This window comes from Aurantimicrobium minutum, from assembly GCF_029893825.1.
GTDB classification, from domain to species: Bacteria; Actinomycetota; Actinomycetes; order Actinomycetales; family Microbacteriaceae; genus Aurantimicrobium; species Aurantimicrobium minutum_C.
On the sequence record NZ_JARXXV010000001.1, the window covers coordinates 459,891 to 517,561 of the forward strand.

At 50.8% G+C, this 57,671-nt stretch carries 55 protein-coding genes and 2 tRNA genes (2 of these 57 cut by a window edge); 13 read left to right on the forward strand and 44 right to left on the reverse strand.

The annotated features are described in order from the left end of the window. A protein-coding gene (locus tag M2120_RS02160) for a zinc-binding dehydrogenase (protein WP_280797084.1) crosses the window boundary here: on the forward strand, nucleotides 1–759 show its 3' portion. 222 nt of this gene lie to the left of the window's left edge; the window shows 759 of its 981 coding nt (coding positions 223–981); the start codon falls outside the window, past its left edge; its stop codon occupies nucleotides 757–759. 3 nt (nucleotides 760–762) lie between these two features. Here the strand turns inward: M2120_RS02160 and M2120_RS02165 are convergent, their stop codons facing one another. Continuing rightward, a complete protein-coding gene (locus M2120_RS02165; protein WP_280797085.1) occupies nucleotides 763–1,113 on the reverse strand; it encodes a zinc ribbon domain-containing protein YjdM in 351 nt (116 codons plus the stop codon). 44 nt (nucleotides 1,114–1,157) lie between these two features. On the opposite strand from M2120_RS02165, the gene M2120_RS02170 reads away from it, so the two are divergent. Further along, nucleotides 1,158–1,619: an RpiB/LacA/LacB family sugar-phosphate isomerase gene (locus M2120_RS02170; protein WP_280797086.1), complete on the forward strand. Its 462-nt coding sequence runs from the start codon at nucleotides 1,158–1,160 to the stop codon at nucleotides 1,617–1,619. Nucleotides 1,620–1,652: 33 nt separating this feature from the next. Here the strand turns inward: M2120_RS02170 and M2120_RS02175 are convergent. The 11 genes from M2120_RS02175 to M2120_RS02225 form a co-directional block, all read right to left on the reverse strand. Beyond that, a tRNA-Ala gene (locus M2120_RS02175) sits at nucleotides 1,653–1,728 on the reverse strand. A 38-nt stretch (nucleotides 1,729–1,766) separates the two neighbouring features. After that, the gene (gene rsfS / locus M2120_RS02180; RefSeq protein ID WP_280797087.1) at nucleotides 1,767–2,141 is read right to left on the reverse strand and encodes a ribosome silencing factor; all 375 of its coding nucleotides are present in this window, start codon (nucleotides 2,139–2,141) and stop codon (nucleotides 1,767–1,769) included. Continuing rightward, nucleotides 2,142–3,614: a cell envelope integrity protein TolA gene (locus M2120_RS02185; protein WP_280797088.1), complete on the reverse strand. Its 1,473-nt coding sequence runs from the start codon at nucleotides 3,612–3,614 to the stop codon at nucleotides 2,142–2,144. After that, a complete protein-coding gene (gene nadD / locus M2120_RS02190) occupies nucleotides 3,611–4,210 on the reverse strand; it encodes a nicotinate-nucleotide adenylyltransferase (RefSeq protein WP_280797089.1) in 600 nt (199 codons plus the stop codon). Before nadD ends, M2120_RS02185 begins: the two co-directional genes overlap by 4 nt. Before the next feature lie 11 nt (nucleotides 4,211–4,221). Further along, complete coding sequence (locus M2120_RS02195; RefSeq protein ID WP_280797090.1) at nucleotides 4,222–4,413, reverse strand: hypothetical protein; 192 nt, start codon at nucleotides 4,411–4,413, stop codon at nucleotides 4,222–4,224. Nucleotides 4,414–4,446: 33 nt separating this feature from the next. Beyond that, nucleotides 4,447–5,712: a glutamate-5-semialdehyde dehydrogenase gene (locus M2120_RS02200; protein ID WP_280797091.1), complete on the reverse strand. Its 1,266-nt coding sequence runs from the start codon at nucleotides 5,710–5,712 to the stop codon at nucleotides 4,447–4,449. A 24-nt stretch (nucleotides 5,713–5,736) separates the two neighbouring features. Further along, the gene (gene proB / locus M2120_RS02205; protein ID WP_280797092.1) at nucleotides 5,737–6,519 is read right to left on the reverse strand and encodes a glutamate 5-kinase; all 783 of its coding nucleotides are present in this window, start codon (nucleotides 6,517–6,519) and stop codon (nucleotides 5,737–5,739) included. Next, nucleotides 6,509–8,029, reverse strand: a complete 1,521-nt coding sequence (gene obgE / locus M2120_RS02210) for a GTPase ObgE (protein ID WP_280797093.1) — start codon at nucleotides 8,027–8,029, stop codon at nucleotides 6,509–6,511. The genes proB and obgE overlap by 11 nt, the downstream gene beginning before the upstream one ends. 99 nt (nucleotides 8,030–8,128) lie before the next feature. Next, a complete protein-coding gene (rpmA, locus tag M2120_RS02215) occupies nucleotides 8,129–8,380 on the reverse strand; it encodes a 50S ribosomal protein L27 (RefSeq protein WP_280797094.1) in 252 nt (83 codons plus the stop codon). Nucleotides 8,381–8,398: 18 nt separating this feature from the next. Next, a complete protein-coding gene (rplU, locus tag M2120_RS02220) occupies nucleotides 8,399–8,707 on the reverse strand; it encodes a 50S ribosomal protein L21 (protein WP_280797095.1) in 309 nt (102 codons plus the stop codon). 189 nt (nucleotides 8,708–8,896) lie between these two features. Then, nucleotides 8,897–11,230: an Rne/Rng family ribonuclease gene (locus tag M2120_RS02225; RefSeq protein ID WP_280797096.1), complete on the reverse strand. Its 2,334-nt coding sequence runs from the start codon at nucleotides 11,228–11,230 to the stop codon at nucleotides 8,897–8,899. A 313-nt stretch (nucleotides 11,231–11,543) separates the two neighbouring features. Between M2120_RS02225 and M2120_RS02230 the strand changes: the two genes are divergently transcribed. Together M2120_RS02230 and M2120_RS02235 are read left to right on the forward strand one after the other, a co-directional pair. Further along, on the forward strand, nucleotides 11,544–12,134 hold the full coding sequence (locus M2120_RS02230) for a vitamin K epoxide reductase family protein (RefSeq protein ID WP_280797097.1): 591 nt from the start codon (nucleotides 11,544–11,546) through the stop codon (nucleotides 12,132–12,134). 2 nt (nucleotides 12,135–12,136) lie between these two features. After that, nucleotides 12,137–13,597, forward strand: coding sequence for a DHA2 family efflux MFS transporter permease subunit (locus M2120_RS02235; protein WP_280797098.1), 1,461 nt, complete (start codon nucleotides 12,137–12,139; stop codon nucleotides 13,595–13,597). 60 nt (nucleotides 13,598–13,657) lie between these two features. On the opposite strand, the gene ndk is transcribed toward M2120_RS02235, so the two are convergent. Genes ndk through ileS form a run of 4 tightly spaced genes read right to left on the reverse strand, consistent with a single transcriptional unit; the run spans nucleotide 13,658 to nucleotide 19,233 of the window. After that, nucleotides 13,658–14,077 (reverse strand): nucleoside-diphosphate kinase, encoded by a 420-nt coding sequence (ndk, locus tag M2120_RS02240; RefSeq protein WP_280797099.1) that lies wholly within the window; start codon nucleotides 14,075–14,077, stop codon nucleotides 13,658–13,660. Further along, nucleotides 14,077–14,445 carry a DUF4233 domain-containing protein gene (locus tag M2120_RS02245; protein WP_280797100.1) on the reverse strand — a complete coding sequence of 123 codons (369 nt, stop codon included), beginning with the start codon at nucleotides 14,443–14,445 and terminating at the stop codon, nucleotides 14,077–14,079. Before M2120_RS02245 ends, ndk begins: the two co-directional genes overlap by 1 nt. Next, a complete protein-coding gene (locus tag M2120_RS02250) occupies nucleotides 14,433–15,896 on the reverse strand; it encodes a bifunctional folylpolyglutamate synthase/dihydrofolate synthase (protein ID WP_280797101.1) in 1,464 nt (487 codons plus the stop codon). The genes M2120_RS02245 and M2120_RS02250 overlap by 13 nt, the downstream gene beginning before the upstream one ends. Continuing rightward, on the reverse strand, nucleotides 15,889–19,233 hold the full coding sequence (ileS, locus tag M2120_RS02255) for an isoleucine--tRNA ligase (protein WP_280797102.1): 3,345 nt from the start codon (nucleotides 19,231–19,233) through the stop codon (nucleotides 15,889–15,891). Before ileS ends, M2120_RS02250 begins: the two co-directional genes overlap by 8 nt. 300 nt (nucleotides 19,234–19,533) lie before the next feature. Between ileS and valS the strand changes: the two genes are divergently transcribed. The 3 genes from valS (at nucleotide 19,534) to M2120_RS02270 (ending at nucleotide 22,587) form a co-directional block, all read left to right on the forward strand. Further along, complete coding sequence (gene valS / locus M2120_RS02260; protein ID WP_280797103.1) at nucleotides 19,534–22,119, forward strand: valine--tRNA ligase; 2,586 nt, start codon at nucleotides 19,534–19,536, stop codon at nucleotides 22,117–22,119. A 62-nt stretch (nucleotides 22,120–22,181) separates the two neighbouring features. After that, nucleotides 22,182–22,355, forward strand: coding sequence for a hypothetical protein (locus tag M2120_RS02265; protein WP_280797104.1), 174 nt, complete (start codon nucleotides 22,182–22,184; stop codon nucleotides 22,353–22,355). 7 nt (nucleotides 22,356–22,362) lie between these two features. After that, on the forward strand, nucleotides 22,363–22,587 hold the full coding sequence (locus M2120_RS02270) for a TM2 domain-containing protein (protein WP_280797105.1): 225 nt from the start codon (nucleotides 22,363–22,365) through the stop codon (nucleotides 22,585–22,587). A 56-nt stretch (nucleotides 22,588–22,643) separates the two neighbouring features. Here the strand turns inward: M2120_RS02270 and trxA are convergent, their stop codons facing one another. Then, nucleotides 22,644–23,018 carry a thioredoxin gene (trxA, locus tag M2120_RS02275; protein WP_280797106.1) on the reverse strand — a complete coding sequence of 125 codons (375 nt, stop codon included), beginning with the start codon at nucleotides 23,016–23,018 and terminating at the stop codon, nucleotides 22,644–22,646. 277 nt (nucleotides 23,019–23,295) lie between these two features. Here trxA and M2120_RS02280 point away from each other — a divergent pair, with 277 nt between their 5' ends. After that, nucleotides 23,296–24,645 carry an APC family permease gene (locus tag M2120_RS02280; protein ID WP_280798146.1) on the forward strand — a complete coding sequence of 450 codons (1,350 nt, stop codon included), beginning with the start codon at nucleotides 23,296–23,298 and terminating at the stop codon, nucleotides 24,643–24,645. Between the two features lie 64 nt (nucleotides 24,646–24,709). Here the strand turns inward: M2120_RS02280 and M2120_RS02285 are convergent, their stop codons facing one another. The 3 genes from M2120_RS02285 to M2120_RS02295 all read right to left on the reverse strand — a co-directional run bounded on the left by M2120_RS02285 (nucleotide 24,710) and on the right by M2120_RS02295 (nucleotide 27,789). Next, complete coding sequence (locus M2120_RS02285; RefSeq protein WP_280797107.1) at nucleotides 24,710–26,080, reverse strand: class II 3-deoxy-7-phosphoheptulonate synthase; 1,371 nt, start codon at nucleotides 26,078–26,080, stop codon at nucleotides 24,710–24,712. Between the two features lie 98 nt (nucleotides 26,081–26,178). Beyond that, nucleotides 26,179–26,868 carry a lysophospholipid acyltransferase family protein gene (locus M2120_RS02290; protein ID WP_280797108.1) on the reverse strand — a complete coding sequence of 230 codons (690 nt, stop codon included), beginning with the start codon at nucleotides 26,866–26,868 and terminating at the stop codon, nucleotides 26,179–26,181. Between the two features lie 15 nt (nucleotides 26,869–26,883). Beyond that, complete coding sequence (locus tag M2120_RS02295) at nucleotides 26,884–27,789, reverse strand: ROK family glucokinase (RefSeq protein ID WP_280797109.1); 906 nt, start codon at nucleotides 27,787–27,789, stop codon at nucleotides 26,884–26,886. Between the two features lie 76 nt (nucleotides 27,790–27,865). Here M2120_RS02295 and M2120_RS02300 point away from each other — a divergent pair, with 76 nt between their 5' ends. Further along, entirely contained in the window at nucleotides 27,866–29,686 is a 1,821-nt protein-coding gene (locus tag M2120_RS02300) for an AMP-dependent synthetase/ligase (protein WP_280797111.1), read from the forward strand. Here M2120_RS02300 and def read toward each other — a convergent pair. The 4 genes from def to M2120_RS02320 all read right to left on the reverse strand — a co-directional run bounded on the left by def (nucleotide 29,683) and on the right by M2120_RS02320 (nucleotide 36,356). Continuing rightward, nucleotides 29,683–30,174: a peptide deformylase gene (gene def / locus M2120_RS02305; protein ID WP_280797112.1), complete on the reverse strand. Its 492-nt coding sequence runs from the start codon at nucleotides 30,172–30,174 to the stop codon at nucleotides 29,683–29,685. The genes M2120_RS02300 and def overlap by 4 nt on opposite strands. Before the next feature lie 14 nt (nucleotides 30,175–30,188). Continuing rightward, a complete protein-coding gene (locus tag M2120_RS02310) occupies nucleotides 30,189–31,481 on the reverse strand; it encodes a MinD/ParA family ATP-binding protein (protein WP_280797113.1) in 1,293 nt (430 codons plus the stop codon). A 92-nt stretch (nucleotides 31,482–31,573) separates the two neighbouring features. Beyond that, entirely contained in the window at nucleotides 31,574–32,827 is a 1,254-nt protein-coding gene (locus M2120_RS02315; RefSeq protein WP_280797114.1) for an SdrD B-like domain-containing protein, read from the reverse strand. A 112-nt stretch (nucleotides 32,828–32,939) separates the two neighbouring features. Then, nucleotides 32,940–36,356, reverse strand: a complete 3,417-nt coding sequence (locus M2120_RS02320; protein WP_280797115.1) for a pyruvate carboxylase — start codon at nucleotides 36,354–36,356, stop codon at nucleotides 32,940–32,942. A gap of 74 nt (nucleotides 36,357–36,430) precedes the next feature. Here M2120_RS02320 and M2120_RS02325 point away from each other — a divergent pair, with 74 nt between their 5' ends. Beyond that, nucleotides 36,431–37,237 carry a ParA family protein gene (locus tag M2120_RS02325; protein WP_280797116.1) on the forward strand — a complete coding sequence of 269 codons (807 nt, stop codon included), beginning with the start codon at nucleotides 36,431–36,433 and terminating at the stop codon, nucleotides 37,235–37,237. 65 nt (nucleotides 37,238–37,302) lie between these two features. Here the strand turns inward: M2120_RS02325 and M2120_RS02330 are convergent, their stop codons facing one another. The 3 genes from M2120_RS02330 to M2120_RS02340 all read right to left on the reverse strand — a co-directional run bounded on the left by M2120_RS02330 (nucleotide 37,303) and on the right by M2120_RS02340 (nucleotide 39,168). Further along, entirely contained in the window at nucleotides 37,303–37,848 is a 546-nt protein-coding gene (locus M2120_RS02330; protein ID WP_280797117.1) for a MerR family transcriptional regulator, read from the reverse strand. 139 nt (nucleotides 37,849–37,987) lie between these two features. After that, on the reverse strand, nucleotides 37,988–38,683 hold the full coding sequence (gene ftsR / locus M2120_RS02335; RefSeq protein ID WP_280797118.1) for a transcriptional regulator FtsR: 696 nt from the start codon (nucleotides 38,681–38,683) through the stop codon (nucleotides 37,988–37,990). Further along, nucleotides 38,683–39,168, reverse strand: coding sequence for an FHA domain-containing protein (locus tag M2120_RS02340; protein ID WP_280797119.1), 486 nt, complete (start codon nucleotides 39,166–39,168; stop codon nucleotides 38,683–38,685). Before M2120_RS02340 ends, ftsR begins: the two co-directional genes overlap by 1 nt. A 361-nt stretch (nucleotides 39,169–39,529) precedes the next feature. Here M2120_RS02340 and M2120_RS02345 point away from each other — a divergent pair, with 361 nt between their 5' ends. Further along, complete coding sequence (locus M2120_RS02345; RefSeq protein ID WP_280797120.1) at nucleotides 39,530–41,002, forward strand: DEAD/DEAH box helicase; 1,473 nt, start codon at nucleotides 39,530–39,532, stop codon at nucleotides 41,000–41,002. A gap of 39 nt (nucleotides 41,003–41,041) precedes the next feature. On the opposite strand, the gene M2120_RS02350 is transcribed toward M2120_RS02345, so the two are convergent. The 3 genes from M2120_RS02350 to M2120_RS02360 are packed head-to-tail and all read right to left on the reverse strand — an operon-like array spanning nucleotide 41,042 to nucleotide 44,896. Then, nucleotides 41,042–42,499, reverse strand: a complete 1,458-nt coding sequence (locus M2120_RS02350; protein WP_280797121.1) for a cryptochrome/photolyase family protein — start codon at nucleotides 42,497–42,499, stop codon at nucleotides 41,042–41,044. 8 nt (nucleotides 42,500–42,507) lie between these two features. After that, a complete protein-coding gene (locus M2120_RS02355) occupies nucleotides 42,508–43,452 on the reverse strand; it encodes a DMT family transporter (RefSeq protein ID WP_280797122.1) in 945 nt (314 codons plus the stop codon). Nucleotides 43,453–43,462: 10 nt separating this feature from the next. Next, entirely contained in the window at nucleotides 43,463–44,896 is a 1,434-nt protein-coding gene (locus tag M2120_RS02360; RefSeq protein ID WP_280797123.1) for a glyceraldehyde-3-phosphate dehydrogenase, read from the reverse strand. Between the two features lie 163 nt (nucleotides 44,897–45,059). Between M2120_RS02360 and M2120_RS02365 the strand changes: the two genes are divergently transcribed. Together M2120_RS02365 and M2120_RS02370 are read left to right on the forward strand one after the other, a co-directional pair. Continuing rightward, nucleotides 45,060–45,815: an SDR family NAD(P)-dependent oxidoreductase gene (locus M2120_RS02365; RefSeq protein WP_280797124.1), complete on the forward strand. Its 756-nt coding sequence runs from the start codon at nucleotides 45,060–45,062 to the stop codon at nucleotides 45,813–45,815. An 81-nt stretch (nucleotides 45,816–45,896) separates the two neighbouring features. Next, nucleotides 45,897–46,907: a LacI family DNA-binding transcriptional regulator gene (locus M2120_RS02370; protein WP_280797125.1), complete on the forward strand. Its 1,011-nt coding sequence runs from the start codon at nucleotides 45,897–45,899 to the stop codon at nucleotides 46,905–46,907. On the opposite strand, the gene M2120_RS02375 is transcribed toward M2120_RS02370, so the two are convergent. The 14 genes from M2120_RS02375 to der all read right to left on the reverse strand — a co-directional run. Next, on the reverse strand, nucleotides 46,904–47,815 hold the full coding sequence (locus M2120_RS02375; RefSeq protein ID WP_280797126.1) for a DMT family transporter: 912 nt from the start codon (nucleotides 47,813–47,815) through the stop codon (nucleotides 46,904–46,906). The two genes, M2120_RS02370 and M2120_RS02375, sit on opposite strands and share 4 nt — an antisense overlap. A gap of 25 nt (nucleotides 47,816–47,840) precedes the next feature. Beyond that, entirely contained in the window at nucleotides 47,841–48,503 is a 663-nt protein-coding gene (locus M2120_RS02380) for a LysE family translocator (protein ID WP_280797127.1), read from the reverse strand. Continuing rightward, nucleotides 48,503–48,982 (reverse strand): heme-degrading domain-containing protein, encoded by a 480-nt coding sequence (locus tag M2120_RS02385; protein WP_280797128.1) that lies wholly within the window; start codon nucleotides 48,980–48,982, stop codon nucleotides 48,503–48,505. The genes M2120_RS02380 and M2120_RS02385 overlap by 1 nt, the downstream gene beginning before the upstream one ends. 11 nt (nucleotides 48,983–48,993) lie before the next feature. Continuing rightward, nucleotides 48,994–49,395: a RidA family protein gene (locus M2120_RS02390; protein ID WP_280797129.1), complete on the reverse strand. Its 402-nt coding sequence runs from the start codon at nucleotides 49,393–49,395 to the stop codon at nucleotides 48,994–48,996. Between the two features lie 35 nt (nucleotides 49,396–49,430). Next, nucleotides 49,431–49,718 carry a hypothetical protein gene (locus M2120_RS02395; RefSeq protein ID WP_280797130.1) on the reverse strand — a complete coding sequence of 96 codons (288 nt, stop codon included), beginning with the start codon at nucleotides 49,716–49,718 and terminating at the stop codon, nucleotides 49,431–49,433. 131 nt (nucleotides 49,719–49,849) lie between these two features. Further along, nucleotides 49,850–50,425, reverse strand: coding sequence for a beta-class carbonic anhydrase (locus M2120_RS02400; RefSeq protein ID WP_280797131.1), 576 nt, complete (start codon nucleotides 50,423–50,425; stop codon nucleotides 49,850–49,852). A 226-nt stretch (nucleotides 50,426–50,651) separates the two neighbouring features. Further along, the gene (locus M2120_RS02405) at nucleotides 50,652–52,382 is read right to left on the reverse strand and encodes an amidohydrolase (protein ID WP_280797132.1); all 1,731 of its coding nucleotides are present in this window, start codon (nucleotides 52,380–52,382) and stop codon (nucleotides 50,652–50,654) included. A gap of 131 nt (nucleotides 52,383–52,513) precedes the next feature. After that, the gene (locus M2120_RS02410) at nucleotides 52,514–52,891 is read right to left on the reverse strand and encodes a DUF2200 family protein (protein ID WP_280797133.1); all 378 of its coding nucleotides are present in this window, start codon (nucleotides 52,889–52,891) and stop codon (nucleotides 52,514–52,516) included. Nucleotides 52,892–52,907: 16 nt separating this feature from the next. Continuing rightward, nucleotides 52,908–53,921 carry a linear amide C-N hydrolase gene (locus M2120_RS02415; protein ID WP_280797134.1) on the reverse strand — a complete coding sequence of 338 codons (1,014 nt, stop codon included), beginning with the start codon at nucleotides 53,919–53,921 and terminating at the stop codon, nucleotides 52,908–52,910. 39 nt (nucleotides 53,922–53,960) lie between these two features. Next, nucleotides 53,961–55,289, reverse strand: coding sequence for an MFS transporter (locus tag M2120_RS02420; protein WP_280797135.1), 1,329 nt, complete (start codon nucleotides 55,287–55,289; stop codon nucleotides 53,961–53,963). 83 nt (nucleotides 55,290–55,372) lie between these two features. Next, a tRNA-Pro gene (locus tag M2120_RS02425) sits at nucleotides 55,373–55,449 on the reverse strand. Nucleotides 55,450–55,506: 57 nt separating this feature from the next. Next, a complete protein-coding gene (locus M2120_RS02430) occupies nucleotides 55,507–56,124 on the reverse strand; it encodes a TMEM175 family protein (RefSeq protein WP_280797136.1) in 618 nt (205 codons plus the stop codon). A gap of 27 nt (nucleotides 56,125–56,151) precedes the next feature. Beyond that, nucleotides 56,152–56,649, reverse strand: coding sequence for an NUDIX domain-containing protein (locus M2120_RS02435; protein ID WP_280797137.1), 498 nt, complete (start codon nucleotides 56,647–56,649; stop codon nucleotides 56,152–56,154). Between the two features lie 9 nt (nucleotides 56,650–56,658). Then, nucleotides 56,659–57,671: the 3' portion of a ribosome biogenesis GTPase Der gene (gene der, locus M2120_RS02440; protein ID WP_432418527.1), read on the reverse strand. It continues 517 nt past the right edge of the window; only the last 1,013 of its 1,530 coding nucleotides appear in the window; the start codon falls outside the window, past its right edge; its stop codon occupies nucleotides 56,659–56,661.

Genomic DNA, 57,671 nt, shown 5'->3' on the forward strand with positions numbered 1-57,671 from the left:
GGTAACCCTGTCATCATTTATCCAGTCATAGCTGATGCTGCACGAGGCATGGGCGATATGACTATGGACCCACAACGTTCGATTATCAGCGAACTGTATAACGGTACATTTGCCGAGTACATTGTTGTTCCAGAAGCAAATCTTGTTCCTAAACCCGAATGGCTCAGTTTCGATGAAGCAGCTGCCATGGGTATCGCCTGGGGTACGGCATATCGAATGCTTTTCACTCGAGCAAACTTGAAAGCCGGTGATCGAGTACTTGTTCAAGGAGCTTCCGGTGGAGTAGCAAGCGCCGCCATCGCCCTAGCTAAAGCAGCTGGCGCCACGGTGTACGTCACTGCTCGGGATGAGAGAAAGAGGCAGTTTGCTCTCGATCTGGGTGCAGACGCAGCTTTTGAATCTGGAGCTCGACTACCTGAACGAGTAGACATTGTTGTCGAGACAATAGGTGAAGCAACATGGTCTCATTCACTCAAGGCTCTTCGTCCAGGCGGAACCGTGGTGATCTGTGGTGCTACGAGTGGACCCAATGCCAATGCAGACCTCAATAGAGTTTTCTACCAACAGCTCAGCATCATTGGATCTACTACGTGCACACTGGCTGAGTTTTATAGTTGCCTCCGTGTGATGGAGGAGTCAGGGGCCCGACCTGTTATTGATCACACTGTGGATTTAGACCAAATCACCAATGGTTTTGAATCATTAATTGATGGACAAAACCTCGGAAAGATTGTTGTTCACATCAGTGAGGAGAAGTAAGACTTAAAGAACTTTCTTCACAACTGATGACTTGAGTTGCATTTGGCCAAAACCATCAACTTTGCAGTCGATGTCATGCCCGTCAGAAGCGCCAGGTACCAAGCGAATGTTTCGAACTTTGGTCCCCACCTTGATGTCCTGAGGGAAGCCTTTCACTTTGAGCCCCTTGATCACAGTGACAGTGTCACCATCAGATAGAACGTTTCCGACCGAATCTTTAATGATTGAAGAATCGTTGGCTATGTCTTCTTCAGGATTCCATTCGTGTGCACATTCTGGACAGACCAGCAGGGCGCCCATCTCATAGGTATATTCACTTGAGCAGTGGGGGCAGGGAGGCAGAGTTTCTGACATATCAATCCTTTGAACCTCGAAAACATATCACGTAGCCTGTTGATATGAAGATAGCCCTCGCCAACGACCACGCAGGACTCGAACTCAAGAATGAAATATCTTCCTGGCTAATTGGCCAAGGTCATGAAGTTGTTGATTTCGGAACGACAAACACCGATGCCGCAGACCTGCCGGATTATGTCTATCCAGCAGCCCAAGCCGTTTCTCGCGGTGAGGTTGATCGCGGAATCTTTGTTGACGGTGTTGGCTACGGTTCAGCAATGATTGCCAACAAATTACACGGAGTTTTCGCTGCGGTCTGTCAGGACTCTTTCTGTGCAGAACTTGCCCGCAGTCACTCAGATACAAATGTTTTGTGCATCGGCGGCAAAATAATAGGTTCCGCTTTAGCAATGGACATTGTGCGCGTCTGGATGACAACCGATTGGCTCGGAAATTCTGAAGAAAAATACGCACGTAGAGTCGCGAAAGTCATTGCTATCGACGAAGAGAACCTCAGATCATAAAACAGAAAATCCCCGCCTAGGCGAGGATTTCGTTGGTGGATCTGAGGGGACTCGAACCCCTGACCCCCTGCATGCCATGCAGGTGCGCTACCAGCTGCGCCACAGACCCGTAATTTCGCACAAGTGCGAAACAACTTGTTTAGATTACTACACCTCAGAATGCTGAGCGAATTCGAGAGGAATTGCTGGGCAGTCTTTCCACAGTCTTTCCAACCCGTAATACATGCGCTCTTCCTCGTGGAAGACATGGACTACTAGGTCACCGAAATCAAGCAAGATCCAACGTCCTTCAGTACGACCCTCCCGGCGAATAGTTTTCACGCCGGCTTCGATCATCTTGTCTTCAATTTCGTTCGAAATTGCGATGACGTTGCGCTCGTTGCGTCCTGTGACGAGAAGAAAAATATCTACAAGCGGCAGTGGCTCAGAAATATCGAGAGCGACAAGATCAAATCCACCTTTTTCGTCAGCAGCCTGAGCGGCGATCTGGAGAAGACGTTGAGCATTTTCAGTAGCAGCCAATTAGAACAGTCCTAAGAAATAACCGGCAACGAATAGAGCAACTACACCCACAGCCAAACCGGCAGCTGTGATGGAGAGAATGAATGGGAGGCGTTCGTTCATGCCTCGAGGGGTCGTCACAACGTTGTTTGAGATGTTGTATGCGGAGACTGCTGTTGCGGCGCTAACAGGCGCCATGCCCTGTGTAGGTGCAACTTCTTCATCGTCCTTGATGACATCAATTTCGGATGTATCGAGATTTTCAAGTGTTGCACCAACTTGTGAAACAGCAGATGGAATCAGGATGGAACCAGTGATGACGATTTCGCCGGTGGGATTGATCGGCGCAATTGAACCGGTGGTTTCTGGAAGTGTCGGGAGAATAAGTGCATTACTGATGACAGAGATAGAGCCAGTAGTTGCAGGGGTTGAGTTGGCTAGGTTTCCATATTCAATCGAAACTTCACCAGCCTCTACTACTGCTTCTGCTGCAGCTACTGCTTCAGCAATAGCGATGGCTGCTGTGGCTTCAGAAATAGTCTGTGGCTCAAACTCTTCTTCGTCATATTCGTCATCATCGATGGTGTCGAGTTCTTCAACTTCTTGAGGCTGTTCATGAGAAGTTGATTCAACTTCCTGCGATTGTTCTTCAGCGGCAGCACGTTCTTCAGCTTCAAGGCGTGCCTTTTCTGCGGCTTGCTCTGCCTCAACGCGGGCGGCCTCTTCTTGTTCTTGTCGGATTCGAAGAGCCTCTACTTCAGCAACACTGCGAGCTTGTGCTTCACGTTCCTGTGCGGTTTTTTCTTCTTCACGAGCTGCACGTTGATCAGCTTTGCGGGAAAGGATTTCAGCTGCCTCTTGCTTAAGCTGAGCAGCCTCAGCTTTGGCCTGTTGTGTAGCAGCTTGCTTTTCGGCTTTAGCAGCAAGTGCTTGAGCTTTCTTTTCCTTGCGAGCCAAGCGACGGACTTCACCCTTGGAAGGGCCTGCAGGAATGTCAGAGGTCTCAACGGTTACCAAGGAATCAAACCCAGTCGTGAGTATTTCACCGGTTTGATCTGAAACTTGAGCCAAGGTTTCTTCTACTGCAGAAAGTGAAACAGAAGAAAGGATGGGTGACACAGTCAGGGGCTCAATTGGCCCGGTTTCAGCAGCGGTTACAGGCACTGAAACTGGTGGAACTGACGATGTGGGTGGAGCAATGACTGGTTCAACAGCAGGCAGGTCTATTGGCTCACTAACAACGACTGTTGATTCTTCGTGAAAGCGCTCTGGTTCTGGAGACTCGTCATAATGAGCTGCAGCAGCTTCTGCTTGCGCCTGGGCCTTGGCTGCAGCGGCAGCTTCTGGAGTAATGATGGGCATTTGTCCAGTTGCTGCAATGTATTCAACTACCGCAGTGTCTGGATCAATTCCTCGAGCCTCAAGCTCACGACGAGCCTTGCGTGAAAGGTCACCAAACTCGTTCAGCACGATGTCTGGGATATCACCACTCACGCATTTCTCCGATACAACTGATGTTTGGCAACATAATCTGCAACTTTGCCTGGAACGAGTCCCTCGAGAGTTTCACCGTTCGCAATCCGCTCACGACACTGCGTGGACGAAATTGGCAAAGAATCTATTTCTAGCAAGTTTACGCTGGGTGAAAGCTTTGCGGGAACTTCTGGCGCGATTCCCATTCGAGAAACCACCACAATTGTGGCTAACTCCCCTAACTTCTCGAAATCTTTCCAGGAAGTTATTCCAGCAAATGCATCATCCCCCACGATGAAAAAGAGCTCGGAATCCGGATATTGCAAAGAAATATCGCGCAAGGTATCGACTGTGTACGTAGGTCCTTCGCGATCAATATCAACGGTACTGACCGAAAAATGATCGTAACCTTCAATGGCTAAACGAACCATCTCTTGGCGCTGTGCCGCTGACGTTTGTTCGTTTTTCTGCCAAGGATTTCCTGCAGGTACGAACAACACATGGTCTAGAAGTAGGCGCTCGAGAACAGCTTTCGCAACAGCAATATGGCCATTTTGCGGGGGATCAAAGGTTCCACCAAAAACGCCAAGTTTGGGGTAGTGACCGTGAACGGCCATGATTGCGTTACTTAGTGGTGCGCAGCGTGGTCGTTTGCGTCAGACCACTTCTGACGGTGACGTGCGGCAACGTCCTTGTAGCTGTAGGTAACCAATCCGAGGAAGGTAAAAAATCCTGCGGCAATGATTCCAAATGCAATTGCAGGAATCACCAGAGGGTGAGTTGCTTCGGTTTCAGCTGCAAGAATCAGTGCATCCATCATTACTCCACGTGGGTCTTGGTTTACGTATTCATTCTAGTGGCGGATTTGGCCAGATCCTCGGACCAACCACTTAGTTGAGGTCAGTTCCGGAAGACCCATTGGCCCGCGAGCATGAAGCTTCTGAGTAGAAATACCTATTTCTGCACCAAAACCAAATTCTCCACCGTCTGTAAACCGAGTAGACGCGTTCACCATCACAACAGCCGCATCAACTTCTGCCAAGAATTTTTCTGCATGGCGAACGTTGTTTGTCAGAATCGCTTCGGTGTGCTTAGTCGAATACTTTCTGATGTGTTCAATAGCCGAATCTAGATCTGGAACAACTACAACACTCATTTCTAACGCCATGTGTTCGGTTGCGTAATCTTCTTCAGTGGCGACTCCTAGTGAGGGATGAATCTGCCTTGCACGAGCATCACCTTTGAGAGTAACTCCTGCATTTTCAAGACGTGCAAGTACTTGTGGAAGTGCTTGTTCAGCTACTGTTTCCAGAACGATGAGTGTCTCGAGAGCATTACACACACTGGGGCGTTGAACTTTTGAATTGTGAACAATCTCAACCGCATTGTCAATGTCCGCACTCTCATCAATAACGAGATGCACAACCCCAGCACCGGTCTCTATGACCGGAACCTTAGATTCCGCAACGACTGCGTTGATGAGATTTGCAGAACCGCGAGGAATAAGGACATCCACATACCCGCGTGCTGCCATCAACTGAGTGGCACCCTCACGACCAAGTTCATCAATACCTTGAATGGCAAGGGCAGGGAGTCCAGCATCGTTAAGTGCTCGCTGAATGAGCGAAATTGTCACAGCGTTTGTGTTTTCGGCAGCACTTCCGCCACGCAGTACCGCGGCATTTCCACTTTTGATGCACAGCGCAGCAATATCAACAGTGACGTTTGGGCGCGCTTCATAGATAGCACCCACAACCCCAAAAGGAACCCGTACCTGACTGAGGTGAATACCGTTAGGCATGTCATTGCCTCTGACAACAACACCTACTGGATCAGGAAGGGCAATGACATCTCGAACAGCATTGGCAAGGGCAGTAAGACGTTCAGGTGTGAAGCGCAAACGGTCCAACAGGCCCTCTGACATATCAGCAGCTAGGCCTGCCTCGATATCCTTACCATTTGCTTCAAGAATGATCTGATGATTTGCGTCAATCACATCAGCAATTGTAGAAAGAGCGACATTCTTCTGGGCTGTTGAAAGGTTAGCCAGGGAACGTGAAGCCTGCTGTGCAGACTCTAGTTTTTCTAGGAGTTCTGGTGAGAGCGAAGAAGTAGCCATTTATCAATGCTACCCAAGCAACACTTATGAAGCTGCGTCGAACCAAGTACCTACGTTGTCACCACGAAGTGCTGCTGAAACAAGTGCTGCATTGGTTATCAACACTGATGTGCCGGACTGTGCGGCGAACTGAGCTGCAGCCGCTTTTGTTCCTGCACCGCCACTACCAACACCAGCTACACCGATTGACCCGAACTCAACGTGGTCGAGCAGATGCCCAAAGGGAACCAATTCGATGCGTTCTGCTCCGGGCTCGGTGGGTGGTTTGGTGTAAATACCGTCCACGTCAGAAAGCAACACAAGTACATCTGCGTGAACTAATTGTGCGACGAGAGCTGCCAAGTGGTCGTTATCTCCGAAACGAATTTCTTGAGTACCAACGGTGTCGTTCTCATTGACAATAGGCAACACTCGTAACTCAAGGAGTTTTTCCATAGCAAGAACTGCATTTGAACGCGTTGATTCATTCTCGAAATCACCTGACGTCAGCAAAACTTGGCCCGCGACAATCGAATAGTTATCCAGAAGTTCTTGATAACGAACCATCAGACGGCTTTGACCTACTGCAGCAGCTGCCTGCAGCGTGGGGAGGTCTGTGGGGCGAGAGGTGAGGTTGATGTAGGGATACCCGGTTGCCATGGCACCGGAGGAAACGAGAACTACTTCGGTTCCCCGACCGTGTGCTTCAGCTAGTGCGTCAACAAGTGTCTTGATCTGGTGAGCGTTTTCACCACTGATCGATGAAGACCCGACCTTCACCACAATTCTTCGTGCCGAAGGAATTTCTTGGCGACTACTAACGCTCATCTGCGATCTCTTCATCTACTTGCCATAAACCAGCATCACGTTCACGCACGAGTTCATCACGGGCTTCTTGCTTGGCATCCATGCGGTCGTAATACATTTCACGACGTTCTTTGTTGGTACGACGAGAATTCTGATTCAAGCGTTCATCAGTTCCTCGAGGACCGGTCATCAATTCTGCAGCCGAAGTCATGGTTGGCTCCCAGTCAAAGACGAGGCCGTTGCCTTCACCAATAATGACTGTTGAACCTGCAACCGCGCCCTTCTTGAACAATTCGTCTTCAACGCCAGCCTTGGCGAGACGATCAGCAAGATAACCCACTGCTTCTTCATTGTTGAAGTCAGTTTGTTCCACCCAGCGTTCAGGCTTGGCGCCGATAACTCGATAAATATTTCCGCCAGAACCACCTTCAACACGAATGATGAATCCTTGGTCATCCACAGCACGTGGACGCAGCATAATCACAGGTACAACTTCGTTCGCAATAGCTTCTTGACGACCTATCTCAACCAGTTCTGCCAGTGCAAAGGAGAGTTGACGTAGTCCTTCATGAGATACGGCTGAAATCTCAAATACTCGATAGCCACGTTCTTCCAAGAATGGACGAACCATGTCAGCCAAATCCTTGGCGTCAGGAACATCTACCTTGTTGAGCGCAATGAGTTGTGGACGCTCTAACAGAGGAATTTGGTCCGAAGGAACAGGATAGGCAGCCAGCTCAGCAAGAATGACATCAAGATCGGACAGTGGATCACGACCAGGTTCAAGCGTCGCGCAATCAATAACATGAAGCAAAGCAGTGCAGCGCTCAACATGTCGAAGGAACTCAAGGCCAAGGCCTTTACCTTCCGAGGCTCCCTCAATCAACCCTGGGACGTCTGCGATGGTGTAACGAACGTCGCCTGCTTGAACAACACCGAGGTTGGGGTGAAGCGTGGTGAATGGATAGTCGGCAATTTTGGGACGTGCTGCAGACAGTGCAGCAACAAGGGATGACTTACCTGCTGAGGGATAACCCACCAAGGCAACGTCAGCTAAGGTCTTGAGCTCGAGAAGTACGTCACCTTCGAAACCTTGAGTTCCCAGCAATGCAAAGCCAGGTGCCTTACGTTTCGTTGACGCCAGAGCAGCATTACCTAAACCACCCTGACCGGCAGGGGCAACGACTACGCGCATTCCAGGAACATTCATGTCAGCAATGACAGTGCCATCTGGATCCTTGACGACGGTTCCAACAGGAACTGAAAGCACCAGCTCTTCACCTTTGAAACCCTGACGGAAATCACCCATACCAGGGCCACCGTGTTGAGATTTGATGTGAGGAGATCGGTGGAAGCTCAGCAGCGTGGTGACCTGTGGATCACTAAAGAGAACAATGTCTCCCCCATCTCCACCATTTCCACCATCAGGACCCGCCAGCGGCTTGAATTTTTCTCGCTTAACAGACACACAGCCGTTACCGCCGTGACCGGCCTTGAGGTGCAGTGTGACGTTATCAACAAACGTTGCCATGTCTGCTCCTGTTCTGCCGCTGAAGTGGCTATCACTAGATGTAAATAAGAAAAGGCGAGCTAAAAGCTCGCCCTTCCTCTAAAGCTGTAAGTTCTGTTGTTAGACAGTCACAATGTTGACGACCTTGCGGCCACCCTTGTTACCGAACTCAACAGCACCTGCTGCAAGGGCGAAGAGAGTGTCATCGCCACCACGTCCGACGTTGACGCCGGGGTGGAAGTGAGTACCACGCTGACGAACAAGAATCTCGCCTGCAAGAACCTTCTGACCGCCGAAACGCTTTACGCCGAGACGCTGTGCGTTGGAGTCACGACCGTTGCGAGTGGAGCTCGCACCCTTTTTATGTGCCATCTGAGTTTCTCCTAGGCCTTACTTGATGCCGGTGATCTGAACGCGAGTGAGCTCCTGACGGTGGCCCTGACGCTTCTTGTAACCGGTCTTGTTCTTGTACTTCTGGATGATGATTTTGGGGCCGCGAAGGTCGTTGAGAACCGTAGCGGTTACCTTGACCTTTGCCAGCGATGCCTGGTCAGCGGTGATCTTGTCACCGTCAACGAGGAGAACTGCAGGAAGCTCGATGGTTCCAGCCTTGTCAGCCTTTACACGGTCCATTGTGACAATGGTGCCGACCTCTACCTTTTCCTGGCGACCGCCGGAGCGCACTACTGCGTAAACCACTTTGCTACCTAATTTCTTCAAGCTAATGAATTATTTCTGCGTTGATTTCCTGGGCAAACCGGACTATCCGCAGAAGATTGGGTGAATCGTTCTTTATTGAACGTGCACCAAGGTTCAAGAATAGCCATTTCTCGCACTCCGGTCAAACCAACAAGGCCGGCGTGTGAGCGGGATTACTCCCCCGTCGCCCTAGGCATCACTTTCCTGATGACCTGTTTCGTCACCAGTTGAGATATTTGCTGTTGATACTCGACGTGAACGACCGCGTCCTTGCCCTGCAGCTTTAGGCTCAGGCAGGGCTTCAAGTACGTTTTCGAGAATTACTTCGGCATGTTCTACCGAAACTCTGTTCTTTCGTCCACGACCTGACGTGACCACAGGGATATCGAGAATTTCGACGACTTCATCACCATGTTCTTCGTGATCTTCTGCGGAGTGTCCCAGCGTGCTTGCTGCAATCTGGGCTAGTGCGTTCTTGGCGCCTTCTGGAATGGGGTGTGCTACTACCGCAGGCACTGCCTTATCGCCACGACCCTTGTTTCGACGGCGTGGTTCTGCAGCGTTTGACTCACCATTGTTGCCAGGACGGGTAACGGGTTCGTGATGAACGATTACACCACGACCAGCACACACCTGGCATGCCTCAGAGAACGTTTCAAGCAGGCCTAGACCCAGCTTCTTACGAGTCATCTGAACCAAACCTAAAGATGTAACTTCTGCAACCTGGTGCTTTGTTCTGTCGCGTGAGAGGCACTCGATCAAACGGCGGTGAACAAGATCACGGTTGGATTCAAGCACCATATCGATGAAGTCGACAACGATGATTCCACCGATATCGCGCAAACGAAGCTGGCGAACAATCTCTTCAGCAGCCTCAAGGTTGTTTTTCGTCACGGTTTCTTCGAGGTTTCCGCCTGAACCAACAAACTTGCCGGTGTTCACATCTACAACGGTCATCGCTTCCGTGCGGTCAATCACCAAGGAACCACCTGAGGGCAGCCAAACCTTGCGGTCTAGGGCTTTCTCGATTTGCTCAGTAATACGGAACTCATCGAAAGCATCTCGATCCCCTTCATAGGCCGAAACACGTTCGAGAAGTTCCGGCGCTACCTGGTTGAGATAGCTTTCGATGGTTCCCTTAGCAATATCGCCTTGGATGATCATGCGGTGGAAGTCTTCATTGAAGACATCACGCACGATCTTGATGAGCAAGTCTGATTCGCTGTGCAAGATTGCAGGTGCGTTATCTGTTTCTGCCTTGCGTGAAATTTCTTCCCATTGCTGGGTTAAACGTTGAACGTCAACAGTGAGCTGTTCTTCGGTTGCACCCTCGGCAGCGGTGCGGACGATAACACCGACATTTTCAGGAAGAACTTCCTTGAGAATCCGCTTGAGGCGAGTTCGTTCAGTGTCAGGCAGCTTACGACTAATGCCGTTCATTGAACCGTTAGGAACATAAACGAGGTAACGACCAGGCAGTGAGACTTGAGAAGTCAGTCGTGCACCCTTTTGTCCTACAGGATCTTTAGTTACTTGAACAAGTACCTTGTCGCCTGGTTTGAGCGCATTTTCAATCTTGCGAGGTTGGTTACCGGTCTCGACAGAATCCCAATCAACTTCGCCAGAATACAAAACTGCGTTACGACCACGACCAATGTCTACGAATGCGGCTTCCATCGAGGGAAGAACATTTTGAACCTTGCCGAGGTACACATTGCCAATCAGGCTTGCCTCAGATGCACGTGCCACGTAGTGTTCAACTAAGACGTTGTCTTCAAGAACACCGATTTGGACTCGATCTTCCTTCTCGCGCACAATCATGGCACGATCAACAGCCTCACGACGTGCAAGGAATTCGCTCTCAGTTACGACAGTGCGACGACGTCCAGCATCTCGACCATCACGGCGACGCTGCTTTTTCGCTTCGAGACGAGTTGAACCCTTGATGCGCTGAGGTTCAGTGATTTGCTCAGGAACCCGAGGAGTACGAATCCGAACAACAGTGTTTCCAGACTCATCCTGGATTTCACGGTTCTCGCCCTGACGCTGGCGGACACGACGACGAAGGTTCCCACCTTCGCTACCCTCTTCTTCAACCTGTCCAAATGCGCCGCGATCTTGGCGGTTATTACGGTTAGGTCGACGGTCTTCTAGACGTTCGCGACCATCACGAGTGGGAATTCGGTTCTCAGAACCTGGGAGATTTGGAGCGAAGAAGAACAGATCAGTAACTTCTTTGGCTTCCAAATTTGGATATTCGACAGCTGCAACTTCTGGAGTAGCTTCGATAGCTGCTTCCACAACTGCTTCTGCAAGAACTTCAGCCGCAACTTCGATAACGGCAGCTTCGGCTTCTGCTTCTTCAACAATGTCTGTAGCAAGGTGTTCTGCTTCCGCGACAATCGCTTCAGCAACAACTGTGGCTTCCGCAACGATCTCTTCAGCTACTTCTACAGATTCAGAAACAACCTCTGTAACAAACTCTTCAACGACGTTGTCATCGTTTTCAGTGTTATTCACCATCAGTGGTGTACTCCCCGTTACCCCCTGCGTCACCGCGTCACGGGGATGTAACTATTCTCGTATTCCACAATTTCGAAAAATTATGGTTATAAATCTTTTTCTGGCTTTCCACTTTTTCCGGCTTGTAGCTCTGGAGAAGTGGCGGGCGATCGCGGTGATCTCCCTTACGCATAACCGTTGTTATGCAAAGTCTTGTTTGTCACGTCGCGCGAGGCCTCTGCCTTCGCACTAATAACAGTATGTCAGGTTTCTGGTGCCTGTGTGGTTCCTGAGCGTAATACTTTTACTCTGCATCCATAATGAGAGAGTGAGCATGACTTCCTCTGAGACAAAACGCCCCACGGGCTTCTCAATTTTCTTAATTGTCGCTGGCTTTGTTGGCTTAACCGCCGCATTCGCTCTAACACTCGAAAAGATTCACAAGCTACTGCACCCCGAAGAAGCTGCCTCCTGCGATTACAGCGTCATTGTGCAGTGTGGAAAGAACTTAGCTTCCTGGCAGGGTTCACTGCTCGGCTTCCCTAACCCCATTATTGGCTTGATGGCCTGGTCCGTGGTGATCACTATTGGCGTAGGCCTACTCGCCGGAGCCCGCTATGCCAATTGGTTTTGGCGCGGCCTCAACTTCGGCGCTGCTGTTGCTCTCGCCTTTGTCATTTGGCTTTTTAGTCAGTCAGTTTTCGTTTTGGGAACCCTCTGCCCCTGGTGCATGGTGACTTGGTCAGCAACGATTCCCCTGTTCTGGGTCGTTACGTTCTGGTCTATGAAAAACGGTATCTGGGGCTCACGTGCCGTCAAACTTGGAACGACATTGTTGAGCTGGGTAGCCATCATCGTCTTGGTGAGCTACCTCGTTGAAGCAGTAATCGCACAATTCGTTCTCAATTGGGTCGGTACGCTGTAACAATGTCTGCTTCGGATACAACTCCTGTTTCCGACAAACTCAACCCGCAACACAAGGTCATCCTTGGTGTGTTGATGGTGTCGACGTTTGTCGTCTTTCTCAATGAAACGGCACTGGGTGTAGCGCTGCCACAAATCATGAAGCAGCTCAATATTCAACCAAGCACCGGCCAGTGGCTAAACACTGCCTACATGCTGACCATGGCTGTCATCATCCCCACTACGGGCTTCCTACTTCAGCGCTTCAGCACAAAGCCGATGTACATCGCTGCGATGACATTCTTCACGTCAGGTACTCTCGTTGCTGCACTGTCGCAAGATTTCTTCCTGCTGTTAATCGGACGCATTCTGCAAGCCAGTGGAACAGCAATCATGATGCCTCTACTGATGACTACTGTGATGGTTTTGGTTCCAGAACACATGCGTGGACGCATCAACGGAAACATTTCTTTAGTTCTCTCAGCCGCACCAGCACTCGGCCCAGCATTTTCTGGCCTCGTGTTGAGCGTTTTAGATTGGCGATGGCTGTTCTGGATCATGCTTCCTATCGGAATCACCACTCTGATTATTGGAACCATTCGGATTTCAAACAGCCAAGAACCTCGCAAAATCCCCATTGATGTTCTCTCGGTTATTCTCAGTGCGTTTGCTTTCTCTGGACTGATCTACGGACTGAGCTCTTTTGCTGACGCAGCCCGCGGTGTGGCCACACTTTCTCCCTGGATTCCACTGGGTATTGGTGTTGTGATCTTCGCGCTGTTCCTCAACCGTCAATCACGTTTACAAAAAACAAATTCAGCACTTCTTGATTTGCGCACCTTTCGTTCACGTTCTTTCACTGAAGCAATGGGCATCATGACGATTGGCATGCTGATTTTGTTTGGTGCTGGAATTTTGATTCCTATCTATATGCAAAATGTGTTGGGTGTTGCACCTCTGACTACAGGACTCATGATGCTGCCCGGTGGTCTAGCTATGGGACTTCTTGGACCCTTCGTTGGTCGCATGTATGACAGAGTGGGGCCACAGAAACTCCTCATTCCCGGAGCGATTGCCGTTTCTGCTTCCTTCTGGAGCATGACGACCTTCGGAACGACAACATCTATTTGGTTTGTCTTTGGAAGTTATTCGTTACTGAGCGTGGGATTGGCTTTCCTGTTCACTCCCCTATTTGCTCTCTCCCTGAGTTCTGTCCCTCCACAGCTCTACAGCTATGCAAGTGCGACCATTGGCACCCTGCAACAGCTCGCCGGCGCTGCAGGAACAGCTGTGTTTGTGACAGTAATGACCATCATTTCTGCAGGATTGCGTGATGGTGGTGATACAACTGTTGAGGCGTTAGCAGGAGGTATGCGTGCAGCATTCTTGATTGGTGCGATTGCCTCACTAGGACTCATCGCCATTGCAAGTATTCTCAAGCGACCTGCGAACACGGAAGAGATGGCGAAAGAACTCCAGCACTAGAACTGTTCATTAAGCAGATGAGCCCCCACGTATGTGAGGGCTCACCTGCTTTACGTGTTGTTAGTTAAACCAGAGCGCCAATTCACGAGCAGCAGATTCTGGAGAATCTGAACCATGAACAAGGTTTTGCTGAACAGCAAGACCCCAATCGCGTCCAAGGTCACCACGGATAGTTCCCGGAGCTGCAGTTGTGGGATCAGTCGTTCCGGCAAGGCAGCGGAAACCTTCGATGACACGGTTGCCAGCAAGTCGAATAGCCACAACAGGGCCTGATTCCATGAAACTTACCAGCGGTTCATAGAAGGGCTTGCCCACGTGTTCTTCGTAGTGCTTACCCAAGAGTTCACGATCTGCTTGTACGAGTCGAATATCGACCAGTGCATAACCTTTCGCCTCAATGCGGCGAAGAATTTCACCGGTTAATCCGCGTGCAACACCGTCTGGCTTGACGAGGACGAGAGTTTCTTCAATTGTTGTCATCAGTTTTCTTTCTTTTGTGAATCAAGTTTCGCTCCAGTTGTCATAGCGAAAGTCCAAATTGCAGCAAATATTGCTCCAATCAAAAACAGCATGGTGACGGCAAATCCTGCCAATACGATGACCAGCTGAACGGCCCAGCCGAGAATGAAAGCCCATTTGTATTTGGTCATGAGGCCGATAGCAGCAAGCATGAGTACACAGACTGCTGCTCCCCCACCTAAGGCCAGCGCTGGTGGCAGAGCTCCCAAACCAAATATGGTCAACGAGGCTAGCCCAACCACAATGAGTTCGAATCCGAGAACAACTTGTCCCAGTGATGCTTGGGCTGATCGACGCTGAGGCGTGAGGAGGGTGTTCACAGCGTCCACCCCTGTGACTCTTCCGCAAGACCCACAGTGAGTCCCACTAAGGTGATGGAACCGGTAACCACTACTGCTCCCTTGTCTGAATTCGCTGCATAACCGCGGGCCATCGCCAGTGCAACCACAGGATCGGGTTCAACCACAACCTTGTCATCGCCGACTTTATCTGCGACCAAGAATCCGAGGTCACGAGCAGAACGTGAACGTTCACTGGGAGCGCTGGTGACAATAAACCTCGTGGCGCACTGCGCCAGTGCATCAATGATTCCTTCAGCATCTTTGTCCTCAAAGATTGCCAGAACTATTGTCACATCATCAAAAGTGAAATAGGTGGAAAGAGCACGCGTAAGGGATTGAGCACCATGAGGATTGTGTGCCGCATCAACAAGGACAGTGGGTTCTGAAGCTACAAGTTGCAAACGACCAGGAGACGTTACAGTTGCACATGCTTCAGCAAGGACTTCTTGCTCTAATGCTTGTGATGCTCCGCCTAAGAATGCTTCAACAGCGGCTATGGCCAAAGCAGCGTTTTCAGCTTGGTGGTCGCCATAGAGCGCGAGAAAAATGTCTTCGTAACGCCCGGCTGCACCTTGAATGGTGACCATCTGTCCACCCACAGCAACCGCACGCGACACGACAGCAACAGGGTTGCCCACTTCTGGAATATCTGTTGTTGAAACGAAGGTGAGTGTTGACTCTGTGAGGTCGACTGCCTCTTCAAGCACTGCTCGAACAACAGGATTCTGAGCTGCTGAGACAACCATGGAAGACGGTTTGATGATGCCTGATTTGGTGCGTGCAATGGCATCTAAATCTTTACCAAGTCGATCTGTGTGATCGAGGGCAATAGGTGTGAATACTGCCACTGCTCCGTCTGCAACATTGGTGGAATCCCATTCCCCACCAAGTCCGGCTTCGACGATGGCAACATCAACTGGTGCGTCTGCGAATGTGCCATACGCCAAGATGGTCATCACTTCGAAGAAAGTGAGACGAGGTTCTCCCTTAGATTCCAACTCTGCATCGACGAGTTCAACATAGGGCTTCACATCAAGCCAGTTAGTAACCAAGACATCGTCCCGAACAGGAACTCCATTAAGGAGTATTCGTTCGTTGAATGACACAAGATGCGGCGAGGTAAACACACCAGTGGACAAACCATAGGCTCGAAGAATTGACTCGATGAGGCGAGCAGTGGTGGTTTTTCCGTTCGTTCCTGCAATGTGAATGATCGGATACGCACAGTGGACATCACCCAGGAGTTCAACCACTCGTCGAGTTGGTTCAAGCCGAGGTTGTGGATTGCCCTCCCCTAGTCGGACAGAAAGTTCTTGGAAAACTAACTGTGCTGCTCGGGAATATTCATCCATCTCCGCAGGATCAAGACCGTCATAGTCATCATCTGAAGAGAAGTCACCAGAGGCAAACCCTTCAGGTGTGAGGTCATCTCTAGACATTGACTACTCGATTCACGCGAGATACTGCTACAACAAAACTACCTTCGTTCGCATACTGACCGGCAGGTATGAGAGCAAAATGTTCTGGTGCAATCTTGAGGAACCCAGGAAGCCATTCGGCAGGTGAGACTTCTGCGAAACCTGTTAGTTCTTTATGGAATTCTGGATCGTGAACACCAAATTCCACTGCCAATGTGTCCGCAGCGATATCTGCATCTGTTTTCAGCTTGAGTGCATAAGCATCTGCCGGTGAGAAACAGAAAATGTTGAGATGAATTCGGTCTGTAACCTCAAAGCCAGCAGCCTTGCGTGTGTCTTGCACTGCGCGAATAACATCACGAGCTAAACCTTCTGCTTCAAGTTCTGCAGTGGTCTGAGTATCAAGTAGGACAAAACCACCGGCTGGAAGCAATGCCAGCGCTCGTGCTCCCTCAGATCCATCACCAGTTTCTAAGGTGAGTTCGTATTCCCCTTCAACTAGCTCAACACCGCCAGCAGTTACAACGCCGTCAACTTCAGACCAATCACCTGCCTTCGCAGCTTGAATGATGTGCTGCACTTGTTTGCCCAGTCGAGGACCAGCTGCACGAGCATTCACCGACAACTTTGATGTAATGCCATATTCAGCAGCGGATGAGTCGGTGAGTTCAACCAGTGAGACGTGCTTCACATTGAGCTCATCACGCAAGATGTCACTGAAGTTTTCGAGTGCGTCAGCATGTGCAGAAACAACGGTGAGGTCTGCCAGTGGCAAACGAACACGAAGGCCAACCTTCTTGCGAAGCGCAAGAGAAGCTGAGGTTATTTCTCTAACAGCATCCATAGTGTTGACAAGCTCGGAATCAGCTGGGAACGCGGTTGAATCTGGCCAATCTTCGAGATGAACTGAACGCCGGCCGGTGAGACCCTGCCAGATGTTTTCAGTTACCAACGGAAGCAGCGGTGCTGCCACACGACACAGTGTTTCCAGAACGGTATAAAGAGTGTCGAATGCCTCGTGAGCTTCAGCACCACCAGTCCAGAAACGATCACGTGATCGACGCACGTACCAATTGGTCAAAACATCTGCAAAGGCACGCAGTGACTCAGCTGCATTAGTTGAATCCAAAGCGTCGAGTTGGCCTTGTACTTCTTCAATGAGGTCACGAGTCTTAGCCAACAAATAACGATCGAGAACATTGGTGCTATCCGTGCGCCACTGTGCCTCGTAGTTATCTGCGTTGGCATATAGCGAGAAGAAGTAATAGCTATTCCACAGAGGCAACAAGAGTTGTCGAACACCCTCACGGATGCCTTCCTCGGTCACAATCAGGTTTCCACCACGTAACACTGGCGAGCTCATCAAGAACCACCGCATGGCATCTGAACCATCGCGGTCGAATACTTCTGAAACATCTGGGTAGTTACGCAGAGACTTTGACATCTTCTGACCGTCATTACCGAGAACGATTCCGTGAGAAACCACGTTCTTGAATGCTGGTCGATCAAAAAGTGCCGTTGCCAAAATGTGGAGGGTATAGAACCAACCACGTGTTTGACCGATGTATTCCACAATGAAATCTGCAGGGTTGTGGCTATCGAACCATTCTTGATTCTCGAATGGGTAGTGAACCTGCGCAAATGGCATTGAACCTGAATCGAACCACACATCCAGCACATCCTCAATGCGACGCATAGTGGACTGCCCAGTGGGGTCGTCAGGATTTGGTCGAGTTAATTCATCAATGAAGGGGCGGTGCAGATCTGTGGGGCGCACACCAAAGTCTGCTTCGAGTTCATCAAGTGAGCCATAGACGTCAATTCGTGGATATTCAGGGTTATCTGACTTCCACACCGGGATAGGTGAACCCCAGTAACGATTACGTGAAATTGACCAGTCGCGAGCGTTAGCAATCCACTTGCCGAATTGCCCATCCTTCACGTTTTCGGGAACCCAATTGATCTGCTGGTTGAGCTCTTCCATCCGGTCGCGGAAGGTTGTAACCGAGACAAACCATGATGAGACAGCGCGATAAATCAGTGGTTGACGACAGCGCCAGCAGTGAGGGTAGCTGTGCTCATAGGAAGCCACACGGATCAAACGACCTTGTTCTCGTAACAGGTTGGTCAGCGGCTTATTAGCCTCAAAGACTTGCATTCCCGCTACCTCTGTGAAGCGAGAAAGGAACTTGCCACCGTCATCAACAGAGACACGAACACCAATTCCAGCAGCTTCACACACTTTCTGGTCCTCTTCACCATAGGCAGGTGCTTGGTGAACAATTCCAGTACCGTCAGCGGTAGTGACATAGTCTGCGACGAGAATTTGCCAGGCGTTACTTTGGTATTCCTCGTCATCGGCGTAGTAGTCCCACAGTCGGTCATATGCCACACCCTCAAGGTCTTTACCTATAACCGTGGACTTCACAGCTTCTTTCGCTGAAGCTGCATCTTCATAACCTAAGTCTTTGGCGTAGTTCCCCAACAGATCCTGTGCGATGAGATAGTAAGCTGTTGCGCTGTTGGCACCATCTGAGGCACCGTTCGGACCGGCAGGGACTACGACATAGTGAATCTCTGGACCTACTGCTAACGCAGCATTGGTAGGCAAAGTCCACGGCGTAGTAGTCCATGCGAGGGCACGAACACCCGAAAGACCCAAGGACTGAGCCTTGTGGCCAGACAGCGGGAACGTGACTGTAACGGACTGATCCTGACGCATCTTGTACACGTCATCGTCCATACGAAGTTCGTGGTTAGACAGCGGGGTTTCATCGTTCCAGCAGTATGGAAGTACACGGAATCCTTCATATGCGAGGCCTTTTTCATAGAGACGCTTGAAAGCCCAGATCACGGATTCCATGAAAGAAATATCGAGGGTCTTGTAATCGTTTTCGAAGTCAACCCACCGAGCTTGACGAGTTACATACTGTTCCCATTCGCCGGTATAGCGAAGAACTGAAGAACGAGCTTCTGCGTTGAACGCAGCAATGCCCATCTCCTCGATTTCTTCCTTCTTGGTAATGCCCAATTGGCGCATTGTCTCAAGTTCTGCAGGAAGTCCGTGGGTGTCCCAACCAAAACGACGGTCAACCTTCTTTCCGCGCATGGTTTGGTAACGAGGGAAAAGATCTTTGGCATAACCGGTGAGAAGGTGCCCATAGTGTGGCAATCCGTTGGCAAAGGGTGGTCCGTCATAGAACACCCACTCATCTCCGTCAGCACGCTGATCAATAGAAGCTTGGAACGTATTGTCCTGCTCCCAGAACGCAAGAATCTGTTCCTCTATGGCAGGAAAAGAAGGAGAAGGTACGAGTTCGTTCTGTTGTCCAAATGCATTACGGCGGGGATACGTCACGTGAGGGCTCCAGTTGTGTGTAAAAAACTGTGCCAGGACGAAATTTCTTCCGCGGTACCACCTGAACTTGTGGGAAATCCCACCACTTGTTCATGAGCAATAACGGGCTCGTCCCGTTCGGTTCTACTGAGTCCGAAGACTGTTCTTCCGAAGACTCCCCGGTGATAGCCGGATCGTTGTCGTTACTCAACATTGTATCGGCTTTAGTACAGTAGAAACATCACCATTTGAGGCATCAAGCCAGATTCATGAAGTATCTGACATTGACACGATGCCGCCCATAGAGAGCGAGTTATACCTATGTCCATTACGCCCGCAAACGTTCCTGATAAGCCGGCACTGGAAGGTCTCGAATCTCTCTGGGACAAGACCTGGGAAGAGTCAGGTCTCTATCGCTTCCGCAGGGATGGGCAAACACGCAGCAGTGTCTTTTCAATTGACACTCCTCCCCCCACAGCGTCAGGTTCGCTCCACATTGGCCACGTATTCAGCTATACCCACACCGACGTCATTGCTCGTTTTCAGCGCATGCGTGGTAAAGAAGTCTTCTATCCTGCGGGCTGGGACGACAATGGCCTCCCCACAGAGCGACGTGTTCAGAACTACTACGGAGTTCGATGCGACCCAACTCTGCCCTATGTAGAAAACTTTGTTCCACCATTCGAAGGTGGAGACAACAAGAGCTCTAAGGCTGCGGACCAGCTGCCCATTAGCCGTAAAAACTTCATTGAACTGTGCGAAAAGCTCACCGTTGAAGATGAAAAGCAGTTCGAAGATGTCTGGCGTCAGCTCGGCCTCTCTGTTGACTGGACGCAGACCTATCGCACCATCTCTGACGAAACCATCACGACAAGCCAGCTTGCCTTCATCAACAACCATGCTCGTGGTGAGGCATACCAAGCGATGGCACCAACATTGTGGGATGTAACCTTCAGAACCGCTGTTGCACAAGCAGAACTAGAAGATAAGGAAATGCCTGGCGCCTACCACCGCCTGACTTTCCACAAGCCTGACGGCGGTCACATTGAGATCATGACTAGTCGTCCCGAACTTCTTCCTGCCTGTGTCGCTTTAGTGGCACACCCTGACGATGAGCGTTACAAGCCATATTTTGGCAAGACGGTAAAGACTCCCGTTTTTGGGGTCGAAGTCCCCGTACTTGCACACCACCTTGCACAGCCCGATAAGGGCACCGGCATCGCCATGATCTGCACCTTTGGTGACGTTACTGACGTGATTTGGTGGCGTGAATTGAACCTGATGACACGTGCCGTTATTGGTTTTGATGGTCGATTCGTTTCAGAAGCCCCTGAAGGACTTGACTCTCCCCAAGCTCAGGCAGCCTATGCAGAACTTGCAGGCAAGACTGCATTCAGCGCCAAAACCGCAATGGTTGAGATGCTCAAAGAATCAGGCGAAATGCTCGGCGAACCAGAGCCCATCATGCACCCCGTGAAGTTCTTCGAAAAGGGTGACAAGCCCCTCGAGATTGTTTCCACACGACAGTGGTACCTCGTCAATGGAGCGAAAGATGACCAGCTCAAGAAGAAACTCATTGATTTAGGTCAAGAAATGTCATGGCACCCCGACTTCATGCGTGTTCGCTATGAAAACTGGGTCAATGGACTCAATGGTGACTGGCTCATTTCACGCCAACGCTTCTTCGGTGTGCCCATTCCCGTCTGGTATCCACTAGATAAGGACGGTAACCCGGTATTTGATGAGCCCATCATCGCATCGCGTGATCTGCTTCCTGTGGACCCTTCTACAGATATCCCAGCAGGCTATGACGAGTCACAGCGTGGTATTCCAGGCGGATTCCAAGGCGAAGTGGACGTGATGGACACGTGGGCAACCTCAAGCCTCACCCCACAACTAGCCGGCGGCTGGGAGCGAGATGAAGAGCTGTGGAACCTAGTATTCCCCTTCGACCTTCGCCCACAAGGCCAAGACATCATCCGTACCTGGCTGTTCTCCACGATGCTTCGATCTGCCCTGCAAAATGGTGGCAAACCATGGACAAATGCTGCGATTTCAGGTTTCATTGTGGATCCAGATCGCAAGAAGATGTCAAAGTCAAAGGGCAATGTTGTTACTCCCGCCGACATGCTCGACCAACACGGTTCTGACGCTGTGCGATATTGGGCAGCAACTAGCCGTCTGGGAACTGATGCAGCATTCGATCCTCAGAACCCTACCCAGATAAAGATTGGTCGCCGTTTAGCAATCAAGCTCCTCAACGCGTCAAAGTTCATTCTGGGTTTCACTGCACCTGCAGATACCAAGATCACCAATCCGCTTGATTTGAGCATGCTCGAAACCCTTCATGAGGTTGTTCGAGAAGCGACCGTAGCACTTGAGAACTATGACCACGCGAAAGCGTTGGAAGTAACTGAGCACTTCTTCTGGACTTTCACCGATGATTACCTGGAACTAGTGAAGGAACGTGCATATAACGAAGCACATCCAGAGCAAGCATCTGCGGCAGCTGCTCTCAACAAAGCATTAACGGTTTTCTTGAGACTGCTTGCACCCGTTTTGCCTTTTGCTGCCGAGGAAGCATGGTCCTGGTTCCACGATGACAGCATCCACCGCTCATCATGGCCAGCTCCTGGTACGGATGTCATCGGAAACCCCGAGATTCTGAAGGCCGCTTCCGAAGCACTGATCGGTATTCGTCGCGCCAAGACAGATGCAAAAGCAAGTCAGAAAACAGAAGTGACAACCGCAACTATTGCTGCACCAGAAGCAACCATTTCACTTTTGGAAGCTGCTCAGGACGATCTCATGGCAACCGGACGTATTGCATCATTGAACTTTGTTGAAGCCGATGAACTCAGTGTCACAGACATTGAGCTAGCGCCTTCAACTGAAGCAAGTGAGTAACCATGCAACTGGGAACAAGATGGAGGGCACACTCCCCTGCGCCTAGTTCACTTTCACAGGATGTGGTTTCTCACATTCTTGAAGTTGAAAAAGATCTTCAAGGACTAACCCAAGACACCACTACCTGGTTTTGGACACTTACATATCTCGAAAACAGGCCCGTCGTTCAACTCGATGACGGCACCACAATTCGTGTTTCTCCAGACGGGGAAATCACGATTTCACAGGAAGGTTAACGCACCCATGGCAAACGAAACAGCAACAGCACCCCGCGACTGGACACTCACCTTGATTCTGTCCATCTTTGTGGGAACCCTCGGAATTGACCGCATGTTCATCGGCAAGTGGGGCACTGGAATCCTCAAGCTCATCACCGGTGGTGGACTGGGCGTGTGGTGGATTATCGACATCATCATCATTGCCACGGGCAACATGCGGGACAAGTGGGGCCGCGAGCTCGTCAAATAATTTCTCGAAAGTAAAAAAGTAATGCCCCTCGCCGAGGGGCATTACTTATTAGAAATCTATTCAGAAGCTTCAGTTTGCTGCTTCGCTATTTCAGCATGAACAGCTTCCATATCTAATGCTTTGACCTGTGAAATGAGATCATCCAGTGCAGCCGGAGGAAGTGCACCTGCTTGGGAAAAGAGCAGAACTCTTTCCCTAAACACCATGAGTGTCGGAATGGATTGAATCCCTGCAGCCGCAGCTAGAGACTGTTCTGATTCGGTATCCACCTTGCCGAAAACGATCTGAGGATCCTTCTCAGATGCTGCCTCAAATGTGGGTGCAAACATTTTGCAAGGGCCACACCAATCCGCCCAGAAATCAACAATGACAATGTCGTTATCAGTAATTGTTGAATCAAAATTATCTGCTGTGAGTTCTACGGAAGCCATCTTTCAAGCCTACGCTCTAGCGCCTCGGTGTATCTCAGCCAGCCACAAACTTTTCATGACTACGGATTTCGGATTTATATTGACCAAATTTCACTGATTCCGTTGAGGAAAACTCGGCAAACTCATCAAAAGATTCCGATTCGAGGACTAGAGTAAAAAGCAGTTACCGGAAAGTAATACGTAACTTCATGAACCTCAAAGAAGAGAGATATAGATGCCCGAGTCTTTTGTTCCCGGTGCTCCTGAGGGACGCGTCGCTCTAAAACGAAACCTAGGAATGTGGGCAATCGTTGCTCTTGGCCTGGGTTACATGACCCCCACGGTTGTTTTTGACACCTTTGGTATGGTCGCCGAAGGAACTAACAACGTTGTTCCACTGGCCTATCTAGTTGCTTTGATCGTGATGGTATTCACCGCGATTAGCTACGGCAAGATGACCTCACAGTTCCCCTCTGCTGGATCTGCTTATACCTACGCCAAAAACGCCATCCACCCCAACGTGGGCTTCATGGTGGGTTGGACGTCCATGCTGGACTACATGTTGCTACCACTGGTGAACATCATCATTGTCGCCAGCTACATGGAATCTTTCTTCCCCGACATTCCTGGCTGGGTATGGGTTGTTGCCTTCACGGTTCTTGCCACCGCAATCATCTACATCACCATGCGTGGTACGTCTAACACAAACACAATCCTGCTCATCATTGCTATCTTGGCAATGGCGTCCTTCGTGGTTGTTGTTATTGGTCAGCTTCTCGGTGGTGCCGGTGACGGTACTCTCGTCACCATTAACCCCTTCTATCACGAGGGTGTTGACTTCGGAGCAGTACTGCTTGGTGCAACAATCGTCTGCTTCAGCTTCATCGGCTTCGATGCAGTAACCATGTATGTCGAAGAGGCTCGCACCCCCAAGGTCGTACCTCGTGCGATCATGCTCACCGTGTTGATTGGTGGTGCGATCTTCATCGTGACCGCTTACTTCACTCAGGCACTCTTCCCCGACTGGAACATTTTCGCTCCTGGCGGTGACCGTCAATACATGGATGACTCTACACTCCCCATCATTGGTGAGCTCGTTGGTGGTCAGACCATGAAGATCATTCTGACTGCTGCAGGCTTTGCTGCAACGATTGCGTCACTGCTTGCCTCGCAAGCATCTGTTGCCCGCATGCTGCTGGTGATGGGACGTAACAACGTTCTCCCCCGCAAGTTATTCGGTTTCGTCAACCCCAAGACTCAGACCCCAACCTTCAACGTTATTCTTGCAGGTTTGGTTTGCTTGACTGGTGTTGTCTTGACTCTTGCGGACATCGTCCACTTCATTAACTTCGGTGCTCTCGTTGCATTTAGTTTCGTGAACATCTCAGTTATCGGATGGTTCGCAATCCGTCAGGGTCGCCGCCACACCGGTGGAGATATCTTCAAGTTCATCATCATGCCTTTGATTGGTCTTGCAATGACCATCATCCTGTGGGTCAACCTCTCCCCTGAGGCCCTCACTGGTGGTCTGATTTGGGCTGGTATCGGTCTGGTCTGGCTCGCAATCCTGACCAAGGGCTTCCGCACCCAGGTTGCTGGATTCGATGAGGCTCAGCCTGTAACCGGATTCAACAAGGTTGTGAAGTAACAGTCTCAACAAAGAATCCCCGCCACGAAAGTGGCGGGGATTCTTGTTTATCTAGTGAAACTATTTATGCCTTCTTAAGTTCTTCAGCTACCAAGAATGCGAGCTCCAACGACTGCATGTGGTTCAGTCGAGGATCGCAGAGAGACTCGTAGCGGCTCTCTAGGTCCTTCTCATCGATCTGCTCAGAACCACCGAGACATTCGGTGACATCATCACCAGTGAGCTCCACGTGGACTCCACCAGGGAAAGTACCAACCTGACGGTGAGCTTCGAAGAAGCCCCGTACTTCATCCATCACGTCATCGAAACGACGAGTCTTGTATCCGTTAGGCGTTGTGATGCCGTTTCCGTGCATGGGGTCAGTAATCCAAAGAGGATTTGCATCACTAGCTTTGACCGCTTCAAGAAGCGGTGGCAAAGCTTCGCGGATCTTTCCTGCACCCATACGAGTGATGAAGGTGAGGCGTCCTGGTTCACGGTTGGGGTCAAGCTTCTCAATGAGAGCCTTAACCGTGTCGATGTCAGTGGTGGGTCCCAGCTTGACACCAATGGGATTACGAACACGAGAGAGGAAATCAACGTGTGCTCCGTCAAGTTCACGCGTGCGCTCACCGATCCAAACAAAATGTGCACTCGTGTTGTAAGGGGTGCCCGTGCGCGAGTCAATACGCGTCATTGGACGTTCGTAGTCCATCAGGAGTGCTTCGTGAGATACGAAGAATTCGGTGGTCTTCAAAGCATCAAAATCCGCACCGCAAGCAGCCATGAACTTAATTGCGCGGTCAATCTCATTAGCCAATGCTTCATATTGAGCGTTTGCTGGATTCTTTGCAAAACCCTTGTTCCACGAGTGAACTTCACGCAGGTCTGCAAAACCACCGGTAGTGAAGGCACGAATAAGGTTCAGTGTCGAAACTGCAGTGTTGTATCCCTGCACAAGGCGCTCAGGGTTTGCTTCACGACTTTCAGGCGTGAAGTCATAGCCGTTGACGATATCTCCACGGTAAGCAGGAAGGGTGATATCGCCACGGGTCTCAGTGTCACTTGAACGTGGCTTGGCAAATTGACCTGCCATACGCCCCATCTTGATGACAGGCATCTCAGCAGCGTAGGTAAGAACGACAGCCATTTGAAGAACTGTCTTGATGCGGTTACGGATCTTGTCAGCAGTTGCACCTGCGAAGGTCTCTGCGCAGTCACCACCCTGGAGCAAGAATGCCTTACCTTGAGCAGCGAGGGCAAGACGATCACGAAGAGTGTCGACTTCACCTGCAAAGACAAGTGGAGGGTAGCTAGCGAGACGCTCTGAAGCATTCTGAACAGCCGCTGCATTAGGCCATTGAGGCTGCTGCTTGATGGGGAGCGTGCGCCAATAGTCCAGACCCTCGATGACAGACTTGTCAGCGATGATATTGGGCTCATTTTGGCTAGCCACGAAGGTACTCCCCTAGTAATGGGTGTGTGATGGTGTCATCACAACAACGAATATTTGTCTTGATGGCACTCAATTACTCACAATGCCAACAGTTAAGCCTATCTTGCGTTAGCGGGGCGCTTTTCACGCACAGATGAAGCGTAAACATCCTCATACTGCTGGCCTGAGAGGCCAGCAAGCTCATAGATAATCTCGTCGGTGACAGAGCGCAGGATGAAACGGTCACCCTCCATGCCTTGGAATCGTGAGAAATCTAGAGGCTTTCCAATAATGATGCCGGTACGACGAAGCTTGGGCCATTTAGCACCAATAGGCATGACCTTCTCCGTGTCGATCATTGCCACAGGAACAACAGGAACACCTGATTCCAGAACCATACGAGCGATACCAGTGCGTCCGCGGTAAAGCTTTCCATCGGGAGAGCGGGTTCCTTCGGGATAAATGCCAAGCACACGACCTTCGGCCAAAACACGAAGGCCCGTGTTCAGGCTCGCTTCTGAAGCCTTGCCTCCGGAGCGATCAATGGGCAGCATTCCTGTGCCCTTCATAAACCACTTGGTTGCCCAGCCCTTGAGGCCTTTCGTGGTGAAGTATTCGCTTTTGGCCAGAAATACCATGTCTCGGTCGATGCAAATGGGAAGGAATACAGAATCAACGAAGGAGAGGTGATTACTGGCGAGAATGACAGCACCATGCTGAGGGATATTGTCAGCACCGGTAATCCACGGACGGAAGATGCCTTTGAGCAACGGTCCGGCGATGACGTTCTTCATCAGCCAATAAAACATATGTGTAGCTTACCGTTAGAGCTTTTCTGCGTGCTTACGTGCAAGGTCTGCAGCTCCTACTACCCCTGCATCGTTGGCCAGCTGAGCAATACGGAATTCAGGTTCTGGATGGTAGCCCTGCGCAGAAAGATTAGTCAGAAATGACTCTCGAATGGGTTGGAGTAAATGCTCACCTGCAGCAGCAACACCACCACCAATGACATACACCTGAGGATCGAGTACTGCAGACAAACTCGCACAAGCAATACCTAACCAGCTACCCAGAGTTTCTAATGCTCTCCAGGCGGCAGGGTCCCCATCTTCCAGAAGCTTTTTGCCTTCGTTCGCATCAAGCGCTGGGTTGCCTGTTTCTTCGCGAAGGTAGCGAAGCAAAGCTCGACCTGAGCCGTAAGACTCAATGCATCCGCGCTGGCCACAGCCGCATTCCAGGCCATCAGGTTGCACGCGAAGATGACCAATTTCAGCACCCGCACCAAAGCCGCCAGTAAACAATTCACCATTAGCAATAATCGCCCCGCCTACGCCCGTGCCGATAGTCAGCATGGTCATGTGTGTGAATGATTTCCCTGCACCGAAGCGATATTCCGCCCACCCAGCAGCATTGGCATCATTTTCGATGACGATAGGGAGATTTATTCGTGCCTCAAGTTTGTCTTTGAGGGGCTCATTACGCCACGCAATATTGGGCGCGTAGTACACAGTTGATTGCGCAGCATCAATAAATCCTGCGGCTGCGACTCCAGCTGCCTTAACAGGATTGCCCTGGCTTAATTCCTGGATGAGCTCAACAATGGAATCTTCCATCTGTTGTGCACTGTGTGCTGGTGATGGAACTTGACGTTGTTCCAGTATTTCCCCCAGGTCATTGACCAGGGCTCCAGCAATTTTGGTTCCCCCAATATCGATGCCAATGGAATACACAGGAGACTCCTAGTTGAGAGCTAGACGGAGGGAAAGGTTGAACTACTAAAGTGTAGTTAAGACAAAGGAGTTTCCCATGGCACAGAGCGTCATTCAGTTTGATACCCCCGCCCTCGTCCCAGCAGATCCTCAAGCAAACACCACGCAAGTCTTGCTTGATCGAGTTCGAGAAACTCCTCACAATGCCCTCTTTTCCCTGCCTGTTGACGACGGCTGGAAAGACGTCACTTCCACTGAATTTCACAACCAAGTTGTTGCTTTAGCAAAAGGTTTTATTGCCAGTGGAATCAAACAAGGTGATCGTGTTGGTCTGATGTGTAAGACCCGCTACGAGTGGAGCCTGATTGACTTTGCTATGTGGTTCGCCGGCGCCGCTTTGGTACCCATTTATGAAACGAGCGCGCCTAGCCAAATCCAATGGATATTGGAAGATTCTGAAGCAGTTGCTCTCATCGTTGAGACCCCCGATCACCTCAAGAGATTTGAAGAAATCCGTTCTGACGCCCCCTTCGTTCACTCTGTATGGCAAATAGATGCTGGTGACCTCGAGGCACTCGTCATTGCAGGAACCGGCATTTCGGATGCTGAAGTAGAAGAACGTCGTTCATCACTTCACGGTAGTGACCTTGCAACCTTGATTTACACCTCGGGTTCGACCGGCAAGCCCAAGGGCTGCGTCCTCACACACTCCAACTTCTTGGAGTTAGCACGCAATGCCCGAGCTGCCGTCCCCGAGGTGGTCAACCCACAAGCCTCCACCCTGCTGTTCATCACCACAGCACACATTTTTGCTCGCTTTATTTCCATCCTCGCCATTGAGGGTGGCGTTAAAGTTGGCCACCAAGGTGACACTTCGCAGTTGCTGCCAGCTATGCAGTCTTTCAAACCAACCTTCCTGTTGGCTGTTCCCCGAGTTTTCGAGAAGGTCTATAACTCAGCAGAACAGAAAGCAGAAGCAGGCGGTAAGGGCAACATCTTCCGTGCTGCCGCGAAGACCGCCATCGAATATTCCAAAGCAGAGATGACCGGTCATATCCCCTTTGGACTCAAACTCAAGTTTGCTGTCCTAGACAAACTTGTTCTCTCCAAGCTCCGTGCAGCGCTGGGTGGTCGGTGCGAATACGCCATTAGTGGTTCTGCTCCACTAGGCGATCGTTTAGGACACTTCTTCCACGCACTCGGTTTAGTTGTTTTGGAAGGTTATGGCCTGACCGAGACAACAGCACCAATCTCTATCAACCTGCCATCCAAATTCGTCATTGGTACCGTCGGCCCCGCATTGCCCGGTTGTTCTGTTCGTCTGGGCGAAGATGGGGAAATCGAAGCTGCTGGCATCAACGTATTCAAGGAATACTGGAAAAACCCACAGGCAACTGCCGAATCATTCCATGATGGTTGGTTCAAAACTGGTGACATCGGTGAAATCGATAAGGACGGTTACATCACCATCACTGGTCGTAAAAAGGAAATCTTGGTCACCGCTGGTGGGAAGAATGTGGCTCCAGCCTTCCTCGAGGATCCAATTCGTGCAAACCCTGTCATCAGCCAAGTAGTGGCTGTGGGCGACGCAAAACCCTTCATTTCAGCTCTGATTACTCTTGATCCAGAAATGTTGCCTATGTGGCTGACAAACAACAAGCTAGATCCGTCGATGTCTCTTGCTGAAGCAGCTCAAAACCCTGTTGTTATTGCAGAAGTTCAAGCTGCTGTAGACCGCGCTAATGCTCGTGTTTCTCGAGCTGAATCGATTCGAAAGTTCACCATTTTGCCGATTCTGTTCACTGAAGAATCTGGTCACCTGACCCCGAAGATGAGCATCAAACGCAATGTCATTGTCAAGGACTTTGCTCAAGAAATTGAGGCAATGTATGCAGGCGCCTCAGGAGCAGTGGACTAAAACCAGTCACTCTCGCGCACTTGGCGCATAGCTTCTTTTCGAGTGGGCTGATCAAGACGATCGAGATAAACCATGCCGTCGAGGTGATCACACTCGTGCTGCAAGGCTTGGGCCATCAGCCCTTCCCCCTCGAGCACTAGGACGTTGCCGTCTAAATCAATTCCTTCGACCTTGGCATAGGGGAAACGCGGAGTCCTGAACCAGAGGTTGGGGATACTCAGGCATCCTTCTTCAACCAATTCAAGTTCGCCCTGAGTCTCAACTATTCGTGGGTTGAGTATGTAGCCAACGTCTCCATGGACGTTGTAACTGAATGCGCGAAGCCCTACGCCAATTTGTGTTGCGGCAACTCCAGCGCGTCCTGGAATCTTGACTGAGTCCAGTAAGTCTTCGACCAGAGCACGAATCTTCTCGTCAATGACGAGAATTTCCTCTGTAGGTGTCTTTAGAACTGGATCGCCAAAGATTCTGATGGGACGTTCAGTCATTGCAACAGCGTTGTTTAGAGTCCGTCAACAACCAAGGAAGCCAATTGACGTGCGGCTTCTTGTGTCTCTGGCTTAAGCTTCTTGAAATCGATGTAAGAACCTGCGGCGAGCATCGCGTCATATGGAACGCGAACTGTCTCACGAACGCGTGACTTGAAGTGATCTTCAATTTCACGAAGCTTGATCAAGTTAGTTCCTTGCGTTGCAGTGTTGATAGCCACGATGGTGTTCTTCACGAGATCGCCGTAACCGTTTGATTCAAGCCAAGTCAGTGTTTCAGACGCCAGGCGCGCTTCGTCAAAAGAACCGCCAGAAACGATGACGAGACCGTCAGCTCGCTGCAGGGTTGCACCCATCACAGAGTGAATAATTCCCGTTCCACAGTCTGTCAGCGCAACGGAGTAGTACCGGCTAGCTAGATCGGCAACGATGTTGTAGTCGTTCGCCCCGAAAGCCTCTGAAAGAAATGGGTCGGTGTCAGATGCGAGAACATCAAGACGAGTCTTGTCACGGTTGACGTACTCGGAGAAATCGTTGAAGGTAAGAATCTTCGCAGCTTCCGATACAAGGTCACGAACTGTCTTTTCCGTGGTCTTGTTGAAACGTTCTGCAAGAGTTCCACGGTCAGGGTTGGCGTCAATGGCAAGCACGCGGTCTTCACGTACCAAGGCCATTGCCATACCCAAGAGGGTGGTGGTTGTCGTCTTGCCCACGCCACCCTTACGAGTGAGCACAGGAACAAACTTGGTGCCACCAGTCAAGGGGCGACCGATACTTGCATCTAGAGCTTTACGGTGGCGGGTTACAGGTGAATCACCGAGATTAACGGCATGGAACGTAACGTCATAGACGAACTTGTTCCACCCCTCAGTGGGCTTGTCACGCTTCTTTTTTGCATCCAATACACGCTCAGGCGTGAGCATGGAAACAGGTTCTGGCTTGGTTGAGGGCTCACCCGAGAGACGATCACGGCGTGTAGGAAGTGAACCAGTGTTTACGTCCTCATACTCTTCCACAACGATCTCTTGAACTTCCGAGACGACATCGTCATATTCCGGAGAAGTCACAACGGGATTTTCACCACTGAGTACGGCGCGCAAAGATGCTTCCATATCTGAACTCACGCTGCTCGTGAGAGAAACAGGAACTGCGGGAAGAGAGATGGAGGAAACTTCTGGGGCTTGTTCCACAACACGCTCTGTGTTGGTGGACACTTCAGAGATGCGCTCAGGTGCGGACTTCTTTGCTGCAGCCTTCTTTTTTGAAGTTGGTTTGCTAGCTGAGTTCTTCGGTGTTTCCGTGCTCACGAATAAATCCTTTAGATTGGCAACCTTGACAGTCTACAGAAACAACTTAGGCCTCGAAATATTTCAAGGCCTAAGTTCTTGGGGTTACCAAATTAGCTTTTTTTACGACGCAACCAGAGCAACACAGCACCAAGGCCAACCATTTGAAGAGCAATAACGCCTGCAATCCAGCCGGTAGAACTTAGACCAGTATTTGCAAGACCAGATGAATTTGTAATTGAGTAAGCACTTCCCGCAGGAATCAAACCCGCCCAGGTAAATCCAGCTCCACCAGCTGGAACTATAGGTGAAGTTGAACCATCTGCAGAAAAATACGCGTCATAGGTAAAGGTGTAACCATCTGGCGCGATGAAAGTAACAGTCCAGATACCTTCAGGGACACTTGGAAAAACAAAAGTTCCTGAAGCATCAGTTGAAAGTGTTCCAGTATAGGCAGTCACAGGGCTTGCCCAAACGTTTGAGGCAAGCATAACTGTTCCACCCTTGAGCTTCTTAGAATTATTTCTCTTCAATACGGGAGTTGTGACATATGGATTTCCGTCAGGATCCTTGAGTTGAACAGTTACCCCTTCGGCGGGAAGTTCACCATTGTCCTGAAGTCCATTGTTGTTCAGGTCGTACCAAACAAGTCCAGCAATTGCCTGGGTAAGTCCATCAAAGTTCTGACGTGATCCGCCTGGGCTTGCTGGTGGCACTGTTACAGGAGGAACTGGCCCTTTAGGCACTGGGGGCAAATCTCTCATTGTGCTTGGTGAAGAAAGATTTTCAGCGGCATCTTCTTCGGCAGATTGTTCTGTCAAGTCTGCAAGTACATCAGAAGGATTGACTCCAGCAGCAACCTCAGAGTTGTAATACTCTTTTGCACTCATCTTCCGGCATAGACCGTAGCCGGAACCAGTTCCGAAGTAAATGGCCTTACCTGAAGTTGTCCAGTTAACGCCGTTATAGGTTTTTGCCGGAGGACCGTCAACAGTAAATGGAGGAATAATGTCTTGCCAAGTTTTGGCATTAGAAGCATAGTTGAAATTTGGGTCGAAAACGTTTGGGTTACCTGCATCAAGGTTATTGTGCTGTGTTCCAGCATGGTCACCTGGAGCATTTCCTGAACCATCAGGTTGATTTAAGGGACCATCTACAGATGCCTTAGCAACCGTAATCATTCTGTAAGGATTAGTAGTTGAGTGAGTTCGGTGACAAATAGTTACCTTTGCAGGCTTCACGCGAGGTGTTGCATTTGCAGCACCTGCCGGAGCCACTACAAGGAAGAGGCTCGCAATAACCGATGCCACAAGCACCATTGCTTTGGCACGACTCGAAAATACGGTGTTGATTGAGCGAATACTCACGAAACTTCCTTCAAACAGGGAAAAATCCATTAACCTACAGGGGTTATTCCCTACTCTAGACCGAAAGTCGACAAATGAGTAAACGTTAAATCAACTATTTTTCATAAAGTGATTAGTTCGCTGGAGTTATAGGAGTAATGACAACAATGAGGTCACCAGCTTCAACCTGCTGAGATCTACTAAATGAAACTCTCTCAACTCGTCCTGTAATTGTTGCGGTAATTGCGGCTTCCATCTTCATTGCTTCGATAGACGCAACAGGATCACCAGCTGCAACTGTTTGACCCGGCTCAACCTTGACAGTGACCACACCGGCAAATGGTGCAGCAACGTGTCCGGCCTCGGTGAGATCTGCCTTCTCTGCACTCTTGGTGCTGATTTCAACAGAGCGGTCTCTTACAAAGACAGGGCGTAACTGACCATTGAGGGTAGTCATCACCGTTCGCATACCCTTGGGGTCCACTCCACCAATGGCTTCGAGTCCAACATAGAGTCGAACACCACGACCGAGGTCAACTACGTGCTCACTGCCGGATTCCAGACCGTAGAGGTAGTCGACAGTGTCGAGGACGGAAACATCACCAAAGGTCTCACGAACTTGTTCAAATGCCTTTGTGGGCACAGGGAACAAGAGGCGGTTCAAAGTTGCACGGCGAGATGCAGAGTCACCAGAGAGTCCCGAGTGGTCAGCTTCAGACAAAGGAGCAATCTGAATATTGATTGTTTTGCCTTCGAGAACCTTCGAACGGAATGGTTCTGGCCAGCCGCCTGGGATATCTCCCAATTCTCCGGCCATAAATCCAATGACTGAATCGGGGATGTCGTACTTCTGAGGGTTCGCTTCGAAATCAGCTGGGTCTGCCTTGACGGCAGCCAAGTGCAGAGCAAGGTCGCCCACAACCTTCGATGATGGTGTCACCTTAGGAACGCGACCCAGAATTCGGTTCGCGGCTGCATACATGTCTTCGACCATTTCGAAGTCATCTGCCAGACCCAGTGCAATTGCTTGCTGGCGGAGGTTAGATAGCTGTCCACCAGGAATTTCGTGGTGATACACACGACCCGTGGGAGCAGGCAAGCCTGATTCGAATGGCTTGTAGATGTTACGAACAGCTTCCCAGTAGGGCTCGAGGTCGCAGACACTGTCCAAGTTCAAACCTGTGTCACGCTCAGTGTTTGCTAGAGCAGCAACCAGCGCGGAGGCGCTGGGCTGACTTGTCGTTCCAGACATGGGTGCTGATGCAACGTCAACAGCATCTGCACCGGCAGCAGCTGCGGCAAGCAGGGTTGCCAGCTGGCCACCAGCAGTGTCATGGGTGTGAACGTGGACGGGAAGGTCATAACGCTCACGGAATGCTGCTACTAACTTTGCCGCCGCTGCAGGGCGCAGCAGACCAGCCATGTCCTTGATGGCCAGGATGTGAGCACCAGCAGCCACAATCTCATCTGCAAGAGAGAGGTAGTAGTCGAGGGTGTATTTATCCTCGGCAGGATCCAGCAGGTTACCGGTGTAGCAGACAGCGACTTCAGCAACAGTTGTGCCTGTTTCGAGTACTGCCTCGATTGCAGGTCGCATTTGGTTGACATCATTGAGCGCATCAAAGATACGGAAGATATCAACCCCAGTTGCTGCAGCTTCTTGAATGAAAGCCTTCGTTACTTCTTCAGGGTATGGGGTGTAGCCCACAGTGTTGCGGCCACGAAGAAGCATCTGGATTGCCACGTTAGGCAATGCCTCGCGAAGTTTCGCGAGACGATCCCAAGGATCTTCTCCCAAGAATCGCAGAGCAACGTCATATGTAGCCCCGCCCCAGGCTTCAACTGAGAGTAGTTCTGGTGTCATTCGCGCCACATATGGTGCAACGTTGACTAAGTCCTTGGTGCGAACGCGAGTAGCCAGCAGAGACTGGTGTGCATCTCGGAAGGTTGTCTCGGTGACTGCCACAGCCTTTTGCTGTCGCAATGCTTCAGCAAATTTCTTAGGACCAAGTTCGAGAAGACGCTGACGGCTTCCTGCAGGAGCAGGAGTACTCAGGTCAATGCGAGGCAATTTTGCCTTGGGGTCTGCACCGGTCGGACGTGGCCCGTTGGGCTTGTTGACGGTGACATCAGTAACCCAGTTGAGAATTTTGGTGCCACGGTCCTTGGACTCACGTCCCGTGAGCAGGTGTGGTCGCTCATCGATGAAGCTCGTGGAGAGGTCTCCTGCTTTGAACTGTTCATCGTCGAGAACACCCTGAAGGAACGGAATGTTCGTGGAGACACCACGGATACGGAATTCAGCCAGTGCACGACGAGAACGATCGACGGCAGCTTCATACGTACGACCACGGCATGTGAGCTTGACCAGCATGGAATCGAAGTGTGGGCTGATCTGTGAACCAGGGCTGACCGTTCCACCATCGAGACGGATACCAGCACCACCGGGTGAGCGGTAGGTTGTGATCTTGCCAGTGTCTGGACGGAATCCCTGCGAAGGGTCTTCTGTCGTGATTCGGCACTGCAGGGCGAAACCACGGACGTGAACACTTTCTTGGTGAAGACCAAGATCCGCAAGACTCTCCCCTGCCGCGATACGCATCTGCGACTGAACCAGGTCCACATCAGTGACTTCTTCGGTAACGGTGTGTTCTACCTGAATACGGGGGTTCATTTCAATGAATACATGCTGACCGGCACGTTCACCTGCTGTATCAACCAAGAATTCGACAGTTCCAGCGTTCTGGTAACCGATAGAACGAGCAAATGCGACGGCGTCACGGTGGAGTGCTGCACGTAGTTCATCTGAAATGTTGGGTGCTGGCGCAATTTCGACAACTTTTTGGTGACGGCGTTGCACTGAGCAGTCACGCTCAAAGAGGTGAATGGTTTCACCTTGACCATCGGCAAGAATTTGAACCTCGATGTGACGAGGACGAAGCACAGCCTGCTCCAGGAACATTCGGCCATCTCCGAACGCACTTTCTGCTTCACGCATTGCTGCTTCGAGTGCTGGACGAAGTTCGTCCATGGTTTCCACACGACGCATGCCGCGTCCACCACCACCGGCGACAGCCTTGGCGAAGATGGGGAAACCAATTTCGGCAGCCTGCTCCAGCAGGTGTTCGATATCAGTGGTTGCTTGAGTGGACTTGAGTACTGGTACACCAGCTGCAATAGCGTGGTCTTTTGCCGTGACCTTATTTCCGGCCATTTCCAATACGCGGGCAGGTGGGCCGATAAAGGTGATGCCATTGTCCGCTGCAGCTTGTGCGAGCTCAGGGTTTTCTGAGAGGAAACCGTAGCCAGGGTAGATTGCGTCGGCGCCGGAGAGCTTGGCTACACGAATGATTTCATGCACATCGAGGTATGCACGTACTGGGTGACCTGGTTCACCAATCTGGTATGCCTCATCCGCCTTTTGGCGGTGAAGAGAACTGCGATCTTCCTCAGGAAATACCGCAACTGTCTTGGCTCCGAGCTCAACTGCCGCGCGAAAGGCGCGGATTGCGATTTCGCCTCGGTTTGCAACCAGAATTTTCTTGAACATGTGACCCCTTCGAATGCCGCCAGCATCGGTTCGTAGTTAGGTACTCCCAGCCTACAGAAGGTATCGTGGTCTCAATGCACGTCGTCAGTATTAGCTCCCTTAAGGGTGGCGTTGGAAAAACAACGGTCACCCTCGGTTTGGCATCTGCTGCTTTCGCCGCCAACTTGCGCACACTTGTGGTTGATTTCGACCCACAATCTGACGTATCAACTGGTCTTGGCGTTGACACACGTGATCACCTCAATGTTGCTGATGTTTTGGCTAACCCCAAGCTCAAAACGGTTCGCCAGGCTATTGCACCTGCCGGATGGTCAGCACCAGGACATGCCCCCATCGATGTCATGATTGGTAGCCCATCTGCGGTGAACTTTGACGGACCACACCCCACTGCCCGTGAAGTGTGGCGACTAGAAGAGGCTCTGGCGACTGTAGAGGACGAATACGACCTCGTACTCATCGACTGTGCTCCGAGCCTTAATGCACTCACTAGAACCGCGTGGGCGGCTTCTGACCGCGTTGTGGTGGTCACTGAACCCGGTTTGTTCTCAGTCGCAGCTGCAGACCGCGCTCTGCGCGCTATTGAAGAGGTTAGACGGGGTCTGAGCCCTCGACTACAACCCCTCGGTTTGATCATCAACCGTGTTCGCGCACAATCACTTGAACATCAGTTCCGTATTCAGGAATTACGCGACATGTTTGGTCCACTTGTACTTCAGCCACAGCTACCTGAACGCACCTCGCTTCAGCAGGCACAGGGTGCCGCTCGCCCCGTTCACGCATGGCCAGGTGAGGCAGCAGCTGATATGGCGAAGAACTTTGACCAACTCTTGAACCGCATATCTCGTGCGGGCAAGATCGGCGAGTACGCACCTCAAGCCTAGTTTTCACGCAAGAATGCCCCTGCAATCGCAGGGGCATTCTTCTTTTAAGACAATTATGTGAGGATCTAGCCGACCTTACGAGCTCGACGAGCAGCAAGTTCATCAGAGGCATCAGCAGTAACCGAAGTTATTTCGACCAGGCTGTTTTCTACCTCGCGAAGCACTTTGCCAATCGCAATGCCGAATACGCCCTGACCACGGCTGACCAGGTCAATAACCTCATCATTGGTGGTGCACAGATAAATGCTTGCACCATCGCTCATCAACGTGGTCTGAGCAAGATCGTAGATACCTGCTGAACGAAGCTGATCAACGGCTGCACGAATCTGCTGGAGCGAAATACCAGTGTCAAGCAAACGCTTGACCAGCTTGAGTACCAAGATGTCACGGAAACCATACAAACGCTGCGAGCCTGAACCTGAGGCATCACGAACTGTAGGGACTACCAATTCGGTACGTGCCCAGTAGTCGAGCTGGCGGTATGTGATGCCGGCAGCCTTAGCAGCCTCTGCACCTCGGTAGCCTGCGTTCTCGTCGCGTTCAGGCATGCCGTCGCTGAACAAGACATCTAGCTCGTAGCGAGATTCTTCGCTGCGGTTCAGTTCGTTCATTTCCGGCCCTTACTAGAAGCAACAACCTTAAAGTTCAAGTTGTTGTTGAAAGTTTGTATCCCCAAACTTACAGACAGTTTTTAATCGTGTCTGGGATTTAAAGCATCACACGGCCTTTCGGCGTGTCGCAATCTTGGATTTATCGAGACTGCTGAGTGATAACTTGACGCAGCATCTGAGATCGAACAACCTCGATGTGGCGTGAAATCTCATGTGCACGTTCGATAGAGCGCGCGTGGCTAGCGGCATCCTGACGGTGGCTTACTGGAACGAGCGCGCGCTCAATGAGCGAGTATTCACGTTCAGCAGCAGCACGCATGGTGCGCAGGTGACGAGGTTCAATACCTGAGCGCTGAAGTTCTACCAACGCAGTAAAGACCACAATGTGCTCTTCGCCATACGAATCAGCAGGCTCAAGCATTCCTGCCGAGACGGCATCCTGAAGCAGGTTCATACTGGCACCACATGCACGAACAAACTCTTCACGGGTGTAACGAGTGGGAGTTGCAAGTAGCGAGTCGGCAGAAAGACTCTGCGCGCTTGGAAGAGCTGGAGTGTTTCCTGCATCTATCTCATCGAGGTGAGTACGAATCACCTTCAAAGGAAGGTAGTGATCACGCTGCATAGTCAGAATGAGTCGAAGGCGATCGACGTGTTCCACAGAGAACTTGCGGTAACCAGAAGGAGTGCGCTCTGGTGTGATCAGACCTTGTTCTTCAAGAAAGCGAAGTTTTGAAGGTGTGAGATCAGGAAAATCTGGAGAAACTTTTGCCAGAACTTGACCGATGCTAAGCAGGCCACGAGTAATTGGTGCCTTACGAGCTGTTGTTGCCATTACGCAGATGCACCTCGAGCCAGATCTACACGCGAAGCAAAGAAGGTGAGGTGGAATTTGCCAACCTGGACTTCATCGCCATCTTTCAAAGCATGGCGTTCCACGCGTTCTCCTTCGTAATAGGTGCCGTTGAGCGATGCAAGATCGCGCACTTCGAATTCAGTTCCAGTACGACGGAACTCGGAGTGACGCCGTGAGACAGTCACATCATCCAAGAATATGTCTGAGTCGGGGTGGCGACCGCAGGTGGTTACGTCGACATCAAGAAGAAAGCGTGCTCCCTGGCTTGGTCCACGACGAACGATGAGCAGTGCATTGCCACTCGGCAACGAAGCAATAGCTTCCTGTTCTTCAGGAGTGACATCTACAGCTTCGAGTGCTTTAACCTGCTCCAGGAAAGACTGTGAGAAAGTCGCTGTTTGATCGGGACTTGGGGTCGATACGGGGACGTCTGAGGCATCATTGCCAGCGAGTGAATCGTTCACTTTTCCCCTTTCGTACTTCACCACATTAGTGGACTTTTTCCCAACGCAAAATACGAGACTTTTTAAGACCTCCCAGCGGAAATAGTTGCCTGAAAATTTGACAAGGGAGTAGTCCCTTAGCTTGAAAATCCGGGAAAACACGAACACAGGTAGACTAAAGACATCTTGTGAACGATTTGTTTCGCTCCCTGCGTCGATAGAACGCTTCCCTCACCGTAACCGGTTGACATTTTTCTTCGGCGAACGGATGCATCTACTGATGCCTTCGCCATACGTCCCGGTTCATAGAAGAGCTCTGAGTAGCGCATTGTGTTGCGCACTCATGATTCTTCTACCTGTGACTTCAACTAAAGGTAAACCGATGTCTGACAAGACTTTTGCATCATTGGGTGTTCCAACCCCCATCATTACGGCCTTGACCGCTTCCGGCATTGATACTCCCTTCCCCATACAAATCGACACATTGCCCGACACACTCTCCGGAAGAGACGTTCTGGGTCGCGGAAAAACTGGTTCAGGTAAGACCCTGGCATTTAGCATCCCCATGGTGGCTCGTCTTGGCGGTGCCCTTGCCGGTGGACGTCGTCGCCCCGGTCGTCCACTCGGCCTCGTGCTCGCCCCCACCCGTGAATTAGCAACCCAAATCACCAACACGATGTCCCCGCTGGCAGATGCCTACAATCTCCGCGTCACCACCATCTTCGGTGGCATCTCACAAGCACGACAGGTGGCAGCACTCAAATCAGGTGTTGACATCGTCGTAGCAACCCCTGGCCGTCTGGAAGATTTGATGAAGCAGGGTTTCCTTCACCTTGACGCGATCGAGATCACCGTTTTAGACGAGGCTGACCACATGGCTGACCTGGGTTTCCTTCCGATCGTGACCAAGATCTTGAAGGCTACCCCTGTTGGCGGACAACGACTTCTCTTCTCAGCAACGCTTGATAATGGTGTTGACAAACTGGTAAATCAGTTCCTCCACAACGAAGTACTGCACTCAGTTGATGAAGCCAACTCCCCCGTTGCAGCCATGACTCACCATGTCTTTGAGACCAGTGGCAACGATGCCAAAAAAGAAGTGGTCTACAAACTTGCCTCAGGAACAGGGCGACGCATCTTGTTTATGCGAACAAAGCACCACGCGAAGAAACTTGCAAAAGCACTCACCGATGCAGGCATACCCGCGGTTGATTTGCACGGAAACCTCTCCCAACCCCAACGCGACCGTAACCTGGCCGCATTTGGTGAAGGTGCTGTCAACGTCTTGGTAGCTACCGACGTCGCAGCACGAGGTGTTCACGTCGACAACGTAGAACTTGTTATCCATGTTGATCCCCCGATGGAACACAAGGCATATCTCCACCGTTCAGGACGCACGGCACGAGCAGGTGCTGAAGGTGACGTGGTCACTATCTGCCTCCCAACCCAGCAACAGGATGTTGCTTCTCTTCTCAAAAAAGCTGACATCCAGGTTGTCCCTCAGAAAGTCAATGCAAACTCACCAGAAGTTCTTGAACTTGTGGGCGAAATTGCTCCGTATGTGAAACCAGCACCTCGAGAAGCAAAACCTCAAGGTGGCGGCGGAAAGTCCATGGGCGCAAACGCTCAAAGAAAACGTGCACTTCGAGAATCCCAAGGTCAACGACCACAGAAACTTACTCGTGAAGGAAAGCCAGCGCGAGATCGTTCTGGTCGCCCGCCAGCAAATGAGAATGGTGCACGTCGCACTGGTGCTCACAAGTCCAGCTCACAGGGTGGAGCACGTTCTTCGCAGCCTCGTACTGCTGGAGCCAGCCAACGCCAAAGAAGCGCTCGTCCTCAACAAGGACGCTAACTCAATAGATCACTTCACAATCAAGATATGGCTTTGCATTCACCACTGGGTGCGAAGCCTTTCTTGTTGGACCACGGCATCTAGATCTGCAAGCTTGCGCATTCCCGCAAGAGGTTGAGCCATTCGGTGGTTATTCCTGATCTTGGGTTCAACTCGGTGAAGGAATGCCCAATAGCCCGCAGTGAAGGGGCAGGCGTTCTCCCCCAGTCGTATTTTGGGATTGAAAGGACAACTCCGACAGAAATCGGTCATGGAGTTGATATAGGCACCACCTGAGGAATACGGCTTGGTCGCCACTAGTCCGCCATCTGCGTGTTGGCTCATCCCTATAACATTTGCCGGCATAACCCACGGGGTCCCATCAACAAAGGCATCAATGAACCAGTCATTGAGTTGTTGTGGGTTGTATCCACGTTGCAACGACCAGTTACCCAAAATCATCAGACGCTGAATGTGGTGGGCATAGCCACTATCTCCTACAGAAGTAAGAACGTGTTTCATGCAGGCTGCGTCCACACCTTGCCCGTCGAGCTTCCAAAATTCTTCTGGAACATCCTCGTTTGCTTCCAGAAAATTGTTGGTCTGGGCATAGTCTTGGCCAAGGTGCCAATACAAATGCCAGACCCAGTCACGCCAACCAGCAATTTGGCGCACAATAGCTTCGACGCTCCCTAATGGGGCATCCCCGTTCTCATAAGCTGCAACACATGCATCAATGACTTCCTGCGGATGCAACAGGCCTAAATTCATGGGGACACTGAGCTGAGAATGCGCCATCACATCATCGCCTTGCAGGCTGGCATCTTCGAACGGACCAAAGTCCATCAACCGTGTTTCAACAAAATCTTCTAGCGCCGCTAGTGCTTCCAGACGGGTTGCGGCAAAGCGCCGAGGACCATCGCGGCCCAGAAGGGTTATCTCACCCGCCTCACTCCACGCGGTGAGATCAGCTCGAACTTGAGCATCTATCTCGTCTTCGTGTGGCGCCCACGGGACGGGAAGTCCAAGGTTGGTTGCCCCCTTGGGCGGTGGTTGCCTATTGTCATGGTCATAGTTGTAGTGACCACCAGCCGGCTGTAGGCCTTCCATCAGGATGCCGGTGGAATCTCTCCAATGCCGGTAGTAATTTTCCAATTTCAAAGTTCCTGGCTTTTTTCCCTGCACCCAGACCGAGAAGAATTCTTCGCTACTGACAAAGCCACGACTAGGAACAACTGAAATACCTAGTTCGGCAGCTAATGCTCTGCTTCCCCAACTTGTTGGATTGACCATGTCAATTTCTTGGCCTGCCGCAATTTTGGGAATCAATACATCCCGATAGTGCTCAGCAGTGACATAAGTCACACGTTCACCCAGCTCAGCTTGCCGATGACGGAGAGCACTGAGAATCAAATGAGCTTTAGCCCAGTGATAAGGACGCCTCGAGAGAACTGCTTTTGCTTCAATCAGGAGGATTTCTCCCCCATCGTCAAAGTGCGGACCAAGCTGATCCGCCATCAGCCATCTCATCGAGTGCGAACTTCAGTACTGAGAGTCACGAGTCCCCCAAGTACAACGACAAGCCCCAGCCAACCAATTGGTGCAATGACCTCACCCACAACTGCAACAGCCATCACCACCGCAACGACAGGCTCAAACAAGGTATAGACAGCAGCACGAGAGGCAGGCATAGTGCCCAACCCAACTGCCAAGAGGAGATGCCCAACTGCGGTTGGGAACAAGATCAAATACGCCATCACTGGAATAGAGAGTGGTTGATTCTGAAATTGAGCTGGGTTAGCGATTACTAATACAACAAGGACAAGTATCAGCGGAACTGCTGAAACCAACTGAAGCGTTGAAATAACTGGACGGTGACCAATTCCTTGCGGACGATCCGCAGAAGGTTTCATCAACTTGTTCGCCATGTAGGTGTAGAGGGCATATGCGAAGCCAGCAAGTAGCGCTAAGGCTATTCCTAAAGTCACCATGGCCTGACCGCGAACGATAGCCCCACCGTCTTCGCCAAAGTTTCTGCCAGAGACCAACATGACACCGCCAGTAACGGTGATGGCCGTCGCCACCAGCCAGCGCCCGCTTGGTCTTTGTTTATCGACGGTCCATTCAATCAACCCAGCAAATAATGGAGCAGAACCAAGCGCAATGACATTGCCCAGAGCAACACCTGCCCAGCTCATGCCGATGTAGAAAACAGTGCTGTAGACAGCAAGACCGAGAGCCCCTAAAAGAACCAAAGGGATCGCACCAATGTTCTTCCAGGTCAGCCAGACCCCTGGCAAGGATGTGAGCCCCAGAATCAATCCACCAATCCCCATGGTGCTGGCACCAATGACCACAGGGTTTATGCCAGGAATGAAACTTGCCGCCATACCTGTCGTACCCCAGAAAGTACACGCAAGCAGTAACGCAACAACGCCCCCGCCGTAGCTGGCTCGGGGCGTTGTCGTCATAGCTTCAAGACTAGCGAGATGGGAACTTCGGTGGGTGCAAACCTGCGAGTTCCTGAATCACGCGAACAACCTGGTGGCTGTAGCCATACTCGTTGTCATACCAGACATACAAAATGATGTTCTTACCGTTAGCAATCGTTGCCAAACCGTCGACAATACCTGCGCGATTGGAACCAACGAAGTCGGTAGAAACAACCTCAGGTGACTCGATGTAATCAATCTGGTTACGCAGATTGGACTTCAAGGATGCATCTCGCAACACCTGATTGACGGTCGCACGATCAACAGACTTATTCAGCGTCAGGTTCAAGATAGCCATAGAAACATCTGGGGTTGGAACGCGAATAGCATTACCGGAGAGTTTTCCTTCAAGCTCAGGAAGCGCCTTCGAAACAGCCTTAGCTGCACCGGTTTCCGTGATCACCATGTTCATCGCAGCCGAGCGACCACGGCGGTCACCCTTGTGGAAGTTGTCGATGAGGTTTTGGTCGTTGGTGTAGGAGTGAACTGTCTCTACGTGACCGTATTCAACTCCATACTCATCGTTGATGACTTTGAGCACAGGAGTAATTGCGTTCGTGGTGCACGAGGCAGCGGTAATGATTGTGTCTTCGGGAGTTATCGTGTCGTGATTGATTCCGTAGACAACGTTTTTCAATGGGCTCTTACCGGGTGCGGTCAGAACCACACGAGAAATACCCTGTGCTTGAAGGTGCTGAGCAAGTCCAGGTTCATCACGCCAACGACCGGTGTTATCAACCAAGATTGCATCTTTGATGCCGTAAGCGGTGTAATCCACGGTGGTGGGATCTGAGGAGTAAATCACCTGAATGGGCTTGCCGTTAGCAATGATGAGGTTCTTTTCTTCATCAATGGTGATGGTGCCGTTGAAGGGGCCGTGAACCGAGTCGCGGCGAAGCAAGCTGGCACGCTTGGTGAGGTCTTTATCATCACCCTTACGAACAACAATTGCCTTGAGAACAGGCCCACGGCCATTCTCAGCATTGCCGAGAAGAATGCGGGCAAGTAGACGGCCAATGCGACCGAAACCGTAGAGAACAACATCTTTGGCATCTTCGGGTGATGCCGGGTGGCCGTTGCCAGCAACCGGGGCAAGAACTTCTGCAGCGAAGTCAGCGATGCTCTTTCCCGATTGTGCTTGCTCAGCAAGAATGCCTGCAACATTGATCGATGCTTGACCAGGGTTCAACGCCACAATTGCGTGAACAAGCTCGAGGGTGCGATTGATGTCGAGTTCTTGACCATCAACATGGCGGGCATAGCGGTGTGCTTTAACAATTTGCAGTGGTGAAGAGTTGATGAGGCGTCGGCCGTGAATCGACGTGACTACGCCATTGTCGCGATAGAGCGCACCAATCAACGGAATGAGCTGTTCAGCTACTGCTTGACGGTCGGTCCAGGTGGCGTCATTGTGTGGTGCCATAACCAGAGGTTCTCCCTTGAAACTGTTGAAAGTGTCTCATGCTTATCTCGAGCATGGGACGGGTGTATTCAGTTTGTACCGGGGACATCTACGTCTTCCGGGGAGGGAGTGATTCAAGCCTAATTCAGAAAAGGTGGAATATGTGGGAGTTACATTTATGTCTATGGAAATGTTTCAAGCACACGGTCGAACCGTCCTTGTCATCGGTGGCCTTGGTGGTCTTGGTCGAGGAATTTGTACTGGGTTTATTTCTGCAGGAGCAGATGTCATTGCTTTAGATACAGATAGTGAAAAGGAAACCCTTTATCGAGTAGAACTCGATGCCATGGAGTCACAACTCAGTGTTATTTGCGCGGATGCCACAACTCCCGAGGCATATGAACTCTGTCTTGAACACGTCGCAAGTCGAGGCAGCTGGATCGACACCGTCGTGGTGTGCGCAACGCCCCCGCAGTTCACAAAAGCTATCGAGGATTACGACTGGGATTACCACCAGCAGATGACTGAGGTTTTTCTGAAAATTCCATACCTTGCAACAAGAGCTCTATTACCAGCGATGAAAGAGCACTCTTTTGGTCGCATTATCAACATCACTTCAGAAGTTTTTGAGATGAGTGAACCTCATTCTTCGGCCTATGTTGCAGGCAAAGGTGCCCAAATTGGGTGGACTAGATCAATGGCTAAAGAACTTGCCCCGTTTGGAATCACTGTCAATCACGTAGCCCCAGGGTTCATTCCCGTGGAACGCCATCAGGACCTCCCTCAAGAAGTCTTTGACGATTACCTCGCAACTGTTCCTGCAAATCGTTTTGGAACTCCTGCGGATATCGGAAGTGCTTGTGTTTATTTCGCCAGCGCTGAAGCAGGTTTTGTCACAGGACAAACATTGATTGTCAACGGCGGTCGATCACCACACTAAAGCCGGTAAAACACTCTTTCCTGCGATTATTTCCTGAAGCGCTGATAACCTTGCTTAACCGTTAAGCACACATAGGAAATCATGTCTCAGGGAAACAACACAACTACCCTTACTCTCAAAGAAATAGCCAAAATAGCGGGGGTGTCTACAGCCGCTGTCTCCAACGCCCTCAATGAGACTGGTCGGATGTCCAAAGAGACTCGATCTCGAATTAAAGAACTTGCTCACCGATTGAATTATCGGCCCAATCATCGAGCGGCATCATTACGCACAGGCTTAACAAAAAACATCGGATTTGTGATGACCCTAGAAGAGGACCCTGATTCACGAGCAAGGTGGTCAGCATATAGCAGTGAATTGCTATACACCCTAGTTATAGCTGCAGAGAAACGCGGTTACACCGTATCCATAATTTCTGCGAGTAATCCCGATCAACTTACCTTGACTCAAATAGATCTTCTGTATTACTTGGACCCCTTCACAGATAATTTGCTGGTTTCTCGTGCGACAGAATTGGGAATTCCAATCCTCATGAACGATGACCCAACTAACTCAAGTGTTGCAATTCATATCAATACGGGTTTTGGGGAAATGACGCGGTCAGCACTGGACGCTTTGGCCGAAGCAGGGGCAACAAAAGTGGGATTACTCACTGAAATTCCAGGAATACCTTCTGATGAAATAGCTGAAAAAGTTTATCTAGAGTGGTGTGTAGAAAAACAGGTAGCTCCCATCATTCAGCGAGGCAACTACGGCCGAACTGACATTGTTGAACGAATTAACGATTTATTGAATTCTGGATGCGACGGAATTTATTCTTTCTATGAGGAAACTCCATCAATACTTGAAATTGCTGAGCAACGCGGAATAAGAATTCCTGAAGATCTCCAATTGATTGCGGCAACTATCAACAAAGCAGAAAATGACGCTCTGGGAGTATGTTCGACGGTTTTTCATCCCGAGGCTATTGCTGAAAATTGTATGGATGTCATCGTAGACATCACAAAAAACATGCAGAAAGCTCCAGTAACTGTAGATATTCCTTGGGAGTTTTCTTGGAACAATTCTTGTGTACGTAACGTGAGAAACTAGCCAGGACCGTTGGGAAGTAGTGGAACAACCCGGTGCTTGAGCTCAATCCCCTGCGCCCGGTAACTTCCACCCACAATCAAAATTGCGCCCAGAATTCCTAGCCAACCCAACATTTCAGCGCCAAGGAATACACCGATTACTACTGCCCAGATTGGCTCTGTGCCTAGTAACAAACTCACGCGTGCTGCTGAAGTTTTTCGAACTGCCCACAGTTGAACCAGGAAGGCAAAGACGGTGCATGCGGCAGCAAGGTAGGAAAGGTCTAACCAGTCTGCTGGAGTGAAGGTTGAGTAGCTCTTGATAACACCAGGAACATCTGCGGCAGTGAAGACCACAGCACACACCACTGTCTGAACAAACGTGACGCTGACTGAGCTATAGCTGTAGCCGGTTGTGAGCTGCCCCAGTGCAGTGACGTGAATACTTCTGACAATTGCAGCACCGAGCATGAGGGCATCACCCCAATTGGGTGCGTGAAAACCATTGCCTGAGACAAGCAACAACACACCGATCACGGCAACTACAGCAGCAATGAAATAACTTCTCGGCAACCATCGTTTGAGCCACAGTGATTCCAGAATGGGCGTAAACACAATCGTCATACTGATGATGAGTCCAGCATTTGTCGCACTAGTGAGTTTGACGCCCCAGGTTTCCAAACTCAAGATGCCAGCTTGGGTCAGGCCAAAAATGACACCAATCAAGAAACCCCGTCGATCAAGACTTTTGTTCTTGGTGAATAGCCACACCAGCAACATCATCAACGAGGCAAGGAGGAACCTGGCAGAAAGTATGGCAAAAACACTGCCATGTTCAGTAAGAACCTTGGTTGCGAGGTAACTGCTCCCCCAGACAACGGCAACTCCCAACAGGAGAATATCCGCTTGGTTTTTCTTCAGAAAATGCATCAGATCACACTGTTGACGTGCAAGGTCAGTGAATGCTCAGACCAGAAACTAACAATGTCACGGCGAGCACAGCAAATACGCCAGCAACAACAAATTCCATAGCGATTGTAAATCCGGGGGTGGTCATCACCTTGCGCATTGCAGAAGCACCAAAAACGAGTGCTGTTAACCACACCGCTGAGACTAGAACAAAGATGAGACACAGGAAGGAGAGCTGCAGTGCCGCGCTGTCAGATTTGCCCAGGAACTGAGGGAAGAAAGCAAGAAAGAAAATAAGAACTTTAGGGTTAGTCACATTGGTGAGATAACCCATGAGAAATGGCCCCGCTTTTCGCTTGGAACCTGCAGAGTCGATATCGACTGACTGAATTGTTCCCTCACGGTTCTGCCCAACCAGCTTGATACCCGCACGCAAAGACTGAATCGCCAGGAATAACAGGTATAGCGCACCGAGAATTTTCAGCCAGAAAAGGGCTCCCGGTGCCTTGGCGATGACCAGACCAACACCAGAGATGAGTAACAATGACAAAGTCAGGATGCCGGTATAGATTCCAAACATTGTGAGGAATCCATCCTTCTTTCCTCCCCGCAATGTCGATCGAAGCATCAAGAACGTATCTGCACCAGGAGAAAGAATGATTACCAGTGCAGAAATGATGAAGGCCGGTAGGACCGCGTAATCAAGCATTACTGTTCACTCTCTATTGCAGCGATAAGCGCCTCGACCACAATCGCATGGTCATCTTGCTGGGGAACACCACTAGCTACAACCGCACCTACGAAAGTATCCCCAACAAAGAGTGGGAATCCCCCACCATGGGCAGCATATTCTTCAGACAACCCCGTCTCGTGAAAGAAATCTTTACCCTGCGAAAGAAAGCGTTGACCTACCAAGAAAGACGGTTCACGGAAGTGGTAGACAGTCTTACGCTTGCGCTCAATCCAGTCATCATTTTCAGAACTCGTGCCAGGGCAGGCATAACGAAACACATGCTGATCCCCTAGGAACACAGAAACAGCTAAAGGCCAATTCCGTTCTTCTGCACGTGCTGCCAGATCCATTCCCAACGCCAACGCGTCTTCGTGTCTCAGTGACGTAAATCTCAGCAGTGCTAGCTGCGATTCGAGTTCAGCTACATCAGCAAGTAGCTCTGGGGTCTCTGACATAAAAAGGGGCTCTACTGTGAAGAAGAACCGATAATGGCGTCTACGTCGATCTCTACCAGCATGTCTGGAGCAGCAAGCGCTGAGACTTCGACAGCTGTTGCTGCAGGTCGAATCTCCCCAAAGAATTCACCGTGGACTTTGCCCACAGCATCGAAGTCCGCGATGTTGGTGAGGTAAATGCGGGTGCGAACCACATCACCAAAAGTCGCTCCAGCCTGTTCTAGCGCTACTGCAAGTCGTTTGAAGATTTCTCGAGTTTGAGCTGCTGGATCAGAACCACCAATTGCACCTTCAGGTGCTCCAGCGGTTGTTCCCGCAATAAAGACAAAATCTCCCGCACGTACAGCACGGGAGTAGCCCACAACAGGCTCATAGACGGATCCAGAAGAAATCAGAGTGCGCTCATAGGTCATAACACCAGCCTAGGCGCACACTGGTCTACTCCGGGTTACTTCTTGGTGCGTCCCCATTCATCTAGAGGGAGTTGGTCCTCAAGATGCACAATCTCATCACGTGGGCAAAACAACACAACATCCCGTGTGCTTCGATCGAAGAAGTGATCTGACATGGGTTCATTACACAGCGGACATAGCGCTTGCGTGGTTTGTTCCAATGCAGGTTGGTATGGTCCTAAATCTGCTGGACCAAGGAAGGGATATAGCTTTTCATTCATCCAGTCGTAGAAGCGCATGAATGCGCCGTCAGCACGTCCATTTTCATCTCGATGTGTATTCATGCCACCGAGAGTACGCCTATTGTCTGCGCTCAAGAGCACATCACAGCAAAGTCACAGCATGTGGGGATTTAACGACAAGACCGCCCCTCACCGACAAGGGGCGGTCTGTGTTGTGTTTCGAAGAGAGCTACTTATGCCTTACCTGCAGCAGTAGCCGAAGGGACCTCAATGAGGCGACCAGTAACAACGTCATAGATGTAGCCATAGACAGGAATACCTGCAGGAACGAGCGGGTGTGCCTTGATCCTTGCAACGTCCTCGGTCACGGACTGTGCTTGGTCCGAAATGGTGAGCCAGTCAATGTACTTTGCCTCAGCAGAACCTGGACCTGTTCCGACGTCATAGAAGCCTTCAGAGCCTAATGCAGCAGTCTCGAGGCTGTTGGCCAATAGGCCACGAATGACCTCGTCAGTGAAGAATTCCATACCGCAGTTGGAGTGGTGAATGACAAACCATTCCTTGGTTCCCAACAGCTTGTATGAAATAACAAGTGAACGGATAGCGTCATCAGATGCGCGGCCACCAGCGTTACGGATGACGTGAGCATCACCCTCGCTCAGACCTGCATACTTAGCTGGATCCAGTCGAGCATCCATGCAAGTCAAAATGGCAAAACCTCGAGCTGGGGGAAGATCTAGCTCACCCTTTGCCCCAAAATCAGCTGCGTACGCCTCGTTCGCTGCAAGAACTTCTTTGAGTACAGACATTTTCGATACCTCGTGAGTTGTGAAGAATTTCGGAAGTTTTCTTCCGATTTCTGCAACGGTATTGAAATCTGAATTGTTACGTCGCTTTATGAACTTTTTTGAACAATTAAGACAGCTAAATCGGCAATTATTACGACGTGGAGTTCACAAAAAACGTGCCAGGTGCGAACACGGGGCACGTTTTATTGAGCAGTCATATGAAACCGCTTAGGTGAGGAATTCCTCGTTAGCAGCACTTCTTTGTTGCGTGAACGTGGTGAGAAAGTTCCTTATGTTCGCTGGGATCCATTACTTCTACCTGTTCCATAAAGGCATCGAGATCAATCTTCTTACCGCCAACCCAGGTTCCCTTGACTTTAACTTGCTCGGTGAGCTTGTGCAGGTCGGCTAGATATGGATCAAAAGAAAGCTCGACGAAGTCAGCAAGCTTGCCCACTTCAATGGAACCGATTTCGTGATCACGACCGAGCATGTGTGCAGCGTTAACGGTGTGAGCCTTGATTGCGTCATCCAAGCTGATTGCTTGGTTGGCGCCATGAACTTTTCCTGAAGCGGTCTGGCGGGTAGTCATTGCCTGCCAGTTCAGCAGAGGAATGGGTGGACTCACAGCACCGTCGTTGTGGAACGAGACCACTGCACCGGAACGGAAGGCGTCACCAACAGATTGCCACTGCGAACCTAGCTCGGAAGGGAACATTTCGCCGTCGAGCTTGTCACCCCAGTAAATGAACTGGAAGGGACTCATAGAAAGTCCAACGCCCAATCGTGCTGCACGCTCAAACTGATCACCACGACATGCACCCAAGTGCTCGATACGCCAGCGGTGATCAGTGCCCAGAAGGTTGTGCTTGCTCAGTGCATGCTCATATGCGTCAAGAACAATATCCATGCCCACATCGCCGTTGCAGTGGAAGGCCATCTGATAACCGCTGGGGACGAGCTTGTCCAAAATCTGGTCAAGCTGCGCACGGGTGTAGTTCATTTCACCCTCACCACCGGGACCAATCTTGATTGCAGCGTTGCGAGTGGTGTCATTGTCGAGGTAGGGGAAGGAGGCGGCAATAGTGCCCACCCAGGGAGAGCCATCAGCCCAGAGCTTGATGCCTTGCTTCCTGAGCTTGTTCTCGGGGACCGGAGTCTGTACTGGCTGATCGCAATCAGGCTCAAAACTCATGTGGTACAGCGAAATGCGCAGAGGACTGTCAGGTGCCATCGCCATAGCAACGTAAGCCTTGAGTTGGTTGCCTTGGTATGTGTGTTCTGAACTTGAGGTGATTCCATTAGATGCCATGAGCTTGTACCACTCTGCAACAGGCTTGAGAGGGTGCTGCGCTAATGCGGCAAGGACATGAGATCCAGCGATCAGTAATGCTCCTACTTCGTAGGCACGACCATTAGAAGTTCCATCCTCATTACGACCGAAGCTCGCGCCCACTGGGTCAGCTGGAGGCTTGCCATCAACCCACCCGAGAGCCTTGATGTTTGCTGTGTTGAAGTAGGCTTCGTGACCCGAGTTATCCATGACCACGACAGGGCGGTCCGGGAAGAACACATCAAGGTCGGTGTTTGTGAGCTCAGGAGCACCGTGAAGAATTCGGTCCAAGCCGTTGAACATCAGTGGAACACCTGCTGGGGTTTCCTTTTCCATTTTCTGAAAGTAAGCAGTGACATCGGCATAAGTTGGAAAACCAACATATGGTGCAATCCAGTGGGCTGGTTCCTGGGTCGAAAGACCGCTGAGTGCTGGGTGGTTGTGAGGATCAATCAGGCCAGGCATCAAGACGGTGTCACCAAGATCCCTCACAGCAACACCAGAATTCGCCGCCTGAATATCGGCAAACGCTCCCACTGCGGCAATCGTGCCAGCAGCACTGTCAACAGCGACAGCTTCAGCTCGAGGATTGTGGGGGTCCATCGTGATAATGGAAGACGCTTTGATGATCAGGTCAACAGCCATGAAAAATACTCCTAAATTTACGAAACACCATAAGGATGGACTATCTGTCTAATTCCGTGACTTCAGACTATGCCGTTTGTCGCGAAAACCCCAGAGGCGCAACAGTGACAAGCCTGTAGGTCGTGAGTGAGTTACCGCAGAATTCTTTCTATGGCTTTTCCGTGTGCCAATTCATCAACCAATTTGTCCATGTAACGAATGTTGCGCATCAGCGGATCTTCCACTTCCTGAACTTTCACACCACAGACAGTTCCTGTAATAAGAACAACATTGGGATGGACGTGAACGTGTTCAAAGAACTCTTGAAGGCTCTCACCTGAAGAAATAGCGGCATCGAGCTGTGTGCCGGTGAGATTAGTCTGCCATGACAGCACGGTTCGAAGTTCTGTTTCGGACCGACCTTTGTTCTGAACCTTCGTAACGTAGAGCGGATAGAGCTCTGAAAAGGGCATCGCGAACAAGCGCTGCATATTTGCAAGCTGACGCGGTGTCATCTGATCTGTTTTCATGAGCGTCCACTCGAGACTAAACAGTCAACGTGACAAATGATCCTGCAGGAACAGGAATCTGCCTGGGTGCTCCCGAAGTGAAATCAGTGGAAGTGAGGTCCACAACATAGGGGGTTGGGTTTGATTCCACTCGGATGATGTATCGACCGGCACTCAATGAAGAAATAGAAGACCATGTCGTGCGGTCATTTTGAGGCAAACCTGTAGAGCCAGTACCTGCCATCACGCCATCAGGGATATCGAAGTTGTTGAGTGCATGGAATGCGGCAATTTCTTGGCTCGCTGCATCCTTCTGAGGAAGCATCGTCCACACATAACCTGTTGCACGAAGATACCTAGAAGGTGAGCTTCCATCTCCGGGTATTCCCATGAATCCTTGCCCCTGAGAGACAGGAGCAAAGTCAACACCATTGATCTTTACGGGTGCAGGATTCAGTGCCTGCAACGAAGGAAGGTGAACTCGCACGTTGTTGTAGTGCCAATCAAGGTGTGGCGCGTTAGTCGCGACACCAATGGGGTTGTCCACGTGAAGCTGTTTGCCATCCTTAAACTCAACAACCCCTGACGCGCCGGTTTTGTCATGCAACACCAAGTGAATAGGTGGCACTCCCCCAATGGCAGGCTGGGGCTGTGCCCAAATGGTTAACTTGCCCAATGCTTCGAAGGCTTCCGCAACCGTTGCACACATTGTGAGTACGTAGTTACAGATATCCATATTGGAGATCACCTGTGCAGCATCAACCCCAGTTGGATCTTCATAATCGGCAAAACCTGGCATGTACAGAACACCCGCGTAAAGACCAGCTTCATTCATGCCGTCGGTGAGATATTGGGTATCCCCAATGACATCCATGCCCACAACTCCATGAACGGACGTCCACGTTGCCCCCGCACCTGAGGGTGAGGCAGAGGCGTAGGTCACACCTCGAGGAATAGCCGTAACCATTGCCCCCAACATGTCGGGGAATTCCATGGACCTTGCAACGACGACGCTGTTATCTTGAGCAGTGAGCTTGAAGTTTGTGCACATATCGCAAGTCTACGAATACTTATGAAATACACACAGAACCTATAGTTCAGGTGTTCTGTTGTCGTAGTTCCTGAAACGGACATTGGTCCTCAGCAACACTGTGATGACAACAATGATTCCGAGTCCGCCCAGTAGTGCTGGCGCCCATAAACCTATGGCTACTGCCATCAAACCCGTGAAGAGATCACCAAGACGAGGCCCGCCAGCAACTACCGAATAGAACACGCCCTGAAGACGTCCGCGCATTTCATCAGGAGCAGCAGTCATCAAAATAGTTGAACGGAAAATAGCAGAAACTTCATCAGAAGCACCCATGCCCACAAAACACAGTGCGGCAATACTGAGCCCCACCCAGCTCACTTCAGACCAAGTATTTCCCACACTCCCATAGGCACCCAGAACACCGGCAAGCACAACCACACCGAAGAGCAAGATGAAAGCACCATAGACAGTAATGGCGCGGCCGATAGCCAAACCGAAATGGTTAATGCGCGCCACGGGACCGCTGAGCAAGCTCGTGGAAAATGTTCCCACTGCAGCGGCAGCAGTCAAAATACCTACCGTTGTGGGCCCACCACCAATGACAGTGGCAGCAACAGCGGGAAGAACGGCATACGGACGGCCCAAGCTCATTGCAATGATGTCGAAGAGGAAGCTCGTTCGAATATTGGGGGCAGTTCGTAAAAACGCTAAGCCCTGCTTGATACCGTCCCAACCCTTGGCAACTGCATCATGTAATGGTGGGATTTTTGGCAGCGTGAATACGCCAAAGAATCCTGCACACATCAACGCCATGTCCACGACGAACGTAACCGTGAAGCCAGAGGTTGCGACCAACACACCAGCCAGTGCAGGCCCCACGGTGTATTGAATTCCCATCGATATTCCACTGAGCGCATTGGCTTTAGGCACGTCCTCAAGTTTGAGGATGCGCGGATAGACCGCCATACGCGCAGCACCCGAAATGATGTATGCCATCGCACTAATGGTGGTGAAGACATAGAAAGGCCAGACCGCCACGCTTGATCCTTGAGCTTCAAGCCCTGCATCAGTGACCGAAAGAGCAACCAATCCCAGTGTCGAAATAAAGGAGATCGTGATGGCACCGAGAATGACAGTTCGGCGGTCTTGACTATCTGCAAGCATTCCACCCCAGGGACCAGCAAACAGCATAGGAACTAACGCAATTCCACCAACTAGTCCCACCATGAATGTGTTGTGGGTGATGTCAAAGATCTGCAGACCGACGGCCATGACGGTCATCTGAGCACCAACACCGGATAGACCAGCACCAATCCACAGACGAGCAAATGCGGGTGAAACCTTCAACGGCGTCAGATCTACGAAGCGGCGCTTAGTTTCAGTCACTGGTTGATTCTAATGCTGTGTGGAGCAGTGAAAGGGAGGCCATAAACAGTAAAGCGACGGTCATAAGACCGCCGCTTTCCAAATGGTCGGGCTGACAGGATTTGAACCTGCGACCCCTTGACCCCCAGTCAAGTGCGCTACCAAGCTGCGCCACAGCCCGTAGTCTCTGCGATTTCTCACGAAGACAACTAGACAATCTTACCGGTTTTCCTAGTGGCTATTGAACCAGCAAAGAACTTCCCTGAAGCTTCTTAACGGGCTTCACAAACAGTGGCGTTGTCCATAACAACATCAATGCCCACAGTCCAATGTTGGGAAACACTGTGGCAATCACTATTGCAATGACCAATAAAACCACGATGACTTGGGAACCGATGTATCCGTGAATGTAGACAGTATCTGGGATCAGTAGATCTTTATGCTTGAGCACATAAACCTTCATTAACAGCTGAATAATCGCCAAATACAACATGGTGCCTATATAGATGGTTGTTGCCCAGCCTGCTGGACCATTTGAATCAACGATGAGTGCCGTGGGAAAAGGTATGAACACTATTCCGAATAACCACAACATGTTCAAGAGCATGACGCGCCTATCCACCTGTTGTAACTGCTCAAAGAAAGTGTGGTGCAGGAACCAGTAGTACGCAATGACAGCAAAGCTCAAAACGAAGACGTAAACCTGCGCCCCAATGCCAGAAAGGAAGTGATTGACATCCCCGTGACCAATACTGCTGGCTTCATCAACAAGGGGAAGCACCAAAATAGTGATCGCGATCGCCACAACAGCGTCAGAGAAATTGACGACTCGATCAAACCCACGCTTTGTTGCCATGAGTCAACTCTAGAGCTGAGCTATCTATCAGCGTGCCAATTCTTCTAGTTTGAGCTTGAGTTCAGGCCAAGACTTACCAAAACCTGGATGTAAATCAAAAGATTCAACCTCACTCAAAGCGATCCAAGCCAAGGCTTCGCTTTCACTATCACCCATTACGGGTTCAAAGGCTTCTGATGATTCAACGACAACCGTGGTGTAACTCCAGAAATCGAGGTCGAGAACTTCGGTGAAGAGAACCGTGACTAGCTCTTGTGGGACACCGGCTTCTTCGTTTGCTTCACGCAGTGCACCTGTAATTGCGTCTTCACCTTGACGAATAGCACCACCCGGGATCCCCCAGGTACCACCATGGTGCGACCATTCTGCTCGGTGCTGGAGCAGTATTCCTGCAGTCCTATGCCAGACAAGTAGTCCTGCAGCACCGAAGGCACCCCAGAACTTTTGTCCATCAGGTCCCACCGCCCATGCATCACCAGGGTCCCGCAGATGCGGGGGTGGCAGGTGTGGCGGGATGTTTCCCATGAATGAAGGTTAGCGCTTGCGCTTTTCTCGCACGCGCATGTTCACGTTGATGGGCGAACCTTCGAAACCGTAAATCTCACGCAAGCGTCGCTGGATGTAACGGCGGTAGCCAGGATCCAGGAAACCGGTAGTGAAGAGTACGAAGGTGGGTGGACGCGTCGAAGACTGAGTACCAAAGAGAATGCGAGGCTGCTTTCCGCCGCGCAGTGGGTGAGGGTGTGCAGCAGTGAGTTCTGCCAAGAAGGCGTTGAACTTTCCTGTAGGAATACGGGTATCCCATGAGTCAAGAGCACGCTCAAGTGCAGGCACAAGCTTTTCCATGTGTCGACCAGTACGCGCAGAGATGTTCACACGAGGTGCCCAAGAGACGTGTGCCAGGTCTTGTTCGATTTCGCGCTCCAAGTAACGACGACGGTCGTCATCGAGCATGTCCCACTTATTGAAGGCAAGTACAAGTGCACGGCCAGATTCGAGAACAAGGTCAATAATGCGCACATCTTGTTCCGAAATAGGCTCTGTAACGTCAATCATCACTACGGCAACTTCTGCCTTCTCCAACGCTGCACTGGTGCGCAGGGTTGCATAGAAGTCAGCGCCTTGCTGCAGGTGAACTCGGCGACGGATGCCTGCGGTGTCAACAAAGCGCCACACCTTGCCTGCAATTTCGACCTGCTCATCTACAGGGTCGCGAGTGGTTCCTGCGAGGTCGTTGACGACAACACGTTCTTCACCAGCTGCCTTGTTGAGTAGGGAGGACTTACCCACGTTGGGTCGTCCGAGGATTGCCACACGGCGTGGACCACCCACTTCCTGCTTGGCAACGGCAGAAACTTCAGGAAGTGCAGGAACAACGAGATCCAATAGGTCTGCAACTCCACGACCGTGCAGTGCAGAGACTGGATAAGGCTCACCAAGACCCAGAGACCAGAGAGTGGCAATGTTGGGCTCTTGACGGGCGTCATCGACCTTGTTGGCAAGGAGGTAAACGGGCTTCTTGGTCTTGCGAAGCAACTTCACCACGT

Excerpts from the sequence above, each read along its gene's own strand:
- M2120_RS02165 (WP_280797085.1), bottom strand. The coding sequence starts at position 1,113 with ATGTCAGAAACTCTGCCTCCCTGCCCCCACTGCTCAAGTGAATATACC.
- M2120_RS02170 (WP_280797086.1), top strand. The coding sequence starts at position 1,158 with ATGAAGATAGCCCTCGCCAACGACCACGCAGGACTCGAACTCAAGAAT.
- nadD (WP_280797089.1), bottom strand. The coding sequence starts at position 4,210 with ATGGCCGTTCACGGTCACTACCCCAAACTTGGCGTTTTTGGTGGAACC.
- M2120_RS02195 (WP_280797090.1), bottom strand. The coding sequence starts at position 4,413 with ATGATGGATGCACTGATTCTTGCAGCTGAAACCGAAGCAACTCACCCT.
- M2120_RS02200 (WP_280797091.1), bottom strand. The coding sequence starts at position 5,712 with ATGGCTACTTCTTCGCTCTCACCAGAACTCCTAGAAAAACTAGAGTCT.
- proB (WP_280797092.1), bottom strand. The coding sequence starts at position 6,519 with ATGAGCGTTAGTAGTCGCCAAGAAATTCCTTCGGCACGAAGAATTGTG.
- obgE (WP_280797093.1), bottom strand. The coding sequence starts at position 8,029 with ATGGCAACGTTTGTTGATAACGTCACACTGCACCTCAAGGCCGGTCAC.
- rpmA (WP_280797094.1), bottom strand. The coding sequence starts at position 8,380 with ATGGCACATAAAAAGGGTGCGAGCTCCACTCGCAACGGTCGTGACTCC.
- M2120_RS02225 (WP_280797096.1), bottom strand. The coding sequence starts at position 11,230 with ATGGTGAATAACACTGAAAACGATGACAACGTCGTTGAAGAGTTTGTT.
- M2120_RS02230 (WP_280797097.1), top strand. The coding sequence starts at position 11,544 with ATGACTTCCTCTGAGACAAAACGCCCCACGGGCTTCTCAATTTTCTTA.
- M2120_RS02235 (WP_280797098.1), top strand. The coding sequence starts at position 12,137 with ATGTCTGCTTCGGATACAACTCCTGTTTCCGACAAACTCAACCCGCAA.
- ndk (WP_280797099.1), bottom strand. The coding sequence starts at position 14,077 with ATGACAACAATTGAAGAAACTCTCGTCCTCGTCAAGCCAGACGGTGTT.
- M2120_RS02250 (WP_280797101.1), bottom strand. The coding sequence starts at position 15,896 with ATGTCTAGAGATGACCTCACACCTGAAGGGTTTGCCTCTGGTGACTTC.
- valS (WP_280797103.1), top strand. The coding sequence starts at position 19,534 with ATGTCCATTACGCCCGCAAACGTTCCTGATAAGCCGGCACTGGAAGGT.
- M2120_RS02270 (WP_280797105.1), top strand. The coding sequence starts at position 22,363 with ATGGCAAACGAAACAGCAACAGCACCCCGCGACTGGACACTCACCTTG.
- trxA (WP_280797106.1), bottom strand. The coding sequence starts at position 23,018 with ATGGCTTCCGTAGAACTCACAGCAGATAATTTTGATTCAACAATTACT.
- M2120_RS02280 (WP_280798146.1), top strand. The coding sequence starts at position 23,296 with ATGTGGGCAATCGTTGCTCTTGGCCTGGGTTACATGACCCCCACGGTT.
- M2120_RS02290 (WP_280797108.1), bottom strand. The coding sequence starts at position 26,868 with ATGTTTTATTGGCTGATGAAGAACGTCATCGCCGGACCGTTGCTCAAA.
- M2120_RS02300 (WP_280797111.1), top strand. The coding sequence starts at position 27,866 with ATGGCACAGAGCGTCATTCAGTTTGATACCCCCGCCCTCGTCCCAGCA.
- def (WP_280797112.1), bottom strand. The coding sequence starts at position 30,174 with ATGACTGAACGTCCCATCAGAATCTTTGGCGATCCAGTTCTAAAGACA.
- M2120_RS02320 (WP_280797115.1), bottom strand. The coding sequence starts at position 36,356 with ATGTTCAAGAAAATTCTGGTTGCAAACCGAGGCGAAATCGCAATCCGC.
- M2120_RS02325 (WP_280797116.1), top strand. The coding sequence starts at position 36,431 with ATGCACGTCGTCAGTATTAGCTCCCTTAAGGGTGGCGTTGGAAAAACA.
- M2120_RS02330 (WP_280797117.1), bottom strand. The coding sequence starts at position 37,848 with ATGAACGAACTGAACCGCAGCGAAGAATCTCGCTACGAGCTAGATGTC.
- ftsR (WP_280797118.1), bottom strand. The coding sequence starts at position 38,683 with ATGGCAACAACAGCTCGTAAGGCACCAATTACTCGTGGCCTGCTTAGC.
- M2120_RS02345 (WP_280797120.1), top strand. The coding sequence starts at position 39,530 with ATGTCTGACAAGACTTTTGCATCATTGGGTGTTCCAACCCCCATCATT.
- M2120_RS02350 (WP_280797121.1), bottom strand. The coding sequence starts at position 42,499 with ATGGCGGATCAGCTTGGTCCGCACTTTGACGATGGGGGAGAAATCCTC.
- M2120_RS02355 (WP_280797122.1), bottom strand. The coding sequence starts at position 43,452 with ATGACGACAACGCCCCGAGCCAGCTACGGCGGGGGCGTTGTTGCGTTA.
- M2120_RS02360 (WP_280797123.1), bottom strand. The coding sequence starts at position 44,896 with ATGGCACCACACAATGACGCCACCTGGACCGACCGTCAAGCAGTAGCT.
- M2120_RS02365 (WP_280797124.1), top strand. The coding sequence starts at position 45,060 with ATGGAAATGTTTCAAGCACACGGTCGAACCGTCCTTGTCATCGGTGGC.
- M2120_RS02370 (WP_280797125.1), top strand. The coding sequence starts at position 45,897 with ATGTCTCAGGGAAACAACACAACTACCCTTACTCTCAAAGAAATAGCC.
- M2120_RS02375 (WP_280797126.1), bottom strand. The coding sequence starts at position 47,815 with ATGCATTTTCTGAAGAAAAACCAAGCGGATATTCTCCTGTTGGGAGTT.
- M2120_RS02380 (WP_280797127.1), bottom strand. The coding sequence starts at position 48,503 with ATGCTTGATTACGCGGTCCTACCGGCCTTCATCATTTCTGCACTGGTA.
- M2120_RS02385 (WP_280797128.1), bottom strand. The coding sequence starts at position 48,982 with ATGTCAGAGACCCCAGAGCTACTTGCTGATGTAGCTGAACTCGAATCG.
- M2120_RS02390 (WP_280797129.1), bottom strand. The coding sequence starts at position 49,395 with ATGACCTATGAGCGCACTCTGATTTCTTCTGGATCCGTCTATGAGCCT.
- M2120_RS02395 (WP_280797130.1), bottom strand. The coding sequence starts at position 49,718 with ATGAATACACATCGAGATGAAAATGGACGTGCTGACGGCGCATTCATG.
- M2120_RS02400 (WP_280797131.1), bottom strand. The coding sequence starts at position 50,425 with ATGTCTGTACTCAAAGAAGTTCTTGCAGCGAACGAGGCGTACGCAGCT.
- M2120_RS02405 (WP_280797132.1), bottom strand. The coding sequence starts at position 52,382 with ATGGCTGTTGACCTGATCATCAAAGCGTCTTCCATTATCACGATGGAC.
- M2120_RS02410 (WP_280797133.1), bottom strand. The coding sequence starts at position 52,891 with ATGAAAACAGATCAGATGACACCGCGTCAGCTTGCAAATATGCAGCGC.
- M2120_RS02415 (WP_280797134.1), bottom strand. The coding sequence starts at position 53,921 with ATGTGCACAAACTTCAAGCTCACTGCTCAAGATAACAGCGTCGTCGTT.
- M2120_RS02430 (WP_280797136.1), bottom strand. The coding sequence starts at position 56,124 with ATGGCAACAAAGCGTGGGTTTGATCGAGTCGTCAATTTCTCTGACGCT.
- M2120_RS02435 (WP_280797137.1), bottom strand. The coding sequence starts at position 56,649 with ATGGGAAACATCCCGCCACACCTGCCACCCCCGCATCTGCGGGACCCT.